At 33.5% G+C, this 57,671-nt stretch carries 46 protein-coding genes and 1 tRNA gene (1 of these 47 running past the window's edge); 21 read left to right on the top strand and 26 right to left on the bottom strand.

Going from position 1 to position 57,671, the window contains the following annotated elements:
* Both ACIQ2L_RS07390 and udk read right to left on the bottom strand, forming a co-directional pair.
* Positions 1–153, bottom strand: partial view of a septum formation initiator family protein gene (locus ACIQ2L_RS07390; protein ID WP_396157533.1) — the 5' end (the start) only. The gene continues 201 nt to the left of window position 1, outside the view; the window shows 153 of its 354 coding nt (coding positions 1–153); it begins with the start codon at positions 151–153; its stop codon lies beyond the left edge, outside the window.
* A gap of 12 nt (positions 154–165) precedes the next feature.
* The gene (udk, locus tag ACIQ2L_RS07385) at positions 166–774 is read right to left on the bottom strand and encodes a uridine kinase (RefSeq protein WP_396157531.1); all 609 of its coding nucleotides are present in this window, start codon (positions 772–774) and stop codon (positions 166–168) included.
* 220 nt (positions 775–994) lie between these two features.
* On the opposite strand from udk, the gene ACIQ2L_RS07380 reads away from it, so the two are divergent.
* A tRNA-Pro gene (locus ACIQ2L_RS07380) sits at positions 995–1,069 on the top strand.
* A gap of 655 nt (positions 1,070–1,724) precedes the next feature.
* A complete protein-coding gene (trxB, locus tag ACIQ2L_RS07375) occupies positions 1,725–2,672 on the top strand; it encodes a thioredoxin-disulfide reductase (RefSeq protein WP_396157530.1) in 948 nt (315 codons plus the stop codon).
* A gap of 60 nt (positions 2,673–2,732) precedes the next feature.
* Here the strand turns inward: trxB and ACIQ2L_RS07370 are convergent, their stop codons facing one another.
* The 6 genes from ACIQ2L_RS07370 to ACIQ2L_RS07345 form a co-directional block, all read right to left on the bottom strand.
* Positions 2,733–3,569 (bottom strand): GIN domain-containing protein, encoded by an 837-nt coding sequence (locus ACIQ2L_RS07370; RefSeq protein ID WP_396157529.1) that lies wholly within the window; start codon positions 3,567–3,569, stop codon positions 2,733–2,735.
* Positions 3,570–3,683: 114 nt separating this feature from the next.
* Entirely contained in the window at positions 3,684–4,424 is a 741-nt protein-coding gene (locus ACIQ2L_RS07365; RefSeq protein WP_396157527.1) for a head GIN domain-containing protein, read from the bottom strand.
* A 2-nt stretch (positions 4,425–4,426) separates the two neighbouring features.
* The gene (locus ACIQ2L_RS07360) at positions 4,427–6,178 is read right to left on the bottom strand and encodes a PspC domain-containing protein (protein WP_396157526.1); all 1,752 of its coding nucleotides are present in this window, start codon (positions 6,176–6,178) and stop codon (positions 4,427–4,429) included.
* A complete protein-coding gene (locus ACIQ2L_RS07355) occupies positions 6,175–6,516 on the bottom strand; it encodes a PadR family transcriptional regulator (RefSeq protein ID WP_396157525.1) in 342 nt (113 codons plus the stop codon). Before ACIQ2L_RS07355 ends, ACIQ2L_RS07360 begins: the two co-directional genes overlap by 4 nt.
* A 114-nt stretch (positions 6,517–6,630) precedes the next feature.
* Positions 6,631–6,999 (bottom strand): hypothetical protein, encoded by a 369-nt coding sequence (locus ACIQ2L_RS07350; RefSeq protein WP_396157524.1) that lies wholly within the window; start codon positions 6,997–6,999, stop codon positions 6,631–6,633.
* A gap of 27 nt (positions 7,000–7,026) precedes the next feature.
* Positions 7,027–7,482 carry a DUF4870 domain-containing protein gene (locus ACIQ2L_RS07345; RefSeq protein ID WP_396157523.1) on the bottom strand — a complete coding sequence of 152 codons (456 nt, stop codon included), beginning with the start codon at positions 7,480–7,482 and terminating at the stop codon, positions 7,027–7,029.
* A 187-nt stretch (positions 7,483–7,669) separates the two neighbouring features.
* Between ACIQ2L_RS07345 and ACIQ2L_RS07340 the strand changes: the two genes are divergently transcribed.
* The 7 genes from ACIQ2L_RS07340 (at position 7,670) to ACIQ2L_RS07310 (ending at position 14,723) form a co-directional block, all read left to right on the top strand.
* The gene (locus ACIQ2L_RS07340) at positions 7,670–8,125 is read left to right on the top strand and encodes a DUF4442 domain-containing protein (RefSeq protein ID WP_396157521.1); all 456 of its coding nucleotides are present in this window, start codon (positions 7,670–7,672) and stop codon (positions 8,123–8,125) included.
* Positions 8,126–8,199: 74 nt separating this feature from the next.
* Positions 8,200–9,105, top strand: a complete 906-nt coding sequence (locus ACIQ2L_RS07335) for a TIGR01777 family oxidoreductase (RefSeq protein WP_396157519.1) — start codon at positions 8,200–8,202, stop codon at positions 9,103–9,105.
* A 261-nt stretch (positions 9,106–9,366) separates the two neighbouring features.
* Positions 9,367–9,930 (top strand): nucleotide exchange factor GrpE, encoded by a 564-nt coding sequence (locus tag ACIQ2L_RS07330; protein ID WP_396157518.1) that lies wholly within the window; start codon positions 9,367–9,369, stop codon positions 9,928–9,930.
* 66 nt (positions 9,931–9,996) lie between these two features.
* Positions 9,997–11,109: a molecular chaperone DnaJ gene (dnaJ, locus tag ACIQ2L_RS07325; protein WP_396157517.1), complete on the top strand. Its 1,113-nt coding sequence runs from the start codon at positions 9,997–9,999 to the stop codon at positions 11,107–11,109.
* Positions 11,110–11,343: 234 nt separating this feature from the next.
* Positions 11,344–12,264: an ABC transporter ATP-binding protein gene (locus ACIQ2L_RS07320; RefSeq protein WP_396157516.1), complete on the top strand. Its 921-nt coding sequence runs from the start codon at positions 11,344–11,346 to the stop codon at positions 12,262–12,264.
* A gap of 75 nt (positions 12,265–12,339) precedes the next feature.
* Complete coding sequence (locus tag ACIQ2L_RS07315; protein ID WP_396157515.1) at positions 12,340–13,644, top strand: ABC transporter permease; 1,305 nt, start codon at positions 12,340–12,342, stop codon at positions 13,642–13,644.
* A gap of 29 nt (positions 13,645–13,673) precedes the next feature.
* Positions 13,674–14,723, top strand: coding sequence for a porin (locus ACIQ2L_RS07310; RefSeq protein WP_396157513.1), 1,050 nt, complete (start codon positions 13,674–13,676; stop codon positions 14,721–14,723).
* Between the two features lie 39 nt (positions 14,724–14,762).
* Here the strand turns inward: ACIQ2L_RS07310 and ACIQ2L_RS07305 are convergent, their stop codons facing one another.
* The 3 genes from ACIQ2L_RS07305 to ACIQ2L_RS07295 form a co-directional block, all read right to left on the bottom strand.
* A complete protein-coding gene (locus ACIQ2L_RS07305; protein WP_396157512.1) occupies positions 14,763–17,039 on the bottom strand; it encodes a BamA/TamA family outer membrane protein in 2,277 nt (758 codons plus the stop codon).
* On the bottom strand, positions 17,036–21,997 hold the full coding sequence (locus tag ACIQ2L_RS07300) for a translocation/assembly module TamB domain-containing protein (protein WP_396157511.1): 4,962 nt from the start codon (positions 21,995–21,997) through the stop codon (positions 17,036–17,038). Before ACIQ2L_RS07300 ends, ACIQ2L_RS07305 begins: the two co-directional genes overlap by 4 nt.
* A 114-nt stretch (positions 21,998–22,111) precedes the next feature.
* Positions 22,112–23,539: an L-serine ammonia-lyase gene (locus tag ACIQ2L_RS07295; protein ID WP_396157509.1), complete on the bottom strand. Its 1,428-nt coding sequence runs from the start codon at positions 23,537–23,539 to the stop codon at positions 22,112–22,114.
* Positions 23,540–23,671: 132 nt separating this feature from the next.
* On the opposite strand from ACIQ2L_RS07295, the gene ACIQ2L_RS07290 reads away from it, so the two are divergent.
* On the top strand, positions 23,672–24,439 hold the full coding sequence (locus tag ACIQ2L_RS07290) for a hypothetical protein (RefSeq protein ID WP_396157508.1): 768 nt from the start codon (positions 23,672–23,674) through the stop codon (positions 24,437–24,439).
* Between the two features lie 100 nt (positions 24,440–24,539).
* Positions 24,540–24,929 carry a bacillithiol system redox-active protein YtxJ gene (ytxJ, locus tag ACIQ2L_RS07285; protein WP_396157507.1) on the top strand — a complete coding sequence of 130 codons (390 nt, stop codon included), beginning with the start codon at positions 24,540–24,542 and terminating at the stop codon, positions 24,927–24,929.
* Here ytxJ and ACIQ2L_RS07280 read toward each other — a convergent pair.
* The 5 genes from ACIQ2L_RS07280 to thrA form a co-directional block, all read right to left on the bottom strand.
* Positions 24,919–26,103, bottom strand: a complete 1,185-nt coding sequence (locus ACIQ2L_RS07280) for a hypothetical protein (RefSeq protein ID WP_396157506.1) — start codon at positions 26,101–26,103, stop codon at positions 24,919–24,921. The genes ytxJ and ACIQ2L_RS07280 overlap by 11 nt on opposite strands.
* A 139-nt stretch (positions 26,104–26,242) precedes the next feature.
* Positions 26,243–26,776: a M23 family metallopeptidase gene (locus tag ACIQ2L_RS07275; protein ID WP_396157505.1), complete on the bottom strand. Its 534-nt coding sequence runs from the start codon at positions 26,774–26,776 to the stop codon at positions 26,243–26,245.
* 2 nt (positions 26,777–26,778) lie between these two features.
* On the bottom strand, positions 26,779–28,071 hold the full coding sequence (gene thrC / locus ACIQ2L_RS07270; protein ID WP_396157504.1) for a threonine synthase: 1,293 nt from the start codon (positions 28,069–28,071) through the stop codon (positions 26,779–26,781).
* A gap of 14 nt (positions 28,072–28,085) precedes the next feature.
* Positions 28,086–29,018, bottom strand: coding sequence for a homoserine kinase (locus ACIQ2L_RS07265; RefSeq protein WP_396157503.1), 933 nt, complete (start codon positions 29,016–29,018; stop codon positions 28,086–28,088).
* Between the two features lie 83 nt (positions 29,019–29,101).
* Entirely contained in the window at positions 29,102–31,549 is a 2,448-nt protein-coding gene (gene thrA / locus ACIQ2L_RS07260) for a bifunctional aspartate kinase/homoserine dehydrogenase I (protein WP_396157502.1), read from the bottom strand.
* Positions 31,550–31,941: 392 nt separating this feature from the next.
* Here thrA and hutH point away from each other — a divergent pair, with 392 nt between their 5' ends.
* The gene (gene hutH, locus ACIQ2L_RS07255; protein WP_396157501.1) at positions 31,942–33,444 is read left to right on the top strand and encodes a histidine ammonia-lyase; all 1,503 of its coding nucleotides are present in this window, start codon (positions 31,942–31,944) and stop codon (positions 33,442–33,444) included.
* On the opposite strand, the gene ACIQ2L_RS07250 is transcribed toward hutH, so the two are convergent.
* The 5 genes from ACIQ2L_RS07250 to ACIQ2L_RS07230 form a co-directional block, all read right to left on the bottom strand.
* Positions 33,441–33,806 (bottom strand): DUF1304 domain-containing protein, encoded by a 366-nt coding sequence (locus ACIQ2L_RS07250; protein ID WP_396157500.1) that lies wholly within the window; start codon positions 33,804–33,806, stop codon positions 33,441–33,443. The two genes, hutH and ACIQ2L_RS07250, sit on opposite strands and share 4 nt — an antisense overlap.
* A 15-nt stretch (positions 33,807–33,821) precedes the next feature.
* On the bottom strand, positions 33,822–34,400 hold the full coding sequence (locus ACIQ2L_RS07245; RefSeq protein ID WP_396157499.1) for a TMEM175 family protein: 579 nt from the start codon (positions 34,398–34,400) through the stop codon (positions 33,822–33,824).
* A 2-nt stretch (positions 34,401–34,402) separates the two neighbouring features.
* Positions 34,403–34,918 carry a DUF421 domain-containing protein gene (locus tag ACIQ2L_RS07240; RefSeq protein ID WP_396157498.1) on the bottom strand — a complete coding sequence of 172 codons (516 nt, stop codon included), beginning with the start codon at positions 34,916–34,918 and terminating at the stop codon, positions 34,403–34,405.
* A complete protein-coding gene (gene rimK / locus ACIQ2L_RS07235) occupies positions 34,902–36,290 on the bottom strand; it encodes a 30S ribosomal protein S6--L-glutamate ligase (protein ID WP_396157497.1) in 1,389 nt (462 codons plus the stop codon). Before rimK ends, ACIQ2L_RS07240 begins: the two co-directional genes overlap by 17 nt.
* 88 nt (positions 36,291–36,378) lie before the next feature.
* Positions 36,379–38,922, bottom strand: a complete 2,544-nt coding sequence (locus tag ACIQ2L_RS07230) for an ATP-dependent Clp protease ATP-binding subunit (protein ID WP_396157496.1) — start codon at positions 38,920–38,922, stop codon at positions 36,379–36,381.
* Between the two features lie 264 nt (positions 38,923–39,186).
* On the opposite strand from ACIQ2L_RS07230, the gene gyrA reads away from it, so the two are divergent.
* Both gyrA and ACIQ2L_RS07220 read left to right on the top strand, forming a co-directional pair.
* Positions 39,187–41,799: a DNA gyrase subunit A gene (gyrA, locus tag ACIQ2L_RS07225; RefSeq protein WP_396157495.1), complete on the top strand. Its 2,613-nt coding sequence runs from the start codon at positions 39,187–39,189 to the stop codon at positions 41,797–41,799.
* Between the two features lie 139 nt (positions 41,800–41,938).
* Positions 41,939–43,177, top strand: a complete 1,239-nt coding sequence (locus ACIQ2L_RS07220; RefSeq protein WP_396157494.1) for a tetratricopeptide repeat protein — start codon at positions 41,939–41,941, stop codon at positions 43,175–43,177.
* A gap of 85 nt (positions 43,178–43,262) precedes the next feature.
* Here ACIQ2L_RS07220 and ACIQ2L_RS07215 read toward each other — a convergent pair whose 3' ends face one another.
* Complete coding sequence (locus ACIQ2L_RS07215; RefSeq protein WP_396157493.1) at positions 43,263–43,622, bottom strand: hypothetical protein; 360 nt, start codon at positions 43,620–43,622, stop codon at positions 43,263–43,265.
* Between the two features lie 294 nt (positions 43,623–43,916).
* Between ACIQ2L_RS07215 and ACIQ2L_RS07210 the strand changes: the two genes are divergently transcribed.
* Genes ACIQ2L_RS07210 through pdxH form a run of 3 tightly spaced genes read left to right on the top strand, consistent with a single transcriptional unit; the run spans position 43,917 to position 45,874 of the window.
* Positions 43,917–44,249: a ribonuclease Z gene (locus ACIQ2L_RS07210; protein WP_396157492.1), complete on the top strand. Its 333-nt coding sequence runs from the start codon at positions 43,917–43,919 to the stop codon at positions 44,247–44,249.
* A gap of 19 nt (positions 44,250–44,268) precedes the next feature.
* Positions 44,269–45,174 (top strand): ribonuclease Z, encoded by a 906-nt coding sequence (locus ACIQ2L_RS07205; protein WP_396157491.1) that lies wholly within the window; start codon positions 44,269–44,271, stop codon positions 45,172–45,174.
* Positions 45,175–45,217: 43 nt separating this feature from the next.
* Complete coding sequence (gene pdxH, locus ACIQ2L_RS07200; protein ID WP_396157489.1) at positions 45,218–45,874, top strand: pyridoxamine 5'-phosphate oxidase; 657 nt, start codon at positions 45,218–45,220, stop codon at positions 45,872–45,874.
* Positions 45,875–45,981: 107 nt separating this feature from the next.
* On the opposite strand, the gene ACIQ2L_RS07195 is transcribed toward pdxH, so the two are convergent.
* The gene (locus tag ACIQ2L_RS07195; protein ID WP_396157487.1) at positions 45,982–49,122 is read right to left on the bottom strand and encodes a T9SS type A sorting domain-containing protein; all 3,141 of its coding nucleotides are present in this window, start codon (positions 49,120–49,122) and stop codon (positions 45,982–45,984) included.
* A gap of 527 nt (positions 49,123–49,649) precedes the next feature.
* Between ACIQ2L_RS07195 and ACIQ2L_RS07190 the strand changes: the two genes are divergently transcribed.
* Positions 49,650–50,153 carry a CAP domain-containing protein gene (locus tag ACIQ2L_RS07190; protein WP_396157486.1) on the top strand — a complete coding sequence of 168 codons (504 nt, stop codon included), beginning with the start codon at positions 49,650–49,652 and terminating at the stop codon, positions 50,151–50,153.
* Between the two features lie 112 nt (positions 50,154–50,265).
* Here ACIQ2L_RS07190 and fumC read toward each other — a convergent pair whose 3' ends face one another.
* Positions 50,266–51,663, bottom strand: coding sequence for a class II fumarate hydratase (fumC, locus tag ACIQ2L_RS07185; protein ID WP_396157485.1), 1,398 nt, complete (start codon positions 51,661–51,663; stop codon positions 50,266–50,268).
* Between the two features lie 206 nt (positions 51,664–51,869).
* Between fumC and ACIQ2L_RS07180 the strand changes: the two genes are divergently transcribed.
* On the top strand, positions 51,870–52,043 hold the full coding sequence (locus ACIQ2L_RS07180) for a hypothetical protein (RefSeq protein WP_396157484.1): 174 nt from the start codon (positions 51,870–51,872) through the stop codon (positions 52,041–52,043).
* A gap of 53 nt (positions 52,044–52,096) precedes the next feature.
* On the opposite strand, the gene ACIQ2L_RS07175 is transcribed toward ACIQ2L_RS07180, so the two are convergent.
* Positions 52,097–54,550, bottom strand: a complete 2,454-nt coding sequence (locus ACIQ2L_RS07175; RefSeq protein WP_396157483.1) for a TonB-dependent receptor domain-containing protein — start codon at positions 54,548–54,550, stop codon at positions 52,097–52,099.
* A gap of 68 nt (positions 54,551–54,618) precedes the next feature.
* Complete coding sequence (gene arsC / locus ACIQ2L_RS07170) at positions 54,619–54,960, bottom strand: arsenate reductase (glutaredoxin) (protein WP_396157482.1); 342 nt, start codon at positions 54,958–54,960, stop codon at positions 54,619–54,621.
* A gap of 68 nt (positions 54,961–55,028) precedes the next feature.
* Here arsC and ACIQ2L_RS07165 point away from each other — a divergent pair, with 68 nt between their 5' ends.
* Together ACIQ2L_RS07165 and ACIQ2L_RS07160 are read left to right on the top strand one after the other, a co-directional pair.
* Positions 55,029–55,973 (top strand): lysostaphin resistance A-like protein, encoded by a 945-nt coding sequence (locus ACIQ2L_RS07165; protein ID WP_396157481.1) that lies wholly within the window; start codon positions 55,029–55,031, stop codon positions 55,971–55,973.
* Positions 55,974–55,977: 4 nt separating this feature from the next.
* Positions 55,978–57,018 carry an AMP-binding protein gene (locus ACIQ2L_RS07160; protein ID WP_396157480.1) on the top strand — a complete coding sequence of 347 codons (1,041 nt, stop codon included), beginning with the start codon at positions 55,978–55,980 and terminating at the stop codon, positions 57,016–57,018.
* Positions 57,019–57,671 lie beyond the last annotated feature (653 nt).

Raw genomic sequence — 57,671 nt, 5'->3', positions numbered from 1 at the left:
GTCGAGTTGCTTGTTTAGGATTCGGTGTTCCATATACGAAGTGTTGTCTAAAAATAGCATCCATACCGCAAAAAAAACCAACACAATAACATATCGGTTTCCGAGAATTTTCAGAATAGGATAGGCATCGGTTAGGTTTTTAAAGAAGCTCATGAAATTAATTTTTTACGTAATTCTTTGATTAATTACTGCTCGCACCACATCAATGGCGACCGTGTTGTATTTATCGTTTGGAATGATGATGTCGGCAAAAGCTTTGGTTGGCTCAATAAATTGTTGGTGCATTGGTTTTAAGGTCGTTTGATACCGGTTTAAAACTTCTTCCATATCGCGTCCACGTTCAGCAATATCTCTTTTCAGTCTGCGGATTAATCTTTCATCTGAATCGGCATGAACAAATATTTTGACGTCGAACATATCGCGAAGTTCGGGATTTGCAAGGATTAAAATTCCCTCAACAATCATTACTTTTCTGGGGTGTGTTATAATGCTATCATCGGTTCGGTTATGCGTTACAAAAGAATAAACGGGTTGTTCAATGGTATTCCCTTTTTTTAATTCGGTCAGATGATTTACTAATAATTCGAAGTCAATGGCTCGTGGATGATCAAAATTGATTAAACCTCTTTCTTCAAAACTTAAATTATTGTTTACCTTGTAATAAGAGTCTTGAGATATGACACCGACTTCGGTTTCTGGTAATTCATTAATAATTTGTTGGACAACGGTTGTTTTTCCACTTCCAGTACCACCAGCGATTCCAATAATTAACATAAATAGTTTGTGTTGTTTTGTTCTAACAAAAATAGAAATTATATCGGAAGTTTGAAAAGAAAAGATTTGAAATTAAAAGGAGGAAGCCCAGTGGGCTTTAGGTATAAAAATTAATTAGTCTTTTTTTGAATTTAGCCATCAGTGATATTATATTTTTGCTATGAAAAAAAATAAAAAGCTTTTGTTTCCTAATTAATAGTTCTATATTTGCGCTCGATTTCGGGGTGTAGCGTAGCCCGGTTATCGCGCCTGCTTTGGGAGCAGGAGGCCGCAGGTTCGAATCCTGCCACCCCGACTAGTAAATCCTTTCTGCAAAACAGAAAGGATTTTTTATTTAGAAAAAATAGCCAAGCTCGCTTGTGCTATTTTTTCTAAATAAAAAATAGTTTGCGTTGAAAACGCAAAAGGATTTACTTGTAAAAGAGCCCAAACTCAGGATCACGGGGTAATCCTGTAGTAAGGTAGTGCGGATTCCCGCCTTCGCGGGACTAGAGAGCTTGCTCGACTGAACGAAGTTAATGACAAAAGCACATTGCTCAAGGCGCGAATGGATTTACTAGTGATAGCTCCGAAACTGAGGATCACGGAGTATTTCTACTTTATATTATGCTGCTTATTAGACGGCACTTCGACAAGCTCAGTGTGACAATGTAGTCCTAATTATGTTTTGTTATAGAAAGTTGTCTTAAGAGAAATTTTGATAATGGACATCTGAAAAACAAAACGTTCTTATTAGCCCCGACCTGCCGGCAGGCAGGCAGGCAGGTGGTAGCAAGCTACCATGTAGCGCGAACAGCGGGACTAAATATCTTAGAATAAATAAATAATCCGCTCCTGATTATCTTTTTCAACAATAACCGAATCTTATCCACAAATTGCATTTAGCAATTGGTTTCCGAATTTTTTTTCGAATGAAAAGTTTACATTTGTTGCCAAAATAAATTTAAATCATGTCTGATACAATAGAAAAAGTAAAATGCTTAATTATAGGTTCTGGTCCTGCAGGTTATACTGCGGCAATCTATGCTTCGAGAGCAAATATGTTTCCCGTTTTATATCAAGGAACGCAACCCGGCGGGCAGTTAACCACCACTAATGAAGTTGAAAACTGGCCAGGCAACCCAGAAGGAATTACAGGTCCAGAAATGATGATTAATATTCAAAAACAAGCACAACGTTTTGGCGCGGATGTTCGCGATGGTTGGGTAACCAAAGTTGATTTTTCGGGCAGTATTCATAAAGTTTGGGTTAACGATACTAAAGAAATTCATGCAGATACTGTCATCATATCTACAGGTGCTTCCGCTAAATATTTAGGACTGCCTTCGGAACAACATTATTTACAAACCGGTGGCGGCGTTTCTGCTTGTGCGGTTTGTGATGGTTTCTTTTATCGGAATCAGGAAGTGGTGATTGTGGGTGCTGGAGATTCGGCTTGTGAGGAAGCGCATTACCTTTCGAAATTATGTAAAAAAGTTACGATGCTCGTTAGAAGTGAGAAATTCAGAGCCTCTAAAATTATGGAAGCTCGTGTTCGTAAAACTGAAAATATTACTATTTTGATGAATCACGATACGGTTGAAGTTCTTGGAGATGGACAAGTAGTGCATGCGGTAAAAGCGTTGAACAAAACATCGGGTGAAGAAATTGTGATTGAGGCCACAGGTTTTTTTGTAGCTATTGGCCATAAACCAAACACGGATATTTTTGCAGATTATATTACACGTGACGAAACAGGGTATATTATAAATGTCCCTGGAACGTCAAAAACGAATGTAAAAGGAGTTTTTGTTTCTGGTGATGCTGCTGATCATGTATACCGTCAAGCGATTACGGCTGCTGGTACGGGTTGTATGGCCGCATTAGATGCGGAACGTTATTTAGCTTTTTTGGAATAATTTAGCAAATTGAATTTAAAAAAAATCCCGTCTCGTTTTTTTGACCGACACGGGATTTTTTTAATTTTTAATTGGTCTTTTCTTTAATAGAGCGCTATCAGTAAAGCGTTTAATTTCAATTTTGGGTTCACCAAACAATTCAATTTCGCTATTTCCTGAGGCACTAACGGTTGCAATATTGCTAATATTGATAGATGCTTTTGAAAACGTTCCAGTCTCAACTAAGGCATTTTGTGCGGTGAGTCTTTTTCCGATGAAATCGGCACTATTATCCATGCGTAGTTTTAAATCGATAACATCTCCTTCCACTTCGGCAGAAGATTTTTGATACATATCAAAACGCATTTCATTTGATGAAATTAAAGCTTTTACAAAAGCGGCTTTACTAATATCAATAGCTGTTTTTTGAGATTTTAGATTTAATTCAACTTTTGATTTGTCATTGGCCATTAAAGTAAAGTTGGTTGTTTTGGCGTTTAAAAACAACTTAGCATAATCGTAACTTTTGAAAGTAATAGTTTCTAAAATCACATCGGACAAAGCAGTAACATTGGTTTCGTCTTTTGCAATAACCATGTTGAATTTATCGGTATAAGTGACACGAACACTCAATTTTTTGAAGCTTGATATCTCTCTACTTGTTGCTATTCTGAGATTTTTCCCCGTTAGTTTAAAGTCTACAAATTCAATTAAATTATCATCGGCTTCAACTTCTAATCCACAATCATTTCCTTTTACTAAAAACACTTCTAAATTATCTTCTACTTCAATACTCTCGAAGTCCTCTACTTGCTTTTGTTCAAGTTTAACAATTTTAGAACCTTTCACTTTTTCTTTTTTCTGAGCGTATGTCAGAACTGAGATAAAAAGTATGGATAGTGTAATTATTTTTTTCATGAATTTACAATCTATATTTTTACTTTGTACAGTTCGTCTCGTCTTCTGAACGAGACTCCTGTGTCAAAAATAGAAAAAAAAACATCCCAATTTTCATTGAGATGTTTTAATTACTTAATCTTTTGAAACACTTCCGCCGGAACTTTCTTCTTTTGTGACTGTTTTTGGAGAACCAATGTAATTTATAGAGCTTCCGCTTGATGCTTTTCCAATTAAACGCACCACGGGATGCACCTGCGTTGAACTGCCGCTTGATGACTCAGAATCTATTTCGTTAGCAATTAAATCGCGTGCATCAATAGTACTACCACTAGAAGAACGTGTAGTTACCCGTAATGCTTTTCCTCTTACATTTAGGGAACTGCCGCTTGTAGATTGACAAGTGATTTTATCAAATTCAATGTTTAGATTGGTTTCACTACCACTACTTGTTTTGATATTAATTTCAGTTCCGGTAACTACTCCAATTGTTTTAACCGACGTACCACTTGAAGATTCAAGATCATTTAAGTTAGGCATTTTAACCCGAACATTTTTTGCAGTGGATTCATCAATATTTTCATCAGTTGTAATGATTAAAGTTTCGTTTTCAACTTTAGTAGTGATGTGCGATTGCAAATTTTCATCAGCTTCAACTTCTACAAAATAAGAATCAGATTGTTCAATAATGACATTCAAACCCCGATTGGCATCTATTTTGGTAAAAGTAGTTCCAACGTTACGGGTTTGTTTGGTCACATTTCCGTTTCCGTCAATGCTTTCACCTAAATTTATATTAGCATTACACGAACTTAACAACAATGCCGTCAATACCATGGCAATACCTTTTGTGCTGAATATTACGAATTTTATCATGATTAGTTAGATTTAATTATTACTCCGTTTTCGTCAATAGTTAATTTTCCTTTTTTCTCTTTTCCTGATTTGGTTTCAATGATGGTTTTGCCATTTACTTTTACGGTTACCACGTCAGTGCTATCATTTTCATTGGTTACATTGACCTCTTCAGAATTCACCCCATCAACATCATTGTAATCGTTTTCAGTAGCGGGACAGTTTAGACATTTTACTTTTTCACCTTCTACTTTGTATATATACTCATTAGAACTAAAGTGTAAATTAAAGAAGTCGTTGCTTGTTCTGTCATAATTTTGAACATTTTCGTCTGTTTTGAAAAGCGTTCCTTTTGGTAAATACAAATACAATTCAACTTTTTGATCTCTGAATTTATTAGTAACATCGGTCAATAAATAATTATCTAATAGTAATTGATTTCCTTCGATTTTATAACCGTACCTAATTTTTTCTGCACGATTTTTAGATTCAACTGCCGATTTTCCTACTGCTAAACGTTCAATTTGAATATAAGGCAAAGCTTCTTCGGTAGGCATAATTTCTATAGATACATTATTTGAGTAAATGATTTCTTTGTTATTCTCATCTTGAGTAAGTTTGAAATCAGTATGATTATAGGAATCTTTAGAATAAAAATCATTGTTTTTAAACTTGATATACAAAGTATCTGTTGGGGTAATATTGATTACTTCTTTTTTGACATCTTTACCATCATAGGCAATTTGAGTAGCTTCTTTTATTCCGAGTGAAATTAATAGACCAATAGCAATTATCCAAATCCCCAGCAAGCTAAATTTAACAACATTACCTAATGATTTTAAGTTGGTTACCAATAATTTTAACCCTAACAGTAGGAAAAAGAATGCTGGTATTCCGGCCGCTAGAAAAAACAAGATTCCTTGTGCCCAAATAGGAGTTTCTAAGCCGATAGGTGTACTGATGTGATTTATGATATAATTATTAGGCATTGATGAAGAAAAAATCATAAAAATGGAAGCAAAACATATGGCTAATAATGCAATTGATGAGAAAATAACTATTATTGCGCCTAATACTTTAGCAAATACTTTGAAGATATTTATCAGAACATCACTAAGTCCACCGGCAACTCTTTCAGCACCATTCTTTACGTTATTTCCTATTTTGTCGTAATCGGCGTTTTTGAATTTGTTGGCAACCGTATCAAACTCTTCTCTAACTTTTTTTTCGATGTTAGAAATGGTAACTGGTTCACCGGTCATTTCTAGTTTTTCAGAAGTAGTTACTGCTTTTGGCATGGCTATCCAAAGAATAATGTATGCGATAAAACCAGTTCCGAATCCGAAGAATAATATCAAGAATAAGATTTTTAACCAAACGGCATCAATTCCGAAATAGTGTCCTAAACCTGTACATACGCCAGCAATTGTTCCTCTATCTTTATCACGATATAACTTTTTAGATCTTGTGTAGGGATAAAATGGTTCTGCCGCTTTTTCTTCGCCATCATCATCAAGTCTGTAATCTTCAGGTTGTCCCATAATTACAATTACTTCATCAACATCTTTATTATTGATTACATGTTTGTCACTTTTTTGCTTTTCTGTAAGCAATTCAGCAACACGCATTTCGATGTCTTTCATGATTTCATCTTTTCCAGAAGAATTAGAAAGCGAACGTTTAATAGCCTCGAAATATCGAGTTAATTTTTGGTAAGCATCTTCATCTATGTGAAAAACTAAACCTCCTATATTAATATTTACTGTTTTGTTCATGATTTCTTTGATTTGTTAGTGGTGATGATGTTGACGGCATCAGACAGTTCCGTCCAAGTGCCATTTAATTCGTTTAAAAATGTTTTTCCTATTTCAGTGAGACCATAATATTTTCTTGGTGGTCCCGAAGTTGATTCTTCCCAACGATAGTTGAGTAAACCGTCATTTTTTAATCTTGTCAATAGCGGATAAACAGTGCCTTCTACCACAAGCAATTTAGCGTTTTTTAAAGTTTCTAGAATCTCAGAAGTATATGCTTCTTTGTCTTTTAGCACACACAAGATACAAAATTCTAAAACACCTTTTCGCATCTGGGCTTTTGTGTTTTCAATATTCATAATACATGATTTAATTTTTTTGATTAATACTAATTCGTTTTTTGATTTTTCTCGCTACACTCCAAACAATATGGAAGTAACTTGTGTGATGATTGAAACTGATTCGATTGACAATTATTTATTGTTGGAAATTTGTACAATTAGATTGGATTGTTTTTCTCCGTTAAGCGACACTAGATATTTTTCATTTTCATCCATTGCAAATCGCAGATTATTTTGTCCTGACTTTTTAAATTTTTCAGTGTATACAATATTATTTCTTCTGTCTGTTACAATCACATTGATATTGTCATCTGTTTTAAGATTAAATTTTAAATCGACGTCTACGTTTTCATGAGCTACAATTTCGAATTGATGATTTTCATTTTGTAATTCAGAATTTTGCATTTGGAAGTGATTAACTTCGATACCATTGTTTTCTTGTGCTACTAATTTTGCCGTCATGACTAGTAACATTCCTGCAAGTAAGATTAACTGTTTCATTTTTTGATTGATTTTGATGATTAATGATTATTTAAAAAAGGGTATGCTAAGCGGGTATTTATAATTTTCTCCATGAGATGTTTTTACAGCAGCTAGAATGATTAATACAAATTCTATTATTTTTAAAGAACAAAATAAAAAAGCAGCAATAATTCCTATGATTGCAATTCCACCAATATGTTCTAGATGAAAATTATTGATAGTAAGGTTATTGTCATTAATAATAGCTTCGAAAGGAATGTTTTGAAAAAATGTATATACCAAAATTGGAATAGCGATTAAGCATAATAGAACACTATAAAGAAAAATACTTAATTGGAAGTTCAAAACTTGTTTGCCATTATAATCTATAAATTCTGATTCCTCTTTCTTAGAACTCCAAATAACTATTGGAAAAATATAATTTCCAAATGGAATAAAATAGTGTGTCAAAGTACTAAGGTGTATAACAGTAGCTACATTTTTGTTATTTGTTGTTGTCATAATTTATTTTTTAGATTGATGATAAATTTTTAATACTATAGATAGTCTATTAATTTCTTATGCAAAGATAAAGTCAAAAAAAGGTATTATGCAATACAAAGTACTTTAATTTAACAAAAAATTAACATTTAAAAGAAAATTAATAGTACTACATTTTTCATTACATTTACAGTAAAATCAAGCTTTTATGGAACTTTCTCCTTCAAAATTAAATACTTTTTTATTTTTTAAATTGCCTTCAGCTTATTGGTGTGGTGTTCGAGTAAAATCCATTTCAAAACAGCAATGTATAGTTACAGTGAAGCATCGTTGGTTTAATCAAAACCCTTTTAGATCAATGTATTTTGCGGTTCAGGCAATGGCTGCCGAACTTACAACTGGAGCTTTGGTGATGTTGCAAATTAAAATGAGTGGTAAAAAAATCTCTATGCTTGTTGCAAATAACAATGGAAACTTTTCTAAAAAAGCTACAGGAAGAATAACTTTTACTTGTAATGAAGGTCATTTAATTGAAGGCGCCATACAGAAAGCCATAGCAACGGGTGAAGGACAAACTATTTGGATGAAATCTATTGGTATAAATGAAAAGGGAGAGCAGGTTTCCGAAATGAACTTTGAATGGAGTATTAAAATGAAACCATAAACAAAAGTTAAACCTAGTATAATTCAAGTTCATATATCCGCTGTTGATTGTAATTTTGAAAAAAATAATTTCTGATGAATATTTTAATTACAGGTGCTACAGGTTTAATAGGAAATGAGTTGGTGAAATTATTATTGTCACAAAAGCATTCGGTAAATTATTTGACTACTTCAAAGTCGAAAATTGTAAATAAACCTAATCATAGAGGCTTTTATTGGAATCCTGAACAAGGTAAGATAGACGAAAATTGTCTTTTTAATGTAGATGTAATTGTTCATTTAGCTGGAGCCAACATTGCTAAACGGTGGACAAATGATTACAAACAAGAAATCATTGAAAGTAGAACGTTATCATCTGAACTGCTCTATAATTTGATTAGAAAAACTCCAAACAAAATAAAACATTTTGTTTCGGCTTCAGGAACTGCTATTTATCCAGAAAGTGATAGTATAGTTTATGATGAAACAACTACAGAAACAGAAGATAGTTTCCTTTCTAATGTAGTAAAAAAGTGGGAAGAAAGCGCAGATAGATTTCAAGTTCTGGGTATAAAGGTTTGCAAAATTAGAACTGGAATTGTGCTTTCTAATCTAGGTGGTGCTTTACCCGAAATGGTTAAGCCAATCAAAATGGGTTTTGGGGCAGCAATGGGAAGCGGTAAGCAAATGCAATCTTGGATACACATAGAGGATTTGGTTAGAATGTATAGTTTTGCAATCGATAACCATTTAGAGGGTATTTATAATGCTGTGACACCAAATCCTGTAAGCAATATGCAACTTACAAGCGCTATTGCTAAAACATTGAAAAAATCACTATTCCTACCTAACATCCCTAAGTTTATAATGAATTTTTTATTGGGTGAAATGAGCTATCTCCTTTTTTCAAGTAAAAATTTAAGTGCAAAAAAAATTGAAAATCTAGGATTTAAATTTAAATTTCCTATGATTGAAACCGCTCTTAAAGATTTGTATTCATAAAAAAAGTGCTGTTTAAAAAACAGCACTTTTTTTACTATAAAGATTCTTGAATTAATAATTTTTTACAGCGATTAACTAACCTAATTTTAAATACTTATTCAGTATCTACTACAAACATAAACAAAACGAAATCGTAATAGTCTTAAAATTTTATTAAATTTTTCTTATTTTTTTAAACGTCAATCTTTTTATTCCGCAAAATATAGTGACAATTTGACATTTTCAAAGAAATGGCAGTACTTTTGTTTACGAATTGGTCAAATGAAAATCAAAAATATATTTAAAAATAAAAGCACAATGAGTACTGAAAATAGCGAAAAAGAATGTGATGTAAACGAAAACGCTGTAAACGCTGTTGAAACTGCAGCTGAACTTACTGTTGAAGAACAATTACAAGAAGATTTAGCTAAAGAAAAAGATAAATTTTTACGTCTTTTTGCCGAATTTGAAAACTTCAAACGAAGAACAGCTAAAGAACGAATCGAATTGTTTAAAACTGCAAATGAAGAGGTATTGCAGGCTATTTTGCCAGTATTAGACGATTTTGACAGAGCTATGGTTGAGATATCGAAGTCAAATGACGAAGTGTTGTTAAAAGGAGTGGAGTTAATTCATGAAAAACTAAAAAGCACTCTCGTTTCTAAAGGTTTAGAACAAGTTGAAATAAAAGCTGGTGATGCATTTAATGCTGATTTTGCCGAAGCGATTACTCAAATTCCAGCGCCAACAGATGACTTAAAAGGTAAAGTTGTAGATGTGATAGAAAAAGGATACAAACTTGGAGACAAAATAATTCGTTTCCCAAAAGTTGTTATAGGTAATTAATAGACTATCGCAACTTTTGAATAAAGCCGTATACCGTTGCGGCTTAAATATTTATTAAAATAGATTATGAGCAAAAAAGATTTTTACGAAATATTAGGCGTATCCAAAAGCGCATCTGCTGAGGAAATAAAAAAAGCATACCGAAAAAAAGCTATTGAATTTCATCCTGATAAAAATCCAGGTAATAAACAAGCCGAAGAAAATTTTAAAACAGCAGCCGAAGCGTACGAAGTGCTAAGCGATACTGATAAAAAAGCAAAGTATGATCAATACGGTCATGCTGCTTTTGATGGCGGCGGTGGCGGATATGGTGGTGGACATCACATGAATATGGATGATATATTCAGTCAATTTGGAGATATTTTCGGTGGCGGATTTGGTGGATTTGGAGGAAATTCTGGAGGACAACGCAGAGTAAAAGGAAGCAATCTTCGTATTAAAGTCAAATTGACTTTAGAGGAAATTGCGAATGGAGTTGAGAAGAAAGTAAAAGTAAAACGTAAAATTCAGGCTCAAGGCGTAAAATATAAAACGTGCGCTACATGTAATGGTCAAGGACAAGTTCTAAGAGTAACCAATACGATTTTAGGGAGAATGCAATCGGCTACAACATGTCATGTCTGCGGCGGAACGGGGCAAACTATTGAAAGCAAACCCAACAATGCCGATGCACATGGAATGATATTGGAAGATGAAACAGTATCTATTAAAATTCCGGCTGGAGTAGTTGACGGAATGCAATTGAAAGTTGCTGGTAAAGGGAACGATGCTCCTGGAAATGGAATTGCTGGAGATTTAATTGTTGCAGTAGAAGAACAGGAACATGAATTTTTAAAACGAGAAGGTGAGAATCTTCACTATGATTTATATATTAGTTTTGCTGAAGCGGCATTAGGAGTATCTAAAGAAATTGAAGCCGTGAACGGAAAGGTGAGAATCAAACTCGAAGAAGGGATTCAATCTGGAAAGATTTTAAGGTTAAAAGGAAAAGGTATTCCAAGTTTGAATAGCTATGGAACAGGTGATTTATTGGTGCATGTGAATGTATGGACGCCAAAGAAACTTAATAAAGAACAACGTCAGTTTTTTGAAAATTCCTTGACAGATGAAAACTTTATTCCAAATCCAGAAAAAGGAGATAAATCTTTTTTTGAAAAAGTGAAAGATATGTTTTCATAGTTAAAAAAATATATTTATATTTGAAAGTTACTTGGAAACAAGTAACTTCTTTTTCATAGCAATTTTTCCCATCCTTATGTAAAAATCAGGGTGGGTTTTTTGTAACAAAAAAATTCGACTTGCCTACTTATTCGTTACTTTTGCACCATTGAACAGCAATAGCAATGACAATATTATGGGATTGACATTACCATTGAATTTTGATATTGAATCCTGACATTGAAATTTAAAACTATGAGCAATATACTTGAAGTAAACAAAGTAGTTAAGCAATATGGTGATTATACCGCGCTAAACGAAGTTTCTTTAACCGTTCCCAAAGGCATTATCTACGGACTTCTCGGTCCAAATGGCGCCGGTAAAACTTCCCTCATTCGTATTATCAATCAAATTACGTTGCCCGATAGTGGTGAAATAATTTTAGATGGAGAAAAACTAAAGCCAGAAGACGTAGGCGTTATCGGTTATATGCCCGAAGAAAGAGGTTTGTATAAAACCATGAAAGTAGGTGAACAATGTTTGTATTTGGCACAGCTAAAAGGATTGTCAAAGCAAGAAGCAAAGCATCAATTAGATTATTGGTTTGATCGTTTGGAAATCCAAGGTTGGTGGAATAAAAAAATTCAGGAACTCTCTAAAGGAATGGCACAAAAAATTCAATTTGTGGTTACCGTTTTACACAAGCCAAAGTTACTTATCCTTGACGAACCGTTTTCGGGCTTTGACCCAGTCAATGCTAATTTGATTAAAGACGAAATTATCGAGTTGAACAAGCAGGGAACATCCGTAATTTTTTCAACGCACCGAATGGAAAGCGTGGAAGAAATGTGTGATTATATCGCGTTAATTCACAAATCGAATAAACTAATTGAAGGCAAATTATATGATGTCAAAAAGCAATTCAGAACCAATAGCTATGAAGTCGGAATTTTAAGCGATAACATAGAAGGTTTAATGTATGATTTGTCACAAAAATTTACCTTATCTCAAACAGATTTCAAATCGTTAAACGACGAATTAAAATTAGAAATTAATCTTGGAAATGCTACACCAAATGAGTTATTGAATACTTTAGTTCAAAGAGGTCAAGTAACTCATTTTGTGGAAAAAATTCCGAGCATGAATGATATTTTTATCCAAACGGTCACAAAATAAAAAACAAAAAAACTATTGGAACCTGCCTGCCAGCAGGCAGGTTTGGAATTTCTAATATTGTAGTTTCTAAAAATTATGAGCAAATTACTTCTTATCATAAAAAGAGAATTTATTGCCAAAGTGCGCAATAAATCCTTCATTGTAATGACTTTTTTAAGTCCGTTATTGTTTGTGGGCATTGGTGTTTTTGTGGGCTATTTAAGCACCATGAAAGCGGAACTGAAAACCATCGCCATTCATGATGAAACAGGTCAGTTTGTAAATGAATTTAAAAGCGATGAAGAATATAAATATGTTAATGTATCTCAAGTTGATTTAAAAGTTTTGAAAGATAGTATCGTTAACGAAAGCTACGAAGGACTTTTAATCATTCCAAAAGTAGAAGACAATACCCAACTTCAAAAAAAGATTCAGTTTGTATCTAATGAAAGTCCAAGTGTTTCTTTTATCGAAGATTTAGAAGATATAATTGCCAAAAAAATTACATCTGAAAATTTCCAAAAGGCAGGTTTAGATACTTTAGCCATTAAAAATGCTAAAGCAACTGTTGCTATTAATTTGGAAAAAGCATCTGGAGAGGAAGCGTTAAAAGGTTTAAACGAAATCAAAATCATTATTGGAGGTGCGTTTGGTTATTTAATTATGATGTTTATTGTATTGTATGGGAATATGGTTATGCGTAGTGTCATAGAAGAAAAAACATCTCGAATAATTGAAGTTATCATTTCATCAGTGAAGCCATTTCAATTGATGATGGGTAAAATCATTGGCACATCTTTAGCCGGAATATTACAATTTTTAATATGGGCGCTGTTGGGTTTGACGGCGATGTTTGTAGTATCAAGTATGCTAGGTGTGCATATGGGCGCTTCTGGTGGAGCACAAGTACAGGCAATGCAAGCGGCACAAAATGCATCCGGAAGCCAAATTCAAATGTATGTTAAGGAATTGTGGAATTTACCCATTGCAACCCTCTTAATTTCTTTTATCTTTTATTTCATAGGAGGATACTTTTTATACAGTTCGTTCTATGCCTCTATAGGGGCAGCGGTTGATAATGAGACTGATTCACAACAATTTTTATTGCCAATCATCATGCCTTTGATATTGGGCGTTTACATCGGTTTCTTTACCGTTATAAATGATCCACACGGAACCATTGCTACGGTTTTTTCGATGATTCCGTTAACTTCTCCAATCGTTATGATGATGCGCATACCATTTGGCGTACCGCTTTGGCAAATTATTGTGTCAATGGTATTATTGTTTGTAACGTTCCTTGGAGTAGTTTGGTTTGCTGCTAAGATTTACCGGGTAGGCATTCTGATGTATGGTAAAAAACCAACTTGGAAAGAGTTAATTCGTTGGTTGAAATATTAAAGTATGCTTATGCCTTTATCAAAAATTATATGAAGAAATTTTTCTTTTTTTTGCTTATACCGCAATTCATTTTTTCACAGGAAAAAGCAATAAAATTTGAATTTTCAGGGTATGTAGAGACGTATTATTCATTTGATTTTAATCAACCCGATACCAATGAAAAATTACCTTTTATGTATAATTATAATAGACATAACGAGTTTAATTTGAACATCGGGTTATTACGAGCTAAAGCAGAATATGATAATTCTTATGCAGTATTGACACTACAAGCAGGTACATATGTAGAAGATAATTATGCTAATGAAACAACTAAAATTATTAATGAAGCGTACGTAGGTTTGTTTCTTGATAAAGCAAAAAAGTCAACAATAGAATTGGGAATTTTGCCAAGTTATATTGGATTTGAAACGGCTACTTCCGCTTCCAATTTAACCTTGACGCGTTCTATTCTTGCAGAGAATTCACCCTACTTTATGTCTGGTATTAAGTATACTTATAAACCCAATGAGAAATTTACATTTTCAGGATTAGTGACCAACGGTTGGCAACGCATCAACAAACCTGATAAAGACAGTTCACCTGCTTTGGGTTCGCAAATAATTTATAAGCCTTCGGATAAATCTGTTTTCAATTGGAGTACTTTTATTGGAAAGGAATTCAATGGTACAGCTTATTCGTTTCGGTATTTTAGTAATTTGTATTGGGATTATAAATGGAATAGTAAATGGAGAACGATTACTGGTTTTGATTACGGTTTACAAGAAAGTAGTATTTCAAATAATAAATTGTCTACATGGCTAAGTCCAGTTTTTATTGCTCAATATTCAATCACTCCGAAATGGCAAACCGCTTTTAGAGCCGAATATTATCAAGATAAAAAAAATATAATAATTGCAATAAATGATAGCTTTGAAACACTTGGTTTTTCTTTAAATTTTGATTATTTGCCAAATTCAAACGTGAAATTCAGAACAGAAGCACGGTATTTAAAAAGCAACGAAAATATATTTCTAAACGATGAAATGTATACTAATAATGACTTTTTTTTGACGACAAGTTTGTCTTTAGAATTGTGAGGTTGTCAAGTGTTTTTTATATCTTGTTTAGCACATAAATTAAAACGGATACCCAATAGCCAAATTGAATATAAGGTTTTCGCTTCGCCAAGAACCACTTCCAAAATCGATTTCGTCCAATACCCAGCGCTGACCATTTGGTAAAAAAGGTTTTCGTATTGGGAATGCTACATCTGTTCGTAACACCAAAAAGCTGAAGTCAAATCGAAGTCCGGTACCAACTCCAACAGCAATTTCATTTAAAAAGTCTTTAGTTAATTGGGACCCTGGTTTGTTTACATCCTTGTATAAAAGCCAAATATTCCCCGCATCCATAAATAGTGCACCATTTATAAAGCGGTAAATATGGGCTCGGTACTCTGTATTAAATTCTAACTTTACATCTCCAGATTGATCCGGAATAAATTGACTTATTTCATTCGATCCATCATAAGTTCCCGGACCTATAGCTCTGGATCGGAATGCCCGCAAACTATTGGTTCCGCCGATAAAAAATTGTTTGCTATACGGAATTTCATCAGAATTCCCGTAAGCGAAAGCAGCACCAGCGATGATTCGACTTTTTAAAAGTGATTGATTACTGAATTTATACGTGTGTTTAAACTCACTCTGAACTTTAATAAATTGACTAAACGGAATTCCTAAAATTTCAATAGGATCTTTTTTGTTGATATCGGCACCCGTAATCAAACCGGCAATTGTTCCTGATAAGTCAATACTACCTTTATAATAGAAGGTGTTTTTTTTTCTTTGATTTATCTCATTGGTGTAGGTGTAAGAGTACGTTGGACCAAAAATAAGTTGTTTTTCTATCACATTTTTTAGAGATGGATTTAAAGCCACTTGTTCCTGATATAAATCGGTTACGTCTTGTGGACTTGCAAATGTAATTTCGGTAATATTAAATAAGTGTTCCTTACGAAGGTTTTCTTTCCAAGCATATCCAAAGGAAGCTTTTGAGGTTTGCAATGAATACAGTTGTTGCCGATTTTGAAATTCGTAGCCAATGGTTGTATTTGTCCTAGGAACAAAACCACTAGATGATTTGATTTTGAAAGGAGCAATAAATCTTGGCCATACCAAACTAGTTTCACCACCAAAACGATACACATTAAAGCCGTTATTTTTTCCACCTAATTGCACTTCGAGTCCACCAAAAACTGAAATGCTCAATAATTCCGCACCATGAAATGTATTGCGATTGCTCCAGTTTATCTTTAATTCCGTTCCGGTATAACTTGCAGAATTGGTTTTTGCCAATACTTCAACACGAATTGATTTTTGTGGTAATGGCGTAAGATAATAATAGGCATCCAAATAATTTCCAATCGTATCAGAAACCCGAAACTGATTTTTTACAAACTTTAAAGTCCCCAAATTCACCAATCGGTTCAACGATAAATTGTGGTCCGTTGTATTGTATAAATCGTCTTTTTTAAAGTATAACGTTCGGTCAAAAATTCGAGGCTTGAATAAACTATCATTCCCAATAATGGTAAAATCTTTATATTTTTCAAATGTTTTTAGGGTATCATTATTAATAGAATAATTCGGGTAAATGATAATCTTATTGATTTTGTACGCTGTTTTTGCCGCGACAGGCGCTTCATCTTTTACTTTTAAAATTAAATCAACATCATATTTGCCAACAGTACTATCGACCTGAACTTTTACATATTCGGCATTGAAATAATAAAAACCGTTGTCTTTCAAACGCGCATCGATTCTGACTCTTTCGGCTTTTATTACTTCTAAATTATAAGCTGAACCCACTCTTAATAAGCTTTGATGTTGTGTTTGTCTAACTGCTGAGCTAACGGCAGAGGAATCGGCTGGGTATTGAATCGATTTAATTTTATACTGTTTACCCAGAGTTACTTTGTATTCAGCGGCAGCTTTTTTGCCATGCCTGGTAGAATCGGCGCTTGTTCTTGTATTGAAGTAACCATTGTTTTCGGAAAAATTTTGCAACAAACTTCGATTGTATTCCAAATCGACTTTACTCAATAAAACCGGCGCTTCACCAAGAGTGTTTTTTAGCCAATGACGAAATCCTTTTTCTTTTTTTACCTCTCCGGCAAGATTATAGAAAAATAATTTTGGTCGCATACCCAAAAACTTTTTGTTTGGAAGCGGTCGAATTATTTTTATCAATGTTGATTCTAATGCCTTGCGTTCTTTTCGGGAAACATTCGTGTCTTTAACCGAAACTTTTGCACCAACATACAAAAGTTCACCTTCGGGCAAGTTATGTGTGCCACCACACGCTGCTACAAATAGTGCAAGAAAGAATACTATAATTAGGTTTTTAATCATTGTTTCTTCTTAATTTTAGGGGTATCAGTTTCTTTTTTTGAATTAAATATCTCCTTGAATTTGTTATAATCTAATGTGATAATAAATCCAACTCCAGTTTCAATAACTTGTCCTTGCAAGGCTACCTGATACAGATTTTTTCTATAGGCCCGAAGTTTATATCGTCCGTCTTTTGAAAGTTGGTATTCGGCAGAAACATCTCCGGCAATGGTATTGGTCTCTTTGTTTTTCTGTTCCGGACCTTCAATTCCGAATGTGCTTCCAACCGTTACTTTTAATCTATCATTCAACAATTTTTTGGAAAGCCCAACGTTCAAATCGGTTTTATTTTCTTTTTGACCTGTAGTATAATCTTCAGAAGAATCTAAATCGAAATTCAATTCAAAACCTTTAATCAAATCGCCCGCTAGATTATTAAGTTGTTGCGACAGTATTTTACTAGCACTTTCTCTGGCAAATGAGGAAGCTGATGTAATGCCACTCTCACTTGAAAATGGATTTTCACCAACAAATCGATTCAACAAAAGCAAAGCAAAAACCTGTTTGTTTAATTCATCCGGCTCTTGTCGCAATTGTGTCAATTTTGCTTCTGTTCTAGTAATGATATCACTCGAAACCGAGTTGTTTCCCGGCGGCAAAATAATGTCAAATGAGATGCTTGGTTTCATCAAATCACCTTTCATTTTTAATTCGGCTTCAAAAGGAATTTTTTGTTTGTATGTATTTCTTTCTTCAGGAGTAAGGTTTGATAATTGATTGTTTAACAAATCTAATGGTGCTGCTTGTGTTTTATAGAGTGCTATTATACTCATATCTGCAGTTGTTGGTTCGCCAGTCCAAAGAATATAACTTCCTTTTTTGATGTCGAATTTTCTTTTAATCAAATTAAAACTCATTTCATAAGTTCCTTCTTCCAATTCATAACGCCCGACTAATGTTGTTTTTCCTGAAGGATCGATTCCTCCTGTAAGTTGGGCTTCGCCTTTTAATTTTAATAAGTCACCGTTGGCTTTGTCAATAACTAGCGTTAATTCGGCATCTTTATCGACTTCAATAGTTACTGAAGCATCAATTCCTTTTACTCCGGTTTCACTTAGATTTTCATCAGCAAGTTTGGTGAATAATGAGGGTTGATCTTGGTCGATAAATTCCACTATTCCTTCTCTGTCAGCTATCGATGGATCATCTTGTGGTAAAACAAAAGTAAATTTAGTGTCTTTATTAATTTTAACAGTTCCTTCCACTTTTGGACTTTCCATAGTTCCTTTAACGATCAAATGATTGTCTAAAAACAATTCGCCATAAAAAGTATCATTATCTTTTGCTTTTGAATTTACTGCTTTGAAATTATCAGCATCCACAGTAAAATTAAATCCTAAATTGGAATAATTTGCATTGTTGAGTTCCCCATTGATGATTAAATCGTTGTTCTTTTCGTCATATATAGTGAAATTGTCAAGAAGGATAGCGTTATCGGTAAATACCATTTTATCGTTCATCGATTTGAATTTGGCATTAAGTGTCACAGCTTTAAATCCGATTTCGTGAAATGATAAATTGCCTATCAACTTTGGATTATTCGTGTTACCGGTAACTTTAAATCTGCCAGTGAAATAGCCGGTACCATCTGTGATATTTCCCATAGAAAACCCTTGAATGCTTTTCAGGTTCAGTTTTAGAATATCCAAATCCATGTCCAATGCATCGTCATTGGCCCGATAGGTTCCGTCCAGATTCAGCTGATTGTCCAGTCCCGTAAGTTCAATCTTGGCGGTATATGTATTGGCAGTATAATTATCGACATTGATATTGATTCTTCCGACGGCTTCATTTTTGAATGTGAAATTATCAATCGTTGCATCGGCTGTAAATAGCACTTTCGACTTCAAATTTTTAAGTACGGCAGTACCATTTATAGTTCCGTCCATTTCACTATTTTTCATCTGAACGATATTGGTAATGGTTTGTATTTTGAAATCTTTAAATTTAATAGCTAATGTCGGATCATCACCTTGTGATTGCGATTGAAGACTTATGCTACTTTTATCGTATCTCAATTCAAAATTATCAAAATAGATAGCATCGTTAGAAAAACGAATTTTGTTATCATCAGAAATTTTCCAAGAATCGTAATTCAGCATCAATTTTTCAGGATTAAGTGAAATCTCATCACCGCCGTTTTTAGCTTTTAAATTACCCGCAATACGATAACGGTCTTTATTTTTAACATCTTTTAAAAGCAGTGTATAATCAACAACATCGTCTTTCGCTTGTCCGCTAATACTTGTGCGTAAAAGCTGAAACTGACTGTTCTTGATTTCGTCAATACTAAAATTATAACGCAACGCTCTGTCTTTTGTATCTATTTTTAGAGTTGCATTTGTAATAATATTTGTGCTATAAACTAATTTTGGAATTGAACCATTTACCATAATGGTATCATTCACCGAATTATATCTTCCCGTTATTAAAATAGGTTCTATATTTTTTAGATCAGGAACCATATTTAGCAGAATAGGAGTAGGTTTAACATTCACTTTGAAGGCTAATTGTTGGTTGCCGTTCGGAACATTTTTGGAACTTGATTTTAAAGTATAATAATTTGAAATGCTATTTTTTATTGAATTAGCCAAAGTGGATACTCTATATTTCCCTATTATTTCGGCATCTAAAAATGGAGAGTTTAAGACAATTGAATTTTTTTCTGATGTGGACACGGCGACCACATTGATAGAATCTGTTGCATATTGATCTTTGTCGTTGGCAATAATCAAATGATGAACACTCGCTTTTCCGTTAAGATAATCCAGGTTTGCTGATTGAATATCAGCATCTAAAACACCTTTTAGTTTTAATGGTCCGGCATGTAGGTTAAGTTTGTCTAAATCGGCAATATCAACATTCAGATGGATTTTTCCAGACGGATATTTATCTTTAAAATTACCGCTCGAAACCAAATCAAATTTTAGATTTGGGTCTTTTGTAAAGGCACTAATATCAAAAAGGCTATGGTTTATTTTTCCATTAACAACCAAATTCTCATACGTATAATAATTGTAATCAGCTTTGAATACTGTAGCGCTGACAATGGCATTCGCAGTTTTTGGATTAAAACCTCTTCCTTTTATAGTTGTTTTTAGTGTCACTTTTCCAATGGAATCGTTTTTCATTAAACTACCCAAATCAAAATTATCAAGCGATGCCTCAAGATTATATTTTTCGTTGTCTTCTTTGCTTCGGTCTAACGTGCCTTTTATTGCACCATTTCCGGAACTGGTTGCAAAAGTCATATTGGTTATAAAATTTTTGATAGTTCCTTTGAAAGTGCCTCTAACTGTAAGTTTTGAAGGCAATTGAATATTGTTTGGAATCGTGTTTTTTGGCAGAAAACTATAGAAATCATTGGAATTCGATTGAAAGTTTTTGATGTTCAAATCATAATAGGCTTTTTCCGAATCGGGCAAACCAATTATCCTTCCGCTGGCGTTCACATTTGTATTTCTAAAACCGGTAAGCTGAAGATTTTGGAAATTCAGGTTGCTCACTTTCCCTGAAATCGTTGTGTTAATAAATATAATTGCATTTGGATTGGAATTAAAAAGGTCTGTTTTATAAAGCTGTGGAGCAACCAACAATAAGTCTTTGAACGCAATCCTGCTTTTACTGAGATGAGCATTTATAATGAGTCCACCCGGATTATCAGAAATCGATTCAATAGACGGATAACCAATTATAATTTCATTTCGCAAAATTGTTTGTGTTGTTTTTAAATATAAATTCTTAAAATACGCCAATTTAGGACCATAATAGAAGTTTGCCTTTAAGGATTCTACTTTTAAACCTTTTTTTTCTTCCGCTTTCATGGAATTGATTTTTCCAGAAATTGATTCCGAATTATAGGCAAAATCATTGGCATCAATACTAACGCTTTTTAAGTTTAAATGTTGATAATCCATGCCTCTCTTAATCGGAGTTGAATTTTCATTATTATAACTAAAATTCACATTTTTGAAAGCCACTTCATTCGATTTTACTCGCCAGTTGTTTGATTTAGAAGAAGATTTGTTGTTTTCTTTTACGGTTTTACCCATGGTCAAATTATAGGTAGCATCAGAAATTGCTATTTGGTCTAAGTCTATTGTGTTCGTATTGAAGTCAAAAACGTTGACTTTTGCCAAAAGTTTATCCAAATCCATGTCTATAGCAATCTTCAAATTCTCATCCTGATACGATGCTTTGATTTTAGATAAATCGAGAGTTCCTAATTTCAGTTTTAAATCTGAGCTTTTTGAGTTTTCTGATTTGGTAATTTCTGCTTTTTCAACCAAACCCTGTTTATAATAAAACTGCAATCCTTCTAAAGCAACATTCGGAACATCAAAATTCATCTGTTCCCTGTCGAATGTTTTGATTCTAGTTTTGAGATGATTCACACTAAGTCGCATATCATTATTGTTATAAACATCATTATATCGAACTCTGACATTATTCAGTTCAATTTTTTCCAATAAAAATTCCATTGGAGGTGCATTGTCATTTTGTTTTTTGGGTGATTTGAAAGCCTCAGGTATATAATCGAAGTTTAATTTATTTTCTTTATTTCTGTTGATGTTTGCAACAATACCCTCTAATTCAATCGAAGTGATTTCAAGTTTGTTATTAAATAATCCAAATATATTAAGGTTTGCCGCGATTTTTTTACCTGCTAAAAGTGTATCCTTTTCTTGGTCTTCAAAGTAAACACCTTCCAGAATAACATCGTTCGGAAATCCAATTTTAATTTTATTAACGACAACTTTTGTTTTGAGTTTTCCTTCGAGATACGTTACAGCTTTATCTTTGGAAAATTGTTGAACGGCAGGAATTTGAACGGCAACGACAAACAACAAGAGTATTCCTATGAGCGATAGCAGGATCCATAGGATGACTTTTGTTCCTCTTATAAAGTACTTTTTCAAATCAATTATTTAATTTAAAACAAGTAAATTTGTTTTATTCGTATTCACATTAAAGATGGAAATTATATAGTTTAACACTTTTATATAATTATTACAAAAAGTTACAAAATTGCATTAACAATCCGCCATATTTACTGCCACAGCTAAGCCACCTTCTGAGGTTTCTTTGTATTTTGAGTTCATGTCTTTTGCGGTTTTCCACATGGTTTCAATTACCTTATCCAAAGGAACTTTAGCATTTTTTGCATCGGTTTCCATGGCGAGTTCGGCTGCATTGATGGCTTTGATAGCTCCCATAGTGTTGCGCTCAATACACGGAATCTGAACCAGTCCACCAATTGGGTCACAAGTCATTCCGAGGTGATGTTCCATTGCAATTTCAGCAGCCATTAAAACTTGGTCGGGAGTGCCGCCCATAGCTTCGCATAGTGCCGCTGCTGCCATTGAAGAGGATACGCCAATTTCTGCCTGACATCCGCCCATAGCGGCAGAAATGGTAGATCCTTTTTTAAAGATGCTTCCAATTTCACCAGCTACCATTAAAAATTGCTTTATTTCTTTTTCGCCAGCTTCATGATTTTCAATCACTAAATAATACATTAGTACGGCTGGTATCACACCAGCACTTCCATTAGTCGGTGCCGTTACCACTCTGCCAAGAGCTGCATTCACTTCATTAACGGCTAATGCAAAACAAGAAACCCATTTTAATATTTGTCGAAACTTAACTTCTGTTTTTCGAATAGTTTCTAACCATTCTTGTGGCGTAGTATAATTGGCTAAACCAATCAAACCTTGGTGCATATCAAAAGCGCGTCGTCTTACATTTAAACCACCAGGCAATATACCTTCAGAGTGACATCCAATAAACATACATTCTAACATCGTATACCAAATACGCATCAGTTCACTATGCACTTCTGCTTCGGGACGCATCGATATTTCGTTTGCAAAAACTATTTGTGAAACAGATTTATTTTGACTAATAGTATATTGTAATAATGCTGCAGCATTTTGAATTGGAAACGGAAAAGCACATTTTATTTGATGTTTCTTTTGGGCATTAACGCGTTCTTCTTTGACGACAAAGCCGCCACCAATAGAATAAAAGGTGGAACTATATTCAGAATCATTATCCAAATATGCCGTAAAAGTCAATCCATTAGCATGAAAAGGAAGGAAGTTTTTGTTGAAAATAATATCCTGAAGAAAATAAAACGGAATGCTTATTTTATTGCCTAAAATAATTTCGTTATTAACTTCAATTGTTTTTATAATTCCATCAATATCTTTTACTGGAATGTATTCTGGATCTTGTCCGCTCAAGCCCAGCATTAGTGCTAAATCGGTAGCGTGACCTTTTCCCGTTAAGGAAAGTGATCCATATAAATCAACTTTTACTCTTGTTACTTTATGGAATATATTTTCAGTTTGTAATTCAGATAAAAAACGTTCAGCCGCTCGCCAAGGTCCAAGTGTGTGCGAGCTTGATGGGCCAACCCCAATTTTGAGCATATCAAAAACAGAGATACATTCTTCCATAAACTATATCGATTTAGTTATCGCAAATATAAAGTAAAGAACTAAAGAAATATAAAGATTATTCAATATTAATGTAGGGTAATTTTAAATAAAGTTATTTTATATTTGTAACATTAAAAAATATAGTAAATTATGAAAAAATTAAAATCATTATTAGCAATTATTGTTTTGATTGTTTTTTTAAGTTCTTGTTCAAGTGATAGCGGAACTAGTCAAAACAAAATGAAAATTGTTGCAAAAGCAACGTACACCAATCCGTCTAGTAAAAACGCCACAGAAGTTGGAATGAACAATGATGTAGCTATTACTAGTTTTAAAGTTAACATCAGAGAAATGCAATTCAGCCTAGCAGAATCTGATGACGATGATGACGATGATAACGATGATAACGATGATGATAATGGAAATGGCGATAATGATGATGATGGTGATTATGATGGTGATGATGAGATTGGACTTAATGGTCCATGGGAGTTAGATTTATTGAATCAGAACGCACCAGTTACGACAGTAACAATAGCCAATGGAACTTATGAAGAAGTTGAATTTGAATTAAGTAAAAATTTAGTAAATACTTCACCAATATTCAATAAATCTATTGAAATCAGAGGGACAATTAATGGTACACCGTTTGTTTTCTGGCATAATGATGAAACTGATTTTGAAATAGATTATGAAGATATGAATCAAAGTTTAGTGGTGAATAATAATTCTTTTGATTTGGTTATTAATATTGATTTGAATCAAGTACTGAGTCAGGTAGATTTGACTTCTGCTACGGATAATAATGGGGATGGAATTATAGAAATTAGTCCAAATGATACTGATGGAAATAATAATTTAGCAGATGAGTTACTTGATAGAATTGAAGATGCTACAGAAATGGATGATGAAGACTAGTCTATTTTAACAAATTATTTTTATAAAACCATCACTATGCGGGTGGTTTTTTATATTTGTAGATAGGGCTAAATACTGCATTAAAATAATAAAAATTACTATGAGTTTTATCAAGAATATATTGGGAAATAGTACACAGAATCAATCGGTTTCAAAAGTAGGATGGAGGCAACTAACTAACTTAGGACAGTTGAATGAAATTGGTGAGGTATCAACGGAAAAAGCAGTTCTTATTTTTAAGCACAGCACACGTTGTAGTGTAAGTAGAATGGTATTGAAACAATTTGAAAATGAGTTTGATTTGCAAGATAAAATCGTTCCTTATTTCTTAAACTTATTACAGCATAGAGAAATTTCTAATACCATAGCTAGTGATTATGAAGTTCAGCATCAATCACCGCAAGTTATAATTATTAAAGATGGAAAAGCAGTATATAATGCTTCTCATGAACGTATTGATACGAAACAGCTAGAACAATTTATCTTCTAAATTTATTTCTGACGATGATATCTTTCAATTTGGCTTTTAAATCGTTGCCCGTATCAAAAACCATTTGCTCATTACTAGGAAACGGAACAGCTCTTCTGTTGAAGTTTGGATAGTATGTATCTTCACAAGCCCTTTTATCTCCTTTATACGTTGAATACATATTAGAAAAAATAAATTCACTCGCCAACGGAAATGTCTCAATAAGTTGATTACTCTTAAAGTTGATATAATCTACTTTTGCGGTGACTTGACACGCTTTTATTTGTGAAAACTCATAAATGCTTATCCGCACCGTTTTCATATTATCCACTTTTATGGGATGACCTAAACTGTCTTTCACTACATTTCCGTTAGCATCTAAAAGATTTTTGAGACCGTCCTTGACAAGTTTTTCCTTATCAAATTGTTTTTCTTTTACTTGTTCGGGTGAAATGTTGATTTGTCTGAAATTTACAATCAGTCCATAATCATAGTCAATTCCTTTTTGACGATTACTGTGATATACTGTCCATTTATCATTCAAACCATAGGTGCTGAAATCTAACAAATCATTTTGCAAACCAATAGGAATTACCATATTGGTTTCGTTTTTGGTATAAACATTTACAAAATCAGTTCCTTTATATTTGGCTTCATCTGTAAGATTGGCTACATCTTTAAATCCAGGATTGATCGTTTCTAAATATACTAAATCATCATAGGCCCGACGAATAACCATTTTATCTTTATTGGCTAAAAGGGCTTTTGAATTATCGTATAAATATTTAGATAAAGCATTTTTACTGCTCACAATTTGGTCGGAATAATCATCAAAAGGAAAAACAGCATCGCGACCTTCTTTTACTAATTTCAATGGTAAAAGCGGACGAATTTGTTCTTGACGGTAGTTTAACTGAATATAAGTAGTATATATTTTCTCTAAGTTTTGCGGATTAGCATCTTTAAACCAAGCATTAATGTCACGTAAATCACGCTCTTTAGCTTTCGCAAAAGCTTCTTCCAGCAGATAAACGTAATCTTGTTTTCCTTTTGCATTTTTGTTTCCACGCAAACCATCAATAGCATTTCTAATGGCGGAATCATAATCGCCAGAAGTTACTAAGTCTCTGGTTTGACGAACGCCACAAGCAGAAACGATAAGGAATAAGGCGAGGAGGGAAGTAATTCTTTTCATTGTTTGATTGGTTTAGACACAAAAATAGTCAGTTATTTTAATTTTTAGTATTGAAAACAGATTTTGTTCCTATTAGAAAGGAAAACGGTTTTACGTTCATTTTTTGGAGTTATGAAAAGAATATCAAAATAAAATTAAGTCAATAACTTGTCTTTGCATTTAACTTTTCAATAGGATTTAAAAAGAACATCTTTTTCCAGCCTTGAGGACTTTTGTCAATACGCCAAATATAGGGAATTAAGGTTGAGATGGTATAATGCAGGTGTGGTGATTTTCCAGCTGCATTTCCTGATGTTCCTACGGTCCCGATAGTTTCGTTATGCCCAACAACTGAAAAGGTAGAAGTTTTTATTTCATCTAAATGTGCGTAGTAGTGAATGCGCCATTTGGGTCCTAATACTGCTATGACGTTGCCACCCATGCTGATTTTACCACAGTAAATAACGATCCCTTTTGTTGAAGAGCTAATCGGAGTTCCTGTTTTAGCAAAAATGTCAACGCCTTTGTGCGTAACTGATTTCCCCCAAGGGTAATACCAAAATGATTCCTGATTGTAGCTGTTTTTTGTAGCATAATCAACGGGCATTTTGAAATTTTCCGGAATTAGCAAACCAATAACCGTGATAATAAAAATCACTACTAACATCTTTCTAATTCGAGGGAACCTTTTCATACTTAAGTGGTTTCTAAATACGTTTTAAACTCTTCATAAGTCTTAATCTTAGTATAAATTTTCTCTTTTCCTAAAACACTTTCAATCTGTTTTGGGATGGGTAACTTTATTTTCAACAATGGTTCCACGGTATCTAGAAATTTAATTGGATGTGCTGTTTCTAGGAATACGCCAACACTATTGGGCTGTTTTTGCATTTCTTTTTTCAATCCCAAATACCCAACTGCTCCGTGTGGTTCGGCTATATAACCGGTTCTGTTATAGATGTCTTTGATTATTAGTTCTGTTTCAGTATCTGTAAAACTGTATGATGAAAAATCTTTTTCAAATTCACTTAAATCATTGTGATACAATTCTTGAATACGAATAAAGTTACTCGGATTCCCAACATCCATAGCATTTGAAATTGTGGTTATTGATGGTTTTGGATCATAATCTCCATTGGATAAAAACCTTGGTACCGTATCATTAGCATTAGTCGATGCCACAAATTGAGCAATTGGAAGTCCTAATCTTTTCGCCATAATTCCGGCACAAATGTTTCCGAAATTACCACTCGGGCAAGAAAGAATAATAGGTTTGTTATGTTTCTTTAATTGTTGGTATGCAAAGAAAATATAGAACATTTGAGGCAACCAACGGGCGATATTTATCGAATTGGCAGAAGTTAAGTTTTTGTGTTTCAAACTTTCATCCATAAATGCTTTCTTAACCATATCTTGACAATCATCAAAAACACCATCAACTTCTATTGCTTTTATGTTTTGACCTAAAGTAGTCAATTGTCTTTCCTGAATATCGCTCACTTTTCCAGATGGATATAATATAATCACTTCGACACCTTTGACACCCAAAAATCCGCTAGCTACTGCGCCTCCAGTATCGCCGGAAGTCGCGACTAATACGGTATTTTGTATGTCTTTATCTTTATTAAAATAGGCTAAACAACGTGACATGAATCGACCTCCAACATCTTTAAACGCCATAGTTGGTCCGTGAAAAAGCTCTAAAGAATACACATTTTCTTCTACAGGAACACAAGGAAAATCAAAACACAACGTATCTGTGACGATTCGTTTTAGCTCATTTTCTGGAATTTCATCACCAACAAATTGTGTAATCGCTTCAAATGCAATTTCTTCATGGGATAAATTTTCGATGTTGGCAAAGAAAGAATCGGGCAGCCGCGTTATAGTTTCCGGAAAATACAAACCTCGGTCGGGTGCAAGACCAGCAACAACGGCTTCTTGAAAACTAACTTTATGTGATTTGTTATTTATACTAAAATATTTCATTTTCTGAGTACAACTTAAATGATTTTTGTTCCATCGCTATTTACTTTTGAAATATAAATGTCACAAGCGATTCCAGTATCCGAGTAGGCATCGCTCATACTTTTGGCTATAGTATTGGCAATAGTTTCTCCTTTACATAAAGCAAAAATTGATGGTCCAGCTCCAGATATTCCGGCACCTAAAGCACCATTTTTTAGAGCCTCGTTTTTTACTAAATCAAAATTTGGAATTAAATGTTTTCTGGCAGGTTCTACAATAACATCTTGCAAAGAGCGACCAATAAGTTCGTAATCTTTTGTATATAATCCGGCAATTAACCCACCAAGATTTCCCCATTGCGTAATGGCAGATTTTAATGAAACTGTTGGAGAAAGAACTGCTCTAGAATCGGAAGTTTTGACTTCAATATGCGGATGTAATACTACAGCATATAGCTCACTTGGACTTTCAATTTTTATAACATCTAACGGATTATACCCACGAACTAAAGTGAAACCTCCTAAAATACAAGGTGCTACATTATCAGCATGTTCACTTCCGCTGGCTACGACTTCGCCTTTCATTGCAAAAAAAACCAATTCGTGTTTGGTAAACGGTTTACCCAAAAGCTCATTGATACCAAAAACGGCTCCGGCTGCACTGGCGGAACTGCTTCCAATTCCGCTGCCAGCTTTTATTTTTTTATGGATTTCGATTTCAAAACCATGTTCGATAGAGACACGATAAATCGCGTCGTTATACAAAGCTAAAGCAGCAACACCTGCTACGTTTTTCTCTGTTTCTAATGGCAAATCTGCTCCGGTAATTTTGGTTATTCTTACGCCTTTTTGAGCAACTTTCCGAATAATCATTTCGTCACCAATTCCGTCTAGGCACAAGCCCATAACGTCAAACCCGCAATTGAGATTGGCGATAGTGGCGGGGCAGAATATTTTTATTTCAGTCATTTTTAAGGTTTAAAGGTTTAAAAGTTTAAGCGTTTAAAGTTGTTAAACCATTTTAAACGATATTAAACTTTTCAAACAATAAATTATACATTTCCAATTCGAATTACATCAGCAAAAATACCTGAAGCAGTTACCGCTGCTCCCGCACCAGCACCTTTTATAATGAGTGGCTGATCAACATATCTATCCGTATAGAATTCGACAATATTATCTTTTCCTTCCAAATTATAGAATGGACTTTCTTTCGGAATGAATTGTAATCCAACCGATGCTTTTCCATTATCAAATTTGGCCACAAACTTAATACGACTATCTTTTGATTTGGCTTCTGCTAATAGCTTATTGAAATGGTCGTCGTGCTTCGTTAGCGATTTAAAGAAATCTTCATTGTTCATTGTTTCCATACATTCTTGTGGCAGGAAACAATTGTTTTCAATTTCTTCGATATCCATTTTATAACCGCTTTCACGGATAAGGATTAATATTTTTCGAGCTACATCAACACCACTTAAATCTATCTTTGGGTCTGGCTCTGTAAAACCTTGAACGCCTGCTTCTTTAACTACGTCATGAAAATTGTAAGAATCACTGAAATTATTAAAAATAAAGTTCAAACTTCCGGATAAAACCGCTTGAATCTTGTTTACTTTATCACCCGAAGCGATTAAATGTTTCAACGTGTCGATGATTGGTAAACCGGCACCAACATTGGTTTCAAATAAGAACGGAGCATTATATTTTCTCGAAAGATTTTTGAGTGTCTTATAATTATTATATTCAGAAGAACAGGCAATTTTGTTACACGTTACTACTGCAATATTTTGACTTAGGAACTTATCGTAAATACCGGCAATATCATAGTTAGCGGTAATATCAACAAAAATACTATTGCGTAAGTTCAAGTCATTTACTTTAGCGATAAAGTTTTCTACATTGGCTTTTTCTCCGTTTTCAACAGCAGTTTTCCAATTTTTTAGGTTGATGCCTTCTTCATCGAAAACCATTTTACGTGAGTTGGCCAAAGCAATTATACGAAGATTTATTTTTAGGTTTTCTTTCAGGAACTTTTTCTGTTGCGCAATTTGGTCAATGAATTTCTCACCCACATTTCCAACTCCCATTACAAATAAATTCAGCTGTTTGGTATTGTCTTCAAAGAAACGTTCGTGAAGTGTATTTAGTGCTTTTTTAACGTCTTTTTCATTAATTACCACGGAGATGTTTCTTTCGGAAGCGCCCTGAGCAATAGCGCGAATGTTTACGTTATTTTTACCCAAAGTGCTGAACATTTTACCGCTAATTCCTTGGTGATTTTTCATGCTTTCTCCCACTAGGGCAACGATACACAATTCGTTTTCGATACTGCAAGGGTCAATTTTGTTTTGAGCAATTTCTAACTCAAAAGCTTTGTCTATTGCTATTTTAGCTCGTGCAGCATCAGTGTTTAAAATACCAATGCAAATGGAGTGTTCAGATGAAGCTTGTGTAATAAAAATAACATTGATACTTTCATTTGATAACACTTCAAACAAACGTTTGGAAGAACCTGCAACACCAATCATTCCGGAACCTTCTAGGGTTAGTAATGCAATAGTATCAATATGAGAAATCCCTTTGATTGGATTGCTAGATACGTTTGGATTATTTGAAATTAGCGTTCCGTAAACTTCGGGTTCAAAAGTGTTTTTGATAAAAATAGGAATACTGTCTTTTAAAACGGGCTGTATTGTTGGCGGATATAGTACCTTGGCACCAAAATGTGAGAGTTCCATTGCTTCTTGATACGAAATGGTTTCAATAGGTTGGGCTTGTTTTACCACTTTTGGGTTTGCTGTGAACATTCCGTTTACATCCGTCCAAATTTCCAAAACATTTGCTTTTGCAGCTGCAGCAATAATCGCCGCAGTATAATCGGAACCGCCACGTCCAAGAGTTGTGGTATTTCCATCGGCGGACGAAGCTATAAAACCTGGTAATAACACCACTTGGTTTGTAATTGATTTGAAATAATCCGCAATAAGTTGATTGGTTACAGCAAAGTCGACACTTGCCTTTCCGAAGTTGGAATTCGTTATAATAAGTTCACGACTGTCTTTAAAAGTTGAGTTGTTAACCTTTTGTCTTAAAGCAACTGCAATGATTTGGGAAGATAACAATTCGCCAAAACCAGCTACGATATCAGCGGTTCTGTTTGATAATTCGCCCAAAAGGTAACTACCATCCAATAAGGTTTTTAAATGATTGATATTGCTGTTAATGGTATCAATAATTTCACTTTGCTCACGTAACGGAACTAATTCGTCTATGGCATCTTTGTGTTTCTTTTCGATTTGGCTAACTAAATCTTTATAGTTTTTATCTTTAGAAGAAGCAGTTTTGCCCGCTAAGATTAATAAATCCGTTACGCCGCTAAAGGCAGAAACCACTACGGCCAATTTATCTTCTTTGCTTTTATTCGTTACAATTTGAATTGTTTTTGAAATATTTTCTGCATTGGCTACCGATGTACCGCCAAATTTTAATACAATCATGATATTATTATGAGTTGTGAATTGTGAGTTATGAGTTGTCTGCTTTCTAAATGAAAGTGCATGAATGAGGATTATATGAAAAGATTATACCCCAAACGGGGTTGTAGTTGTTGTGGTAACAAAAGTCATTGCAGCGGAATTAGCTGTCGCGATATAAGTATTTATGTTGTTAGTATTCCACATGATTTTCAAAAATACTACTTTTTGTGTACTAAAAAAGTTTTAGTGGTATTTTTATCAAAATCGTATTATTAATGGAATGAGAAAAACGTATTAGGATTTTTTCCATCGGATGTTCGGTTTCATTACCAAATCTTCAATAAAATAGTGGAACTAAAACTTGTTTTTTAAGGATTGTTTATTGAATTTTGAGCACAATTTGAACACAAAAAATGGAAAACATACATTACATCAGTGCAGAAGTATTGAGTTTAGAGCAAGTACAAGAAATTATCGATCAACATAAATCGTTATCCCTTTCCGAAGAAGCCAAAGTGAATATTCAAAAATGCAGAAACTATTTAGATAAAAAAATGGAATCTAATGACAATCCAATTTATGGAATTAACACTGGTTTTGGTTCGTTGTGTCATGTGAAAATTTCTAATGAAAATCTTTTAAAATTACAGGAAAACTTAGTAAAATCGCATGCTTGCGGAACCGGAGATGAAGTTCCTGCTGCCGTTGTAAAGATTATGCTATTGCTTAAGTTACAGTCTTTAAGTTATGGCTATTCGGGTGTGCAGTTAGTAACCGTTGAGCGTTTAATTGATTTTTATAATAATGATATTCTTCCAATAATTTATACACAAGGTTCGCTTGGTGCCAGTGGCGATTTAGCTCCTTTAGCACATATGTCTTTACCATTATTGGGTGAGGGTGAAGTGAATTTTGAAGGAAAAAAAGTGCATTCATCTGCAGTATTAAAGAAATTTAATTGGCAGCCAATAGTGTTACAATCTAAAGAAGGATTAGCATTACTTAACGGTACTCAATTTATGAGTGCTTACGGCTGTTATATTTTAATGAAAGCAATAAAATATTCTTATTTTGCCGATATAATTGCGGCCATTTCATTAGAAGGATTTGATGGAAGAGTTGAGCCTTTTGATGAATTGATCCATTTAGTTCGTCCGCATAAAGGACAGATTTTGACCGCAAGAAGAATGAAAGAATTGTTAGATGGAAGCCAAATTATAGCGCAACCCAAAGTGCATGTTCAGGATCCGTATTCGTTTCGTTGTATTCCGCAAGTACATGGCGCATCGAAAGATACCATAGATTATGTAAAAAAAATATTTAAGACTGAAATCAATTCGGTTACCGATAATCCAAATATTTTTGTAGGAGAAGATGTGATTGTTTCTGGAGGAAATTTCCACGGACAACCGTTGGCTTTGGCTTTAGATTTTTTAGCGATTGCCTTATGTGAATTGGGAAGCATTTCTGAAAGAAGAACCTATCAATTGATTTCAGGTTTAAGAGGATTACCAGCGTTCTTAGTTGAGAATCCGGGATTAAATTCAGGTTTTATGATTCCACAATATACGGCTGCCAGCATTGCCAGTCAGAATAAACAATTAGCAACTCCAGCTAGTATAGACAGTATTGTATCGAGCAATGGTCAGGAAGATCATGTGAGTATGGGAGCCAACGCTGCTACAAAATGCTTCAAGATTATGGAAAATGTAGAACGAATTTTAGCAATCGAATTAATGAATGCTTCACAAGCAATTCATTTTAGAGAGCCATTGCAATCGAGTACTTTTATTGAAATGTTTCTGAAATCGTACCGTGAAGAAGTTCCTTTAGTAAAAGAAGACCGAATTTTGCATTACGATATAGAAAATTCGGTAGCGTTTTTGAATAGCTTTCTGGTGGAGTTGGAGGATTAAATAGGCAACATAAAACTCAAAAGTCCCAAAATAGCCGGAACCGCCTGAACATGGAAAATTCTTTTAAAAGCCGTCATGGCTCCATAAATTCCAGCCACAAGCACACAAGAAAGGAAGAAGATGGCAATATTTTTACTCCAATCAACATTTGCAATGCAAAGCGACCAAATCAATCCAGCCGCCAAAAAACCGTTATATAAGCCTTGGTTTGCAGCCATGACTTTTGTTTTTTCGAATTGGTCTTCGGGTATGGTTTTAAAAACTTTTCTACCGCGTGTGGTCCAGGCAAACATTTCGAGCCAAAGGATGTAAAGGTGCAAAAAGGCTATAAATCCGATAATGATTTGTGATACTGTGTTCATTAGGTTATTTGAAAATTATTCTTCCATAAAAATCCGCTCTATTCTTTTATCGGGCGCGAGCCAAATAAGCGTTACCAAAATGTAGATACTTCCCGAGACAATAGGGTAGTAGTTTGCAAATCCAATACCTAAAGCATACAAAACCAAAGATCCTTTTCCTTTTATGTCGCTACCCAAAGCTAGCGCCAAATCAGATTTTTTTCCGAGGTGCTTAATAATTATAGTTTGAAGTGTATAGTAGGCAATAGCATTGCAAAATAGAATTAAACCATACATAATCATCGGAAAAGAGGCAAAATTATTTTCCCCTGCCCAAGCCGTTACAAAAGGAATTAGGGATAGCCAAAACAGAACATGCAGGTTAGCCCACATAATTTTACCATTAATCCGTTTAACAGCATGAAACAAATGGTGGTGGTTGTTCCAATAGATGCCGAGGTAAATAAAACTTAAAACATAAGCTAGTAATTTAGGTAACAACGGTTGTATTGTTTCAAAATTATTACCATCTGGTACTTTGAATTCCAATACCATAATGGTGATTAAAATAGCAATCACCCCATCGCTAAACGCTTCAAGCCGGTTTTTATTCATAATTAATTGTTTGAGTTGCCTACTAATTTATGAATTTTTCTTTTGCAATGGGTTTGTTTCAGATTTTTATCTCCCGAAATAATGCTAATGTTTCCATCAATTTCCATCATAGCAAGTCTCACCGCTTTATAGTTTTCCTCGCCATGCTCCCGAATTACTTCATCTAATTCATTGGACGATATTTCTAATTTGGTTAAAGCTTTGAAATCAATTTTGCCATCGTGAATCAGTATCAAAGGTTTGTCTTGAACCAAATCGTTAAAAGTTTTTGATTTGTACATTACTTTTTTCAAAATATGATTAAAAGTAAACAAGACCAAAGCCGCTACCAATCCACCTTCAAGAGATGAATTATTGCCAACCATCGCATTCTGACCGGAGTTGCTAATCAGTAAAATCAATATAACATCAGCCGTATTTAGTTGGGATAATTCCTTTTTACCAAAAACTCGTAATACGATTACCATAAAAAAGTAAACGACAACGCTTCTAAGTACTATGTCAAGATATGGATTCATCCATTTTTAATTTAAAGTTTTTTTCAATGGCTTTAATCATCTCACCAGCAATATCTTTGTTGGTAGCTCCTTCAATTCCTTCTAGTCCAGGAGATGAATTTACTTCTAGTAATAATGGTCCTTTGGATGAACGGATAATATCGACACCTGCTACTTTTAAATCCATTGCTTTCGCCGCTTTTATAGCAATCTTTTTTTCGTCTTGTGTTGGTTTAATAACAGAGGCAGTTCCTCCCATATGAATGTTGGCTCTAAATTCACCAGGAGCAGCTTCACGCTGAATAGTAGCAACCACTTTACCATCAACTACAAATAATCTTAAGTCTTTACCATCAGCTTCTTTAATAAATTCTTGAACTAAGATATTAGCATTCAAACTTTTGAAAGCATTAATAACCGATTCAGCAGCTTTTTTAGTTTCGGCTAATACGACTCCTTTACCTTGAGTGCCTTCCAATAATTTTACAATCAAAGGTGGACCGCCTACCATTTTTATTAGATTATCGGTATCTAAAGGAGAATTAGCAAAGCCAGTTGTGGGAATATCTACTCCATTTCTTAATAAAAGCTGTAACGAGAAGAGTTTATCTCTGGATTGTGTGATGGCTGCAGCCGAATTTAGACAAAATACTTTCATAGCTTGAAATTGTCTTGTTAGCGCGCATCCATAAAAAGTTATACTAGGTCGAATTCTTGGAATGATGGCATCAAAATTATCTAAAATTTTACCGCCTCTATAATGAATTTCTGGCTTTTCGGCATCCAATTTCATATAACATTCCTTTATGTTTAGAAAATGCATTTCATGTCCACGCATTTCACCTGCTTCCATAATTCGTCTGTTACTATATAACTCAGGATTACTTGCTAAAACACCAATTCTCAAACCAATAGTATTCACAACGGAATTGGCATATAATTCTTTTAAATTTTCAGATGAAGTTTGTCCCAAAAGATATTTTTGTTCAGGGTCAACCAAAATTCTACCACTCATGGCTTCTCGACCTAAGAGCATTCTAAAACCCATTGAGTCTCGATTTGTTAATGTCATCTCGATCAACCAACTGTCATTACCAATTTTTATATTGGTTTGAATTACATATCGTTGTTCTCTAAAGCCACTTGAACTTTTTACAATTCTTTTGTCGATGAGTTTGGCTTCACAATGGATAACGGTTTTAAGATTATTTTGAATAGGATTAATATCAAATTTCACCCAATTTTCCTCTTCTTTTTTGAATGGCGCGATATTGATAGCATGTAAAGCTGAAGTTTTAGCGCCCGAATCTACACGTGCTTTAATAGCTGGCAAACCGATTTCAGGAAAGGCACACCATTCTTCTGAACCTAATATTATTTTATTTGATGGCATATATAAAAAATAAAAAAACTACAAAATCTCGAATTTAATACTGTTATTTATTCGTGAATTTGTAGTTAAAAATTAATTATTAATTTACTTAACTCGTTGGTTTTTTTGCTTTTTTTATGGTAACAATCAACTCTTGAGCTGTTTCGTCTAAATCCATAAAAATGGCATCGCCCGAAGCTATTTTAGAAGTGATAATTTCTTCTGCTAAAGCATCTTCAACGTATTTTTGAATGGCTCTTTTTAACGGACGTGCACCAAATTGTTTGTCAAAGCCTTTATCTGCAATAAATGCTTTAGCTTTGTCTGATAAATTTAATGTATATCCTAATTCTGAAACTCTACCAAACAATTTTTTTAATTCTATTTCAATAATCAAATCAATATCGTGTTTCTCTAGTGGATTGAAAACGATTACGTCATCAATTCTGTTTAAGAATTCAGGCGCAAATGTTTTCTTTAGAGCATTTTCAATCACGCTTTTCGAATTGTCATCGGCTTGCGCAATTTTTGCAGCAGTTCCAAATCCAACACCTTGTCCGAAATCTTTTAATTGACGTGCTCCAACATTGGATGTCATGATGATAATAGTGTTTTTAAAGTCAATTTTTCGTCCTAAGCTATCGGTTAAATACCCATCATCTAATACCTGCAACATCATATTGAAAACATCGGGATGTGCTTTTTCAATTTCATCTAAAAGCACTACACAGTATGGTTTTCTTCTGACTTTTTCAGTTAATTGACCGCCTTCTTCGTAGCCAACATATCCAGGAGGTGCACCAATCAATCGAGAAATAGCGAATTTTTCCATATATTCACTCATATCAATTCGAATTAATGCATCTTCAGAATCGAATAATTCTTTAGCTAATACTTTGGCTAATTGTGTTTTACCAACACCAGTTTGACCTAAAAAAATAAACGAACCAATTGGTTTATTCGGGTCTTTTAGTCCAGCACGATTTCTTTGTATAGAACGAGAAATTTTTAATACGGCTTCATTTTGACCAATTACTTTTCCTTGAATTAATTCGGGCAAATGGGCTAGCTTATTACTCTCTGTTTGTGCAATACGATTTACTGGAATTCCAGTCATCATTGAAACAACATCGGCAACATTGTCTTCGGTTACTCGAATACGATTCGTTTTAGAATCTTCTTCCCATTGTTCTTGAGCAATAGCGAGGTCTTTTTCTAAACGTTTTTCATCATCACGAAGTTTAGCAGCTTCTTCATATTTCTGTTTCTTAACAACCGAATTTTTCAAATCACGCACTTCTTCTAATTGACGCTCTAAATCTAAGATTTGTTTTGGCACATCAATATTGGTAATATGAACTCTGGAACCCGCTTCATCTAAAGCATCAATAGCTTTGTCGGGAAGAAAACGCTCCGACATGTATCTATTTGTTAATTTAACACATGCTTCGATAGCTTCGTCAGTGTAAATCACATTGTGATGGTCTTCGTATTTGTTTTTGATATTGTTTAATATTGTTATTGTTTCTTCTACAGATGTAGGCTCAACAATCACTTTTTGGAAACGTCTTTCTAGAGCACCATCTTTTTCGATATATTGTCTGTACTCATCTAAAGTTGTCGCACCAATACATTGAATTTCGCCACGTGCTAAAGCGGGTTTGAACATATTAGAAGCATCAAGTGAACCTGTAGCGCCTCCAGCTCCAACAATGGTATGAATTTCATCAATAAAAAGAATGATATCATCATTTTTCTCCAATTCATTCATTACTGCTTTCATTCTTTCTTCGAATTGTCCTCGGTATTTTGTTCCGGCAACTAAAGAAGCTAAATCTAATGTCACGACTCTTTTTCCGAAAAGTATGCGCGACACTTTCTTCTGAATGATGCGCAACGCTAAACCTTCGGCAATAGCAGATTTACCTACACCAGGTTCTCCAATTAACAAAGGATTATTCTTTTTTCTTCTGCTCAGAATTTGAGAAACTCTTTCGATTTCTTTTTCACGACCTACAACTGGATCGAGTTTTCCTTCTTCGGCCATTTCAGTCAAATCTCGCCCAAAATTATCTAAAACGGGAGTTTTTGATTTTTTATTAGTCTTATTTGCTGGATTATTAAAACTACCTTCTTTCAAACTGTCATCTTGTCCTGAATCATCATTATAAGACTCGTTTGTTGGCAAATTATCGTTAAAATCTTCGTCGCTTGGTGTCATATTTAAATATTGTTCTTTAACTACGTTATAATCGATTTTTAGACGATGCAGTAGTTTGGTTGTTGGATCATTCTCATTTCTTAAAATACACAATAATAAATGTGCTGTACTTATAGACGTGCTTTGAAAAACTTTAGCTTCTAAAAAAGTAGTTTTTAAAGCACGTTCTGCTTGACGAGTCAAGTGCAGGTTCTTTTTTTCATTACTGATTTCAACATTTGGGTTGGCAGGACTTAATATTTCTACCTTTTTACGTAAATGTTCTAAATCAATTGAAAGATTATTAAGAATAGTAATTGCTTTACCATTTCCGTCTCTTAATATACCAAGCATTAAATGCTCAGTTCCAATAAAATCGTGCCCCAATCGCAAAGCTTCTTCTTTGCTGTAGGTGATCACGTCTTTTACTCTTGGGGAAAAATTATCATCCATAAATATATAATTGATCTAGTAAATTTAGTCATTTAGAATTATTTCAACAAAAATCATTCGGACTAAAAGTACTGTCAGCTAATTGACAAAAAAAATGCCAATAATAAAAGTAGTAATGCAACTAACTTATTAACCAAAAACTATCCCTATTTTGTTAATAAATCATTAAAATTTGTGACTCAAAAACAGCGCTATTTTTTTTTAATTACCCTATATTAGCACGTTTCGAATTAAAAGTAATTTTTATTAAATAATTTATAGAATATGTCAGACGGAGAAAGGTTAATTCCAATTAACATAGAAGATGAAATGAAATCAGCTTACATCGATTATTCGATGTCAGTAATTGTTTCAAGAGCATTGCCAGATGTGCGTGACGGTTTAAAGCCTGTGCATAGAAGAGTACTTTATGGGATGTATGATCTTGGAGTAACTTCAAAATCTGCTCACAAAAAATCCGCAAGAATTGTTGGAGAAGTTTTAGGAAAGTATCATCCACATGGAGATACATCTGTTTATGATGCCATGGTTCGTATGGCTCAAGAATGGAGTTTACGTTATTTATTAGTTGACGGTCAAGGTAACTTTGGTTCTGTTGATGGCGATAGCCCAGCAGCTATGCGTTATACTGAAGCGAGAATGAAAAAAATTTCGGAAGAAATTATGTCCGATATCGAAAAAGAGACGGTTGATTTTCAGTTAAACTTTGATGACACTTTGTATGAACCAACTGTTATGCCAACGCGTGTTCCTACTTTATTGATTAATGGTGCAACCGGAATTGCTGTAGGTATGGCAACCAATATGCCGCCACATAATTTAACCGAAGTGATCAACGGAACGCTGGCCTATTTGGATAATAATGATATTGAAATTGATGAATTAATCACGCATATCAAAGCCCCCGATTTTCCTACGGGAGGAACTATTTACGGCATGGAAGGTGTACGTGAAGCATTTAAAACAGGTCGAGGTCGAATTGTAATGCGTGCTAAAGTGAATTTTGAAGAAGTTGATGGTCGTGAATCGATTATCGTTACTGAAATTCCGTATCAAGTCAACAAAGCTGACATGATTAAAAGAACGGCTGACTTAGTAAATGAAAAGAAAATAGAGGGCATTGCTAATATTCGTGATGAGTCGGACAGAAACGGAATGCGTATCGTATATATTTTAAAGCGTGATGCCACTCCAAATGTTGTGTTAAACACCCTTTACAAGTTTACACAATTACAATCTTCTTTTAGTGTCAACAATATTGCCTTAGTAAAAGGCCGTCCACAAATGTTGAATCTTAAAGACATGATTCATTATTTTATTGAACATCGTCATGATGTGGTGGTTAGAAGAACGCAATTTGAATTACGTAAAGCAGAAGAAAGAGCTCACATCTTAGAAGGTTTAATCATTGCATCTGATAATATTGATGAAGTGATTGCATTAATTCGTAGTTCTAAAAACACCGAAGAAGCAAGAGAAAAGTTAATAGAAAGATTTAATTTATCTGACATCCAGTCTCGCGCTATTGTTGAAATGCGTCTGCGTCAATTAACAGGTCTTGAACAAGACAAGTTAAGAGCTGAATACGAAGATTTAATGAAATTAATTGAGCATTTAAAAGCGTTATTAGCTGATGTAAACCTAAGAACAGCATTAATTAAAGAAGAACTTATAGAAATCAGAGATAAATATGGTGATGAACGTCGTTCACTAATTGAATATTCTGGTGGAGATGTAAGTATTGAAGATTTGATTGCCGATGAGAATGTGGTTATTACTATTTCTCATGCTGGTTATATCAAACGGACAAACTTGACCGAATACAAAACACAGCATAGAGGTGGAGTTGGACAAAAAAGTGCTGGAACAAGAGATCAGGATTTCTTAGAACATATGTATGTTGCCACCAACCATCAATACATGATGTTCTTTACTCAAAAAGGTAAATGTTTCTGGATGCGTGTTTATGAAATCCCAGAAGGAAGTAAAACCGCTAAAGGAAGAGCATTACAGAACCTTATCAATATCGAATCGGACGATAAAGTTAAAGCGTTCATTTGTACACAAGATTTAAAAGATAAAGAATATACTTTGAGTCATAATTTAATTATGGTTACAAAGAAAGGTCAGGTCAAGAAAACGTCTTTAGACAAGTATTCTAAACCAAGAGTCAATGGAGTAGCTGCAATTACAATCAGAGAAGATGATGAGTTAATAGGAGCGCAATTAACCAATGGTGAAAGCCAAATCATATTGGCTGTTAAATCGGGCAAATTGGTTCGTTTCGAAGAAACAAAGACGCGTCCGATGGGAAGAACTGCTTCTGGAGTTCGTGGAATTACTTTAAAAGATGAAACGGATGAAGTAATTGGAATGGTTACTGTCAATGATATGGAAAGTGAAATCTTGGTTGTAGCCGAAAATGGTTATGGAAAACGTTCATCACTTGAAGAGTATAGAATTACCAATCGTGGAGGAAAAGGTGTTAAAACTTTGAACATTACAGAGAAAACAGGAAAACTGATTTCTATTAATTCGGTTACAGATGCTGATGATTTGATGATTATTAACAAATCGGGATTAACAATTAGAATGGCAGTGGAAGATTTGAGGGTAATGGGAAGAGCAACGCAAGGTGTGAAACTTATTAACATCAAAGGAAACGATTCTATTGCTGCCGTAACTAAGGTTATGAAAGATGAAATCTCTGAGCCAGAACTTGATGAAGATGGAAATGTTATTGAAGTCGAAGCAATTGAAAGAGTTAAACCAGTTTTGGAAATTCTTGAAGATGATGGTTCTGCTATAGAAGAAGATGACGAAGATGATATTGTTGATGACGATGATGCTGAAGATGATTCAGAAGATGATGAATAAAATAAAAAAATCACCAATTAATTTTCTTACTTGGTGATTTTAATTATAAATTAAAAATTTAAAAAAAATGAGAATAAAACACATTTTACTTGCTTCGGCAGTTTTAGTTTCTGTATCATCTTTTGCTCAAAAAGAGGAGTTGAAAAAGTTAAAAAAAATTTATGATAAAGAAACTCCTTCGGCCAATGATCTTGTTGAATATAAAGCCAACCTAGATAAATTAGCTCCAATCGCAACAGAAGAAGGGGATAAAATTTATTATAATTTTTATAAAGTAAGTACTCCAGGAATTGAAATGGCAATTTTAGGGCCTACTGCCAATCCGTCACAATTAATTAAACTTTTTAATCCAAAATCAATAGAAGAATTAGCTATTGCTTATAACGCTACATTGGAATATGAAAAGAAAGTAGGGAAAAAAGTTTATACAGATGAAATTGTAAAAGACATCAATAGTTTGAAACCTATTCTTGTTAATGTTGCTGTAAATTTAGGAGAAGCAAAAAAGTTTAAAGAAGCTGGGGATGTTTTGTACTCTGTTTATCAATTAGACAAAAAGGATCAAGACAAATTATATTATGCTGCTAGTTATGCCGTAAATGGTTTAGATTATGACAAAGCTTTAAGTTATTATTATGAATTGAAGCAAATAAACTACAGTGGTGAAGGAACAATTTATTGGGCAACTAATAAAGCATCTGGTAAAGAAGAAACTTTCAACACTAAAAATGAAAGAGATATTTTTGTAAAAACAGGTACCCACGAAAAACCAAGAGATGAAAAAGCAGAATCAAAAAAAGGTGAAATCTATAAAAATATTGCATTAATATTAGTTGATAAAGGAAAAATAGATGAGGCAAAAGCTGCAGTTTCTGAGGCTCGAAAAGAAAATCCTAATGATAACTCATTAATTTTGACTGAAGCAGATTTGTATCTAAAATTAAATGATATGGCTACTTTTACAAAATTAGTTAATGAAGCTTTAGCAAATGATCCAAATAATAAAGTGTTATATTTTAACTTAGGAGTCACTAGTGCCGATGCTAATAAGTTAGAGGAAGCTGAAAAGCATTATAAAAAAGCTATTGAAATTGATCCAAATTATTTTGATGCACTTTTAAACCTTTCTGAATTAAAATTAAGAAATGATGTACCCCTAGTTGATGCAATGAATAAATTAGGAACTTCAGAAAAAGACAATAAGCGTTACGAAATTTTAAAAGCTGAAAGAGAAAAGAACTTTAAATCCGTACTCCCATATCTTGAAAAAGCAGTGGAATTACAAAGTGATAATGAATCAGCAAAGAAAACTTTATTAAGTGTTTACAACGCTCTTGAAATGACCGATAAGTATAAAGCATTGAAATCTAAAATATAATTAAACTAAAAATAAAAGTAAAAAGTCCCGGTATGAACCGGGACTTTTTGTTTCCTAAACTAACCAAATTTATATAGAAACATAATTATGCAACACCATTTTCTTGAGAACTCATTTTTTTCAAGAAAGATCTAATTAGAACACTGTTTGTATTGATACCAGAGTTAATTAATTGTTTTTTGCTGAATGTACCGTTTGATGTATTGTTTGTAGTTTTTTTAGAACCCATAAACCAAACTGCGAAATCCATTGAAGATGCTACAGTGTTCTCAGTTGATATAACAATTGTAGCGTCTTTAGAAATAGAAACCTCAGTTGAAGTAGTTGCAACAACACTAGCAGTGTTTGTTTGAGCAGATGCTCCAGTATATGATAAAACTAACAATACAAATAAAACAAATAATCTAAAGTTTGTTTGAGAAGTTGTGTTATTAGTTGTTGTCATAATTTGGTTTCTTTATTATTTCTTCATCAAAACTACTGCAACACTATGTTCAAAGAAAATATTTTCGATAACTAACCTTAAAAGTCGTTTAATCGACAAAATCAATGAATTCAAGGGTTTTCAGCGTTTTTTTATGCAGTTCGTCTATAGAATGTTTACAAAAGAGGTGTTTCATCGATGAAGAACCATAATTTTCTATGAACTACATCATCTAAATAATTATCGAAATAACAAATCAATGATTAGTGACAAAATCTTAGTAAATTAGCATCATAATTAAAAATATAGATTCTAATGAAAGTTGATAAAAAAGGTCATACCACCACAATAAAAAACACGCAATACAATACAGCAGAATTTCACCAGAAATTAATGAACGAGTATAATAGTTATAAAGGTCAAAATTTAATTATTGATTTAACTCATGATGAATCAGTATCAATGAATGATGTTAAACTATTTCTCGATTTGGCAAAAAAACATGTGAAAGAAAAGAAGTCATTAGTATTAGTAACAGATAGTATTAATTGTAATGATGTACCAACTCAACTTACTGTCGTTCCAACCCTATTAGAAGCAAATGATATTATAGAAATGGAAGAGATTGAACGTGATTTAGGATTTTAATAAATTTTCCTTATACCTAATGAAATTAACTATTCTTGGCTGTTATGCAGCAACTCCACGCACAATAACTAATCCTACTTCCCAAGTATTGGAAATCAGAAATCATATGTTTCTAATTGATTGTGGCGAAGGAACACAAGTGCAATTGCGAAAAAATAAACTTAAATTTTCCAAAATCAATCATATTTTTATTTCTCACTTGCATGGAGATCACTTTTATGGGTTAGTAGGTTTGATATCTACCTTTATGCTTCTCAATCGCAAAACCGATTTGCATGTATACGCTCCAAAAGGAATCAAAGAAATTGTCTTACTTCAATTGCGCTATTCTAATTCTTTTACGGGATATAATCTTTATTTTCATGAACTAACCTCTAAAGAAAGCGAAGTTGTATATGAAGACGAAAAAGTTTTGGTTAAAACAATTCCATTGAAACATCGAATTTATACTAATGGGTTTTTGTTCGAAGAAAAAATAGGTGACCGTAAACTTAATATTGATGAAGTCCATAAGTACAATATTGAAACTTGTTATTTTCAAAAAATAAAAAACGGGAAGGACATCACTCTTGATGATGGGACTGTAGTACCCAACTCAGAAATTACATTTGATCCTATCCAACCCAAAAGTTATGCCTTTTGTAGTGATACGATGTATGATGAAACTATTATCCCAATAATTGCGAATTGTGATGTATTGTATCATGAAACTACTTTTTTAGAATCTGAGGCAGAAAAAGCAAAATCAACCATGCATTGCACCGCGAAAGAAGCAGCAACGATAGCTCAAAAAGCTACTGTTAAGCAATTACTTTTGGGACATTATAGTACGCGATATGCCACTATTAATTTGTTTCAACAAGAAGCGGAAACTATTTTTCCTAACGTGCTTTTGGCAGATGATGGCCGTGTTTTTGAGTTTTAAAAAGAATATAATAGTAATTTTGTAACCATATAATTCATTTACAATGGAAGACTTAAGTAATTATAGAAAGTCCTACGAGAAAAGCCAACTTCTTGAAAATTCAATTCCTGATGATCCTATTAATTTATTCCATAAATGGTTTCATGAAATCAAAGAGCTTGGTAGTCCGGAAACTTCGGGAGATGAGGTAAATGCCATGACGGTTGCTACTATTGGATTAGACGGTTTTCCAAAGGCACGAGTTGTTTTGCTCAAAAAATATAATGAAGAAGGGTTTATTTTTTATACTAATTATAATTCTGAAAAAGGAAGAGCAATTCTCAATAATCCTAACGTTTGTCTTTCATTTTTTTGGCACAGTATGGAAAGGCAAGTTATTATAAAAGGAATAGCAGAGAAAACTACCGAAGCTGTTTCAGACAATTATTTCGATTCAAGACCTGATGGAAGTAAACTTGGAGCCCTTGTTTCGGCTCAAAGTGAGGTGATTCCATCTAGAGAATATTTGGATGATAAATTAAAAAAACTTGAAACTAACTATAGTAACAAACCAATTTTAAGACCTGAGTTTTGGGGTGGATTTTTAGTTCGTCCAATCGAAGTTGAATTTTGGCAAGGAAGACCTAACCGATTACATGATAGAATTAGGTATCAATTACAGGATGATTTCAATTGGAAAGTTGATCGACTTTCACCGTAAAGAATTAATTTAGATTAATGCCAATAAAGCAAAAAACCCATAACATTTTCTTGTTATGGGTTTTTTGCTTCAGTTTAACTTTGAAACAATAAGCGCTTCAAAGATTACTAATTTTTAATAAATTTAAAACTGCTTTTTTCTGAACCGTTCTCTATTTGAATGAAATACATTCCTTGTGAATAGGAAGAAACATCTATTCCTTTTTGGTTAGTTAAAATTGCATTTTGCAATACTTTACCTGTAATATCCATAAGCGCAACTTTAAACTCATCATAAGCCGTATGAGAAACGTACAACATACCGTTTGTAGGATTTGGATAAATAATATACTCTTTAGTAATGCTGTTTTCATCTAGACCCAGTAGTGGAGTATTAGAGTCATATTTAGTATAAAAGCGGTCTTGATTATTTGGTGAAGCAGATGTTAAATTCTGAACACCAGCTAAAAAATCGAAATCAGCACTTCCTTGAAAACCCCCAGATAAAAGTAAGTTTGCATTACTATCAAAATTTGTACTATTTAATACACTAGTATAATCTCCATCAATTTTATTACCCCAAATTAAATCACCAGTATTGGTACTGTATTTTGAAACAATAATATTTGTCTTTAATGGATTTGAATTAACGATAAAATCATTTCCTGATGGATCTAAATCTAATCCAAAGATACTATTTGCAGAGTTCGAAAGTGGGTAAGCAAATAGTAATGAATTATTATTGACATATCCGTGAACAGTAGTTTGACCGATGGCAATGGTTGCTGAATTAGAATTTAAGGTTTTAGCCCACAATAGACTTGCCGTTGGTGAATATTTAGATATTACAAAAGAATTGCCAGAGGTTCCTGATGTGATTAATGAAGTAGAAGTTGGTAATAAATCAAAATCGGCAGTTCCTATAAGAATTGTAAATAAATAAAAATTACCAACGTCATCTGCAATAACATTAAGTGCTGCAGTGGAGTCATTTGATGTATTTCCCAATAAAGCATAAGCAAATTGGTAATTACCATTTAAATCATATTTTGCTATAAAACCGTTTACACTACCAATGGAGGTTGTTAAATCACTTGTTGTAGGATTAAATTTGACGGAACCAAAGAATAAACCTGATAAAAATAAGCTGTTTCCTTTTAATTCAATATGTGTTTGATTTATTGCACCACCAGTTCCACCAATCCCTTTCACCCAAATATAATTCCCCTCAGGGCTATATTTTGCAAAATATATATCTATAGTGCCTTGCGGTGTGTAATTTGCAGCTGCTGCGGAAGGGTCAAAATCAATTGGAGTTGTCCCGCCTATTATGCCTGTAATATAAAAATTACCAGAAGCATCAAATAGCATTCTTTTTACTCCTGCACTATTAGTCGCTCCTAATTGTTCTAATTGTTTTACCCACAAATAATTACCGTTACTATCGTATTTCGCCATGTAAAAGGCAAAATTTGTTCCGTTGTTTGAGGTTAGATTGGCAGAATTTGCTGAAGGATCAAAATCTACAGTGCCTAAAAATCTACCTGTAATATAAGTATTGCCATTAGTGTCTGTATTCATTATGTTAAATGTTACTGATGAGCCATCTGCTGCAGAAAAAGATTTACCCCAAAGCAATGAATTACCATTTGAGGAATATTTAGCAATAAAAATTCCGGGAGCAGTTGTACTTGATACATTAAAAGTTGCAGCTGTTGGATCGAGATCTGTAGTTGCTGATAATGTACCGACTCTATAGATATTACCAGTTCCATCTGTGGCAATAAAATTAGTTACTTGATTGCTGGGTTTATTGCCACCAATTAATTTGGCAAAAATGTAAGCACCGCTGCTAGTGTATGTAGCAAGATAAGCACTTGAACTTATAGTATTAAGATTTGCGGTGGTTGCTGCTGGATCGAAATCGCGCAATCCAGCGAAAGTACCAGATAATACTGTTTCATTATTATTATCAACAAGTAAAGCATTGATTGTTACATTTAAATTGTTGGCATGGATGTAAGCGCCATTATTGTCATATTTTGCAAAAAAATTAGTTCCAATCAAACTATCTAAATTTGAAATGCCTGCGTTAGGATCAAAATCTACTATTCCTGCAAAGTTTCCAATGATATAAATATTGTTTGTAGTATCAATTGCAATATTACGTGCTATGTCACTACCAGTATTTCCTATAGTTTTAACCCATACATAATTTCCATTCACATCATATTTTGCTAAGAAAATTTGTGCAGCAGTGCTGGACGGTGACACTTGAACAACTCCTGCGCCAGGATCAAAATCTGAGGTAGACGCAAAAGTTCCAGTTATAATAATGTTTGAACTTGAGTCTAAAACCAACTTTGGATTGTTGTTTAGGGGTTGTCGTGCATCAATATCTTTTACCCATTGAAAAGCAAGATTGTTGCTGTATTTCGCAATGTAGATGTCCTGAAGATTAGAAGTAGAACTTGACAAACTTGTTGTGTTGGCAGAAGGATCAAAATCAACGGTTACAATAAAAGGTCCAGATAGAATAATATTTCCATTGCTTTCTACTGAGACTGTAGAAGACAAATCGTTTCCTGTGCCACCAAAACTAATTGCTCCGAGAAGTAATAAATTAGGGTCATATTTTGCTAAAAAAGCATCTGTTAAGCCGTTAGAAGTTAATGATAAAGTACTTGCAGAAGGATCAAAATCCATAGATAAACTTAAACTTCCCGTAATAATAACTTCATTGTTGAATACTTTCATATCCAAAATATTTACTGCACCTGTTCCGTCAAAACTTTTGCAAGCAACTAAATTACCGTTAAGGTCATATTTTGCCAAAAAGCCAGAGCCACTGGGATTTGTAGAAGTTAAGTTTGATACAGCAGCACTAGGATTAAAATCTATGGTATTGGTGTATGTTCCTGCAATGTGAATAAAACCACCAGCAATCGCTACTGCTGTTGGAGTAACGACTCCTGTACCGCCTATGTTTTGAGCTCCTATATTATTTCCGTTACTGTCATATACAGCAACAAATAAATCAGAGCTTCCGATAGCCGTTAAGTTTACTTCTGCAGCTGATGGATCAAAATCGGATACATTAGAAAAAGTTCCTACCAGATAGGTATTGCCAAAAATATCTTTAGCACTTAAGGTTGTGTTAATTGCGCCACCAAAATTCAAATTTTGTTCTTTGTTGGCAAATAGTAAGTTAGGTTCGTTTTGAGCAAATAGGCCCGAAGTAGTTAATAGTGCAAGTAATAGTTTTTTCATATTTTTTATTTTGTAATTTGTTACTTCATTTTTTTTTGTGGTAATTTATATGTTGTAAGGACGCAATTGTTTAGTTTCACGAATATACTGCATGGTGTGTTAACAATATGTAATATTCGATAAAAAGCAAGAATATTCGTTTATATGTTCTATTAAAAAACACAAACAGTTATTTAAATGCATAATTTGAAAAGCAAACCTCATTCCCTTGAACTATAACTCTTTTAAAATCACTTTTCGAAGTGATTTTTTGTTATAAGAAAATAGATTAATTTATTAAATATTTGTTAATAAGTAAGAATATATCTTATAATAAATAATAAAGTATGTATTTCATCGATTTTATTTGTTATTTAAACGATAAAAGTAGTAAAATTGTCTAACAAAATCAAACAATACGTTCTTATAAAATTATTTAAATAAAGTGTTTGCCCCACATCTACTAAGTTTAAAAAAAATATTCTGTCATTATTAACTAAATAAAGTGTTTGCCCCACATCTACTTTATTAAAACTTAACCTACTACTATGAAAGCAAAAATGTTTAGAGCATTGTTGCCGTTAGCAATCGTGTTCACTATGGTATCTTGTTCTTCTGACGCTTCAGAAGCGAATTCAACAGACAATAAAGTGGTCACTTCATACAACTACAATCAAGTAGAATTAAAATTAGTTACGCTTGTTAACAATCACCGTGCAAGCTTGGGATTGAATACACTAGAAGTAATCAATCACATTTCTTTCAAATCAGAAGAGCACAACATTTACATGATTGATAATAAAGTAGTAAATCACGATTATTTCCAACAAAGATCAAACAATCTGGTTCAGGTATTAGGTGCAGAACGAGTAGGCGAGAACATCGCTTACAACTATCAAACTGCAGAAAGCGCCATGGCAGCTTGGTTAAACAGTCCAGCGCACAAAGCAAACATCGAAGGTGATTATACTCATTTGGGTATTTCAGTATCGGTTGATGAAACAACTGGAAAAAAATATTACACCAATATGTTTATGAAGAAAAAGTCATAAGCATAGGTATCAAGAGAAAATAATAGTTTGATTATTGTTTTGTTTGATTTGACCAATCGAAAAATCCCGACTACGAGTCGGGATTTTTTATTTATTACTATGATAAATTCAGTTATTTTAAACTACCAACCATATCTTCTGGCTTTACCCAAGCATCAAAATCTTCTGCAGAAACATAACCTAGTCTAACCGCTTCATCTTTCAAAGTCGTTCCGTTTTTATGAGCTGTTTGCGCGATTTCAGCCGATTTGTAATAACCTATTTTAGTATTTAATGCCGTAACCAACATAAGTGAATTATTCACTAATTCATTTATACGACTATAATTTGGCTCAATTCCATTAGCACAATGTTCTTCAAAAGATACACAAGCGTCACCGAGTAATCGAGCAGATTGCAAGAAATTGGCAGCCATTACGGGTTTGAATACGTTTAATTCATAGTGACCTTGCATACCACCAACAGCAATAGCAACATCATTCCCCGTAACTTGTGCACAAACCATTGTCAATGCCTCACATTGTGTTGGGTTTACTTTCCCGGGCATAATTGATGAACCAGGCTCGTTTTCAGGAATGATAATTTCTCCAATTCCGGAACGTGGCCCAGAGGCTAACATTCTGATATCGTTTGCAATTTTATTTAAGGAAACAGCTACTTGTTTTAATGCGCCGTGGCTTTCAACGATGGCATCATGTGATGCTAATGCTTCAAATTTATTAGGAGCAGTTACAAATGGATGACCAGTAAATTGGGCAATATATTCGGCGACCTTTACATCATAACCTGCTGGTGTATTTAATCCGGTTCCAACAGCAGTTCCGCCAAGTGCCACTTCGGATAAATGGGATAATGTATTTTTTAGTGCTTTTAAACCATAATTTAATTGAGCAACATAACCCGAAAGCTCTTGACCTAATGTTATAGGTGTTGCGTCCATAAGATGCGTTCTACCAATTTTGACGACACTCATGAATTCTTTTGATTTTGCATCCAAAGTATCACGAAGTTTTTCAACTCCAGGAATGGTAGTTTCAACCACCGCTTTATAACATGCAATGTGCATTCCGGTCGGGAAGGTATCGTTAGACGATTGTGATTTGTTTACATCGTCATTGGCTTTTACCAGTTGTTCGCCTTCGCCAATTTTAAATCCAGCTAAAACTTGAGCGCGATTAGCAATCACTTCATTCACATTCATATTGCTTTGCGTTCCAGAACCGGTTTGCCAAATTACCAATGGAAATTCATCAGCTAATTTTCCGGCAAGGATTTCGTCACAAACCGCAGCAATGGCATCACGCTTTTCTGTTGAAAGCACGCCTAAATCACAATTGGCATAGGCGGCAGCTTTTTTTAGATAGGCAAAACCTTCGATGATTTCTTTGGGCATTGAGGCAGATGGGCCAATTTTAAAATTATTTCTGGAACGCTCTGTTTGCGCTCCCCAATAGTTGTTGGCAGGAACTTTAACTTCCCCCATGGTATCTTTCTCTATTCTATATTCCATTTTGTATTTATATATGTTATTAAGTAGCTTTACGTTTTTAGCCCCGATGGGAGCGAGCTACCGTGTAGCGCGGACAGCGGGAAATGGCTCCTAAAAAAGTTCGACAAAATTACGCATAAAAACTATTTAATAAAAATTGATTTTGTTTTTGGATAGGACTAATTTTCGACTTACCTTTGCGTATAATTCAAAAAATTCCGGAAAACATGTTTGAATTTCAACAGTATTTAGGTTTCTTAGCGTTCTTAACCATTCTAACGATTGGTTTTTGGTTGATGATGTTTTTAATCACTTTCATTGTTCCTTATTGGATTTTTGGTGGTGTTAGAGAATTGTTACAAGAGCGAAAAGCAAAACGAGACGCAGAACAAACAGCTTAAATTTAAACTTTTTGTTTACAAAAAAAAGCCCCAATCGGGGCTTTTTAGTTTTATTATCCTTGGAAATCACCACCATCATCTTGAGGTGTCTTTCGTGGTTTTTCTCTTTCATTCTTTTGAATGTTAAACCTATAAGTAAACGATAAATTTATTTGTCTTACGCGCCATTGCATTTCTCCGTATGACTCTACTAGTCCAGGAATATAAGTTTCCATAATTCTTTTTCTAGAGTTGAAGACGTCACTAACATTTAATGCTACTGTTCCTTTATCTTTTAGAACATCTTTACTGAAAGCTAAATTCATAGAGAAAATACCAAGACTACGTCCTTGAGCATTTTTTTGAGAACCATTATAGGTAGCATTGGTTTGCCAATCAATTTTGTAGGGCAACGTGATTTTTGATGTTAAACGGGTAAACCATGATGTAGCACTATTATCAAAATTTTGAGAAACGGGATTACCATTAAAATCAATATAATTATAGTCACCATTTGTTTCTACATAGAAAAAATTGAAGTTACTATTTAGTTTCCACCATTTGTAGGGTGAATAATTAAAGGTAAACTCAAAACCTGTTCTATATTCTGTTGCTAAGTTTATGGGTGTGCTCAAGATAATAGGCACTCCATTTTGAAAATCCCCACTTTCTTTTCTCACAAATTGTATGGCATCTGTAGTTCTATTTCCATATAATGAAGTGCTTAATGTTAATTTACTCCATTTTTTTAAATATCCTAAATCTATAGCATCAGTGAATGACGGATTTAAATCGGGATTCCCTACAAAGATGTTTACGTTACTTGATAAGTTGTTAAACGGATTTAACTGTCTACCTCTTGGTCGTTGTATTCTTTTACTGTAGCTTATGGAAGCACTAGTTTGATCTCCAAATTCATAGGTTAAAAAGGCACTTGGAAATAAATTGTTATATCGTTTATTATTAAAATCATTTGTAGCCAATTGATTGACATCTATGTTAGAATCTTCCCAACGTGTTCCAAATAAAAATGATAACTTTTTTACTTTAAATCCGTAATTTACATACAAAGCATTTACTTTTTCTTTGTATTCTAATATATTTGTAAATTCAGGAACCGGAATACCATTATTTATCACACTAAAGTCGGTTGTAATGGTTAAAAAATCACCTCGATATCCTGCTTCGAATTGACTTCCTTTTGCCAATGGTAAAACATAATCTGTTTGAATTAAGTTTCTACTTTGATCTTGATTGTTGGTTGTTTCGTCGAAAGTTTCAATTGGAGTATTGGTTGCTGTATCAGAAATTAAAGCAGTATTCTTATCAATATTTGCAGAAAACGAGCCGTCAACGGTTAATTTATGACCTTCTTTATTGAAGTTTTTTGTAAAATTGGTAGCGTATTCTATATTCTTACTTTTACTATCTTCTCTATTGATTCGATTTCGGGTATAATCAAAAACGAAATTTTGATCGTAGTAATTCTGAAAAACATTATCGGTATTATCGCCAATACTTCTTCTGAAATTCACAATGTTTGTCCACGTAAGGGTTTTATCTAGAAACCAATCCATTCCGAAATTCCCATTGTACGTTTTATTCAATCTTTCGTTTGTTCGATTTTCATTCATAAAGTCTTTGGTTGAATTATCATCGTTCAAGTATCTTGAATTAACAAGTGCATTCCCGGGATTATTTCTATCACTATATCCTTGCGTTGTAAAAAGATTAAATTCTTTTGTTTTATAGTTTAAAGTGCCGTTTAAGCTATTGTTTTTTGGGTCGCCAACATTTCCGATAAAAGTTCCGTTAATCCCTTGATTTTTACCTTTTTTAAGAATAATATTGATAATTCCACCACCACCTTCTGCTTCATAACGGGCCGACGGATTGGTGATCACTTCTACTTTATCGATAGCATCAGCTGGAATTAAACGTAAAGCTTCCGAAACACTAATTGCGTTTGATGGTCTACCATCAATCAATACTCTTACATTATCGTTACCACGCAAAGCAATATTCCCTTCAACATCTACAGTCACTGAGGGAATATTATCTAAAACATCACTCACTGTACCGCCTTTCACCATTAAATCTTTACCAACATTATATACTTTTTTGTCAAGTTTCATTTCAACGGTGGTTTTTTCAGCCCGAACAACTACTTCATTTAATTGAGTAAAATCTTCTTCTAGACTTATTTTCCCAAAATTAGTATTAGATGTTAATTGTTTCTGAGTAAGCTTGAATGGTTTAAATGATATAAATTCGAATAGGATATCATAAGTTCCAGCACTAGCTTCTATAGAAAAATTACCTTTATTGTCGGTAATTCCACCATATATAGATTTAGGATTTGTAGTGTTTATTAACGTTATCGTTGCATATTCCAAGGGTTTTTTACTAGTACTTTCAATAATTTTACCGGTTATTATTATTTTGGAAGAAACTGGCTGTTTTTGTCCAAAACATATTGCCGAAAATAATACTAAAAAAAACGTGTTGAAATAGTTGATATTTTTCATATTTGTATATACAAATTTTATTTTACAAAGGTAGATGGTTTCCCTGATAAGTTATTCCCAACTGTTTGTTAAATAAAGTCTCTAATTTTATCTTTTTCTCTACCAATGATTGCTCTATTTTCATCGATAATTATTGGTCTTTCTATCAAAATAGGATGTTTTGCTAACGCATTAATTATTTGATTATCTGTTACTGATTTATCCTTATAATTATCTTTCCAAATAACTTCTTTTTTACGTACTAAATCAATGGGTTTGATATTCAGTTTTTTAACTAATAGTTTTATTTCTTCTTCAGTTAGTGGATTCTCTAAGTAATTGACAACTTCAAACGAAACATCAGATTCAGTTAAATAAGCTATGCAATTTCTTGATTTTCCGCATCTAGGATTGTGGAGTATTTGTACCATATTTTTTTTGGTAAAGTACTATTTTTAGTTGAAAAAAAGTTAATTTAGGCGAAACAAAAAAAGGGCTTATGTTTTTAGAAAATGGTTTTTCACCATCAAATAAATTTTGGAAATACGTAGTTGGATCATTGATTGTTTTTACTGCATCAATCTTCGGGCAACTTCCTTGGGTTATTGCGATTGCCATTAAAGTAGTAAAATCGGGAAAATCATTTCCAACTACAGAAATGGAAATGATGAAATTTTTAGATTTAAATGCGACATTATTTTTATTATTACTATCTTTTGTTGTTGCTTTGGTTGCTTTCTTTATAGTTGTTAAACATTTACACAAACAAAGCATATTATCTGTAACAACCACAAGAGAAACGATTGATTGGAAACGGATTTTATTTTCATTTTCTTTATGGGCAATTATAACGTCTGGGAGCACACTTCTAATGTTTTATACAAACCCTCAAGATTTTGTTTTAAACTTTAAGCCCATCCCGTTTTTAATTTTAGCCATTATTGGTATTGTATTAATTCCGATTCAAACCAGCACCGAAGAATATGTATTTAGAGGCTATTTGATGCAGGGATTTGCATTACTTGCTAAAAACAGATGGTTTCCTTTAATGTTAACATCAGTTATTTTTGGAACCATGCATATTGCCAATCCAGAGGTTGAAAAAATGGGATACATCATATTAATTTATTACATTGGAACTGGTTTTTTTCTTGGAATTATTACATTAATGGATGAAGGAATGGAGTTGGCTCTTGGTTTTCATGCTGCTAATAATTTAGTTACAGCACTATTAGTATCCTCTGACTGGTCTGCTTTTCAAACTAATTCGGTTTTTAAAGATATCTCAGAACCATCGGCTGGATTTGAAATTTTGGTGCCAGTTCTTATTATTTTTCCGTTGCTACTGTTTATCTTTAGTAAAAAATATAATTGGTCTAACTGGAAAGAGAAACTTACAGGAACTATTGAAATAAAAGAAATAGAATCAACCCAAAAATTATAAAATTATGACTAGCCCTACTTATGAAAATGTTCATAACCAATTTAAGCTTAATGGATTTCATTTAACTCGAGAAGATTTGTGTCGAGTTGCTTATAGTTTTATCAAAGAAGGAGAAGAATTTGAAAAACCAGTGGGTGATTTTCTTTTAGATTGGTTTGATAGTAAAAGTTATATCGAAATGGAAACATCAGGAACAACGGGTGCTCCAAAAACAATTAGCGTTAGTAAGCAAGCCATGGTTGATTCAGCTCTAGCTACCGGTGATTTTTTCGAATTGCAACCAGGAAATAAAGCATTGCAATGCTTACCCGTTAAATATGTAGCAGGAAAAATGATGTTGGTACGCGCTATGATTTTAGGACTCGATATAGAGTTTGTTGCACCAAGTTCACATCCAATGCGCAATAATGAAATCGATTTTGATTTTGTGGCTATGGTACCTTTACAAGCGCAGAATTCTATAGCTGAATTAAAGAAAGTAAAGAAGCTTATTGTTGGTGGTGCAGCAGTTAATAAAACTTTGGAAAAGCAATTAATGAAATTATCAACCGAAGTTTATGAAACCTATGGCATGACCGAAACGATAACCCATATTGCCGCTAGAAAGTTAGGTGAAAAAGCGTTTACCGTTTTACCTCATATTACGATTTCTTATGATGATAGGAGTTGTTTGGTTATTCATGCTCCAAAAATTTCGGATGAAGTTATTATTACAAATGACATTGTAGAGTTGGTTAATGAAAATCAATTTATCTTCCTAGGAAGAATTGATAATGTGATTAATAGTGGCGGTATAAAACTAATTCCAGAACAAATTGAGAATAAATTGATGAGTAAAATTCAACAACGTTTTTTTATTGCTTCAAAACCAGACAATGAGTTAGGGGAAAAGTTGATACTTGTTATTGAAGGAGATAAAGTTGAATTTGACCATTCTATTTATGAGGATTTAGATAAATATGAAAAACCAAAGGAAATTCTTTTTATCCCTAAGTTTAAAGAAACCACAACTGGAAAAATAATGAGGAAAGAGACATTAGTTTAAATTTATAAGTTCACAAAATTAAACACAGATTTCACTAATTTTCACAAATCATGAAGTTCTCTGAGAGTAAATGGAGCAAATTATGCAAAATTAATTGTGTAATTTAAAGCTACTAAAATCTGTGCGAATTGGTGAAATTTGTGTTTTTTTAAATTGCATTTATAAGTTCACAAAATTAAACACAGATTTCACTAATTTTCACAAATCATGAAGTTCTCTGAGAGTAAATGGAGCAAATTATGCAAAATTAATTGTGTAATTTAAAGCTACTAAAATCTGTGCGAATTGGTGAAATTTGTGTTTTTTTAAATTGCATTTATAAGTTCAAAAATTAAACACAGATTTCACTAATTTTCACAAATCATGAAGTTCTCTGAGAGTAAATGGAGCAAATTATGCAAAATTAATTGTGTAATTTAAATCTACTAAAATCTGTGCGAATTGGTGAAATTTGTGTTTTTTTAAATTGCATTTATAAGTTCAAAAATTAAACACAGATTTCACTAATTTTCACAAATCATGAAGCTCTCTGAGAGTAAATGGAGCAAATTATGCAAAATTAATTGTGTAATTTAAAGCTACTAAAATCTGTGCGAATTGGTGAAATTTGTGTTTTTTTAAATTGCATTTATAAGTTCAAAAATTAAACACAG

This window comes from Flavobacterium sp., assembly GCF_044369455.1.
In the GTDB taxonomy this organism is placed as follows: domain Bacteria; phylum Bacteroidota; class Bacteroidia; order Flavobacteriales; family Flavobacteriaceae; genus Flavobacterium.
The sequence above is the reverse complement of the archived record's forward strand: the minus strand, read 5'-3'. Positions and strand labels throughout refer to the sequence as shown.

What these genes read in the sequence shown, in the direction of transcription:
- ACIQ2L_RS07230 (WP_396157496.1), bottom strand. Translation starts at nt 38,922, where the DNA reads ATGGATGATAATTTTTCCCCAAGAGTAAAAGACGTGATCACCTACAGC.
- ACIQ2L_RS07350 (WP_396157524.1), bottom strand. Translation starts at nt 6,999, where the DNA reads ATGAAACAGTTAATCTTACTTGCAGGAATGTTACTAGTCATGACGGCA.
- ACIQ2L_RS07305 (WP_396157512.1), bottom strand. Translation starts at nt 17,039, where the DNA reads ATGATTAAAAACCTAATTATAGTATTCTTTCTTGCACTATTTGTAGCA.
- ACIQ2L_RS07340 (WP_396157521.1), top strand. Translation starts at nt 7,670, where the DNA reads ATGGAACTTTCTCCTTCAAAATTAAATACTTTTTTATTTTTTAAATTG.
- hutH (WP_396157501.1), top strand. Translation starts at nt 31,942, where the DNA reads ATGGAAAACATACATTACATCAGTGCAGAAGTATTGAGTTTAGAGCAA.
- ACIQ2L_RS07295 (WP_396157509.1), bottom strand. Translation starts at nt 23,539, where the DNA reads ATGGAAGAATGTATCTCTGTTTTTGATATGCTCAAAATTGGGGTTGGC.
- ACIQ2L_RS07355 (WP_396157525.1), bottom strand. Translation starts at nt 6,516, where the DNA reads ATGAATATTGAAAACACAAAAGCCCAGATGCGAAAAGGTGTTTTAGAA.
- ACIQ2L_RS07275 (WP_396157505.1), bottom strand. Translation starts at nt 26,776, where the DNA reads ATGAAAAGGTTCCCTCGAATTAGAAAGATGTTAGTAGTGATTTTTATT.
- ACIQ2L_RS07250 (WP_396157500.1), bottom strand. Translation starts at nt 33,806, where the DNA reads ATGAACACAGTATCACAAATCATTATCGGATTTATAGCCTTTTTGCAC.
- trxB (WP_396157530.1), top strand. Translation starts at nt 1,725, where the DNA reads ATGTCTGATACAATAGAAAAAGTAAAATGCTTAATTATAGGTTCTGGT.
- ACIQ2L_RS07360 (WP_396157526.1), bottom strand. Translation starts at nt 6,178, where the DNA reads ATGAACAAAACAGTAAATATTAATATAGGAGGTTTAGTTTTTCACATA.
- ACIQ2L_RS07365 (WP_396157527.1), bottom strand. Translation starts at nt 4,424, where the DNA reads ATGATAAAATTCGTAATATTCAGCACAAAAGGTATTGCCATGGTATTG.
- ACIQ2L_RS07265 (WP_396157503.1), bottom strand. Translation starts at nt 29,018, where the DNA reads ATGACTGAAATAAAAATATTCTGCCCCGCCACTATCGCCAATCTCAAT.
- gyrA (WP_396157495.1), top strand. Translation starts at nt 39,187, where the DNA reads ATGTCAGACGGAGAAAGGTTAATTCCAATTAACATAGAAGATGAAATG.
- ACIQ2L_RS07335 (WP_396157519.1), top strand. Translation starts at nt 8,200, where the DNA reads ATGAATATTTTAATTACAGGTGCTACAGGTTTAATAGGAAATGAGTTG.
- fumC (WP_396157485.1), bottom strand. Translation starts at nt 51,663, where the DNA reads ATGGAATATAGAATAGAGAAAGATACCATGGGGGAAGTTAAAGTTCCT.
- ACIQ2L_RS07195 (WP_396157487.1), bottom strand. Translation starts at nt 49,122, where the DNA reads ATGAAAAAACTATTACTTGCACTATTAACTACTTCGGGCCTATTTGCT.
- ACIQ2L_RS07245 (WP_396157499.1), bottom strand. Translation starts at nt 34,400, where the DNA reads ATGAATAAAAACCGGCTTGAAGCGTTTAGCGATGGGGTGATTGCTATT.
- ACIQ2L_RS07240 (WP_396157498.1), bottom strand. Translation starts at nt 34,918, where the DNA reads ATGAATCCATATCTTGACATAGTACTTAGAAGCGTTGTCGTTTACTTT.
- ACIQ2L_RS07180 (WP_396157484.1), top strand. Translation starts at nt 51,870, where the DNA reads ATGTTTGAATTTCAACAGTATTTAGGTTTCTTAGCGTTCTTAACCATT.
- ACIQ2L_RS07280 (WP_396157506.1), bottom strand. Translation starts at nt 26,103, where the DNA reads ATGAAAAGAATTACTTCCCTCCTCGCCTTATTCCTTATCGTTTCTGCT.
- ACIQ2L_RS07210 (WP_396157492.1), top strand. Translation starts at nt 43,917, where the DNA reads ATGAAAGTTGATAAAAAAGGTCATACCACCACAATAAAAAACACGCAA.
- ACIQ2L_RS07345 (WP_396157523.1), bottom strand. Translation starts at nt 7,482, where the DNA reads ATGACAACAACAAATAACAAAAATGTAGCTACTGTTATACACCTTAGT.
- ACIQ2L_RS07310 (WP_396157513.1), top strand. Translation starts at nt 13,674, where the DNA reads ATGAAGAAATTTTTCTTTTTTTTGCTTATACCGCAATTCATTTTTTCA.
- dnaJ (WP_396157517.1), top strand. Translation starts at nt 9,997, where the DNA reads ATGAGCAAAAAAGATTTTTACGAAATATTAGGCGTATCCAAAAGCGCA.
- ACIQ2L_RS07175 (WP_396157483.1), bottom strand. Translation starts at nt 54,550, where the DNA reads ATGAAAAATATCAACTATTTCAACACGTTTTTTTTAGTATTATTTTCG.
- ACIQ2L_RS07370 (WP_396157529.1), bottom strand. Translation starts at nt 3,569, where the DNA reads ATGAAAAAAATAATTACACTATCCATACTTTTTATCTCAGTTCTGACA.
- udk (WP_396157531.1), bottom strand. Translation starts at nt 774, where the DNA reads ATGTTAATTATTGGAATCGCTGGTGGTACTGGAAGTGGAAAAACAACC.
- ACIQ2L_RS07160 (WP_396157480.1), top strand. Translation starts at nt 55,978, where the DNA reads ATGACTAGCCCTACTTATGAAAATGTTCATAACCAATTTAAGCTTAAT.
- arsC (WP_396157482.1), bottom strand. Translation starts at nt 54,960, where the DNA reads ATGGTACAAATACTCCACAATCCTAGATGCGGAAAATCAAGAAATTGC.
- thrC (WP_396157504.1), bottom strand. Translation starts at nt 28,071, where the DNA reads ATGAAATATTTTAGTATAAATAACAAATCACATAAAGTTAGTTTTCAA.
- rimK (WP_396157497.1), bottom strand. Translation starts at nt 36,290, where the DNA reads ATGCCATCAAATAAAATAATATTAGGTTCAGAAGAATGGTGTGCCTTT.
- ACIQ2L_RS07215 (WP_396157493.1), bottom strand. Translation starts at nt 43,622, where the DNA reads ATGACAACAACTAATAACACAACTTCTCAAACAAACTTTAGATTATTT.
- ACIQ2L_RS07330 (WP_396157518.1), top strand. Translation starts at nt 9,367, where the DNA reads ATGAAAATCAAAAATATATTTAAAAATAAAAGCACAATGAGTACTGAA.
- ACIQ2L_RS07290 (WP_396157508.1), top strand. Translation starts at nt 23,672, where the DNA reads ATGAAAAAATTAAAATCATTATTAGCAATTATTGTTTTGATTGTTTTT.
- ACIQ2L_RS07320 (WP_396157516.1), top strand. Translation starts at nt 11,344, where the DNA reads ATGAGCAATATACTTGAAGTAAACAAAGTAGTTAAGCAATATGGTGAT.
- ytxJ (WP_396157507.1), top strand. Translation starts at nt 24,540, where the DNA reads ATGAGTTTTATCAAGAATATATTGGGAAATAGTACACAGAATCAATCG.
- thrA (WP_396157502.1), bottom strand. Translation starts at nt 31,549, where the DNA reads ATGATTGTATTAAAATTTGGCGGTACATCGGTAGCCAATGCAGAAAAT.
- ACIQ2L_RS07165 (WP_396157481.1), top strand. Translation starts at nt 55,029, where the DNA reads ATGTTTTTAGAAAATGGTTTTTCACCATCAAATAAATTTTGGAAATAC.
- ACIQ2L_RS07315 (WP_396157515.1), top strand. Translation starts at nt 12,340, where the DNA reads ATGAGCAAATTACTTCTTATCATAAAAAGAGAATTTATTGCCAAAGTG.
- ACIQ2L_RS07190 (WP_396157486.1), top strand. Translation starts at nt 49,650, where the DNA reads ATGAAAGCAAAAATGTTTAGAGCATTGTTGCCGTTAGCAATCGTGTTC.
- ACIQ2L_RS07205 (WP_396157491.1), top strand. Translation starts at nt 44,269, where the DNA reads ATGAAATTAACTATTCTTGGCTGTTATGCAGCAACTCCACGCACAATA.
- pdxH (WP_396157489.1), top strand. Translation starts at nt 45,218, where the DNA reads ATGGAAGACTTAAGTAATTATAGAAAGTCCTACGAGAAAAGCCAACTT.